The sequence below is a fragment of the Aeromonas sp. R5-4 genome (assembly GCF_040908215.1).
GTDB lineage: Bacteria > Pseudomonadota > Gammaproteobacteria > Enterobacterales > Aeromonadaceae > Aeromonas > Aeromonas veronii.
The window spans coordinates 225,178-273,627 of sequence record NZ_JBFODG010000014.1; the positions used below are offsets into that span (position 1 = coordinate 225,178).

General features: G+C 60.6%; 39 protein-coding genes and 1 tRNA gene (1 of these 40 only partly in view). 16 read left to right on the forward strand and 24 right to left on the reverse strand.

Features of this window, described 5'->3' with window-relative positions; all coding sequences use genetic code 11:
* Positions 1-550: the 3' portion of a substrate-binding periplasmic protein gene (locus AB5Y83_RS06660; RefSeq protein ID WP_368174878.1), read on the forward strand. 227 nt of this gene lie to the left of the window's left edge; only the last 550 of its 777 coding nucleotides appear in the window; its start codon lies beyond the left edge, outside the window; the stop codon is at positions 548-550.
* Positions 551-562: 12 nt separating this feature from the next.
* Here the strand turns inward: AB5Y83_RS06660 and AB5Y83_RS06665 are convergent, their stop codons facing one another.
* The gene (locus AB5Y83_RS06665; RefSeq protein WP_236341275.1) at positions 563-1,411 is read right to left on the reverse strand and encodes a response regulator transcription factor; all 849 of its coding nucleotides are present in this window, start codon (positions 1,409-1,411) and stop codon (positions 563-565) included.
* A 145-nt stretch (positions 1,412-1,556) separates the two neighbouring features.
* On the opposite strand from AB5Y83_RS06665, the gene tyrS reads away from it, so the two are divergent.
* The 3 genes from tyrS (at position 1,557) to AB5Y83_RS06680 (ending at position 4,648) form a co-directional block, all read left to right on the forward strand.
* Entirely contained in the window at positions 1,557-2,822 is a 1,266-nt protein-coding gene (gene tyrS, locus AB5Y83_RS06670; protein ID WP_236341276.1) for a tyrosine--tRNA ligase, read from the forward strand.
* 168 nt (positions 2,823-2,990) lie between these two features.
* Positions 2,991-3,902, forward strand: a complete 912-nt coding sequence (locus AB5Y83_RS06675) for a triacylglycerol lipase (RefSeq protein ID WP_031227935.1) — start codon at positions 2,991-2,993, stop codon at positions 3,900-3,902.
* On the forward strand, positions 3,899-4,648 hold the full coding sequence (locus tag AB5Y83_RS06680) for a lipase secretion chaperone (protein ID WP_368174879.1): 750 nt from the start codon (positions 3,899-3,901) through the stop codon (positions 4,646-4,648). The genes AB5Y83_RS06675 and AB5Y83_RS06680 overlap by 4 nt, the downstream gene beginning before the upstream one ends.
* 36 nt (positions 4,649-4,684) lie before the next feature.
* Here AB5Y83_RS06680 and AB5Y83_RS06685 read toward each other — a convergent pair whose 3' ends face one another.
* The 4 genes from AB5Y83_RS06685 to sgrR all read right to left on the reverse strand — a co-directional run bounded on the left by AB5Y83_RS06685 (position 4,685) and on the right by sgrR (position 10,117).
* A complete protein-coding gene (locus tag AB5Y83_RS06685; RefSeq protein ID WP_042655738.1) occupies positions 4,685-5,386 on the reverse strand; it encodes a hypothetical protein in 702 nt (233 codons plus the stop codon).
* A gap of 44 nt (positions 5,387-5,430) precedes the next feature.
* Positions 5,431-5,826, reverse strand: coding sequence for an acyl-CoA thioesterase (locus AB5Y83_RS06690; protein ID WP_368174880.1), 396 nt, complete (start codon positions 5,824-5,826; stop codon positions 5,431-5,433).
* Positions 5,827-6,090: 264 nt separating this feature from the next.
* Positions 6,091-8,268, reverse strand: a complete 2,178-nt coding sequence (katG, locus tag AB5Y83_RS06695) for a catalase/peroxidase HPI (protein WP_368174881.1) — start codon at positions 8,266-8,268, stop codon at positions 6,091-6,093.
* 145 nt (positions 8,269-8,413) lie between these two features.
* A complete protein-coding gene (gene sgrR, locus AB5Y83_RS06700; RefSeq protein ID WP_368174882.1) occupies positions 8,414-10,117 on the reverse strand; it encodes an HTH-type transcriptional regulator SgrR in 1,704 nt (567 codons plus the stop codon).
* A gap of 100 nt (positions 10,118-10,217) precedes the next feature.
* Between sgrR and AB5Y83_RS06705 the strand changes: the two genes are divergently transcribed.
* The 3 genes from AB5Y83_RS06705 (at position 10,218) to AB5Y83_RS06715 (ending at position 12,546) form a co-directional block, all read left to right on the forward strand.
* Positions 10,218-10,394, forward strand: coding sequence for a hypothetical protein (locus AB5Y83_RS06705; protein ID WP_005355239.1), 177 nt, complete (start codon positions 10,218-10,220; stop codon positions 10,392-10,394).
* A gap of 150 nt (positions 10,395-10,544) precedes the next feature.
* Complete coding sequence (locus AB5Y83_RS06710) at positions 10,545-11,813, forward strand: O-acetylhomoserine aminocarboxypropyltransferase/cysteine synthase family protein (RefSeq protein ID WP_042081222.1); 1,269 nt, start codon at positions 10,545-10,547, stop codon at positions 11,811-11,813.
* Between the two features lie 106 nt (positions 11,814-11,919).
* Positions 11,920-12,546, forward strand: coding sequence for a glutathione S-transferase family protein (locus tag AB5Y83_RS06715; RefSeq protein WP_164461661.1), 627 nt, complete (start codon positions 11,920-11,922; stop codon positions 12,544-12,546).
* 64 nt (positions 12,547-12,610) lie between these two features.
* Here AB5Y83_RS06715 and AB5Y83_RS06720 read toward each other — a convergent pair whose 3' ends face one another.
* Positions 12,611-13,510: a DMT family transporter gene (locus tag AB5Y83_RS06720; RefSeq protein ID WP_159142688.1), complete on the reverse strand. Its 900-nt coding sequence runs from the start codon at positions 13,508-13,510 to the stop codon at positions 12,611-12,613.
* 136 nt (positions 13,511-13,646) lie between these two features.
* On the reverse strand, positions 13,647-14,087 hold the full coding sequence (locus AB5Y83_RS06725) for a DUF2214 family protein (RefSeq protein WP_005355246.1): 441 nt from the start codon (positions 14,085-14,087) through the stop codon (positions 13,647-13,649).
* Positions 14,088-14,170: 83 nt separating this feature from the next.
* On the opposite strand from AB5Y83_RS06725, the gene AB5Y83_RS06730 reads away from it, so the two are divergent.
* Positions 14,171-15,805 carry a diguanylate cyclase gene (locus tag AB5Y83_RS06730; protein ID WP_368174883.1) on the forward strand — a complete coding sequence of 545 codons (1,635 nt, stop codon included), beginning with the start codon at positions 14,171-14,173 and terminating at the stop codon, positions 15,803-15,805.
* A gap of 115 nt (positions 15,806-15,920) precedes the next feature.
* Here the strand turns inward: AB5Y83_RS06730 and AB5Y83_RS06735 are convergent, their stop codons facing one another.
* From AB5Y83_RS06735 to AB5Y83_RS06760, 6 genes are read right to left on the reverse strand one after another with little or no spacing between them, the layout of a single operon-like run.
* The gene (locus AB5Y83_RS06735) at positions 15,921-16,574 is read right to left on the reverse strand and encodes an HAD family hydrolase (RefSeq protein WP_368174884.1); all 654 of its coding nucleotides are present in this window, start codon (positions 16,572-16,574) and stop codon (positions 15,921-15,923) included.
* A 39-nt stretch (positions 16,575-16,613) separates the two neighbouring features.
* Complete coding sequence (locus AB5Y83_RS06740; RefSeq protein ID WP_279490079.1) at positions 16,614-17,621, reverse strand: ABC transporter ATP-binding protein; 1,008 nt, start codon at positions 17,619-17,621, stop codon at positions 16,614-16,616.
* A 6-nt stretch (positions 17,622-17,627) separates the two neighbouring features.
* A complete protein-coding gene (locus AB5Y83_RS06745; protein WP_368174885.1) occupies positions 17,628-18,404 on the reverse strand; it encodes an ABC transporter permease in 777 nt (258 codons plus the stop codon).
* Positions 18,397-19,296: an ABC transporter permease gene (locus AB5Y83_RS06750; RefSeq protein ID WP_368174886.1), complete on the reverse strand. Its 900-nt coding sequence runs from the start codon at positions 19,294-19,296 to the stop codon at positions 18,397-18,399. The genes AB5Y83_RS06745 and AB5Y83_RS06750 overlap by 8 nt, the downstream gene beginning before the upstream one ends.
* Positions 19,296-20,129, reverse strand: a complete 834-nt coding sequence (locus AB5Y83_RS06755) for an alkaline phosphatase family protein (RefSeq protein WP_368174887.1) — start codon at positions 20,127-20,129, stop codon at positions 19,296-19,298. Before AB5Y83_RS06755 ends, AB5Y83_RS06750 begins: the two co-directional genes overlap by 1 nt.
* A gap of 10 nt (positions 20,130-20,139) precedes the next feature.
* Positions 20,140-21,201 carry an ABC transporter substrate-binding protein gene (locus AB5Y83_RS06760; RefSeq protein ID WP_368174900.1) on the reverse strand — a complete coding sequence of 354 codons (1,062 nt, stop codon included), beginning with the start codon at positions 21,199-21,201 and terminating at the stop codon, positions 20,140-20,142.
* Between the two features lie 198 nt (positions 21,202-21,399).
* Here AB5Y83_RS06760 and AB5Y83_RS06765 point away from each other — a divergent pair, with 198 nt between their 5' ends.
* The gene (locus tag AB5Y83_RS06765; RefSeq protein WP_368174901.1) at positions 21,400-22,230 is read left to right on the forward strand and encodes a UTRA domain-containing protein; all 831 of its coding nucleotides are present in this window, start codon (positions 21,400-21,402) and stop codon (positions 22,228-22,230) included.
* Between the two features lie 40 nt (positions 22,231-22,270).
* Here AB5Y83_RS06765 and AB5Y83_RS06770 read toward each other — a convergent pair whose 3' ends face one another.
* Positions 22,271-23,035 (reverse strand): helix-turn-helix transcriptional regulator, encoded by a 765-nt coding sequence (locus tag AB5Y83_RS06770; RefSeq protein WP_005336490.1) that lies wholly within the window; start codon positions 23,033-23,035, stop codon positions 22,271-22,273.
* A gap of 1,274 nt (positions 23,036-24,309) precedes the next feature.
* Between AB5Y83_RS06770 and AB5Y83_RS06775 the strand changes: the two genes are divergently transcribed.
* Positions 24,310-24,936 carry a porin family protein gene (locus AB5Y83_RS06775; RefSeq protein WP_245095609.1) on the forward strand — a complete coding sequence of 209 codons (627 nt, stop codon included), beginning with the start codon at positions 24,310-24,312 and terminating at the stop codon, positions 24,934-24,936.
* 87 nt (positions 24,937-25,023) lie between these two features.
* On the opposite strand, the gene AB5Y83_RS06780 is transcribed toward AB5Y83_RS06775, so the two are convergent.
* Positions 25,024-26,022 (reverse strand): sensor domain-containing diguanylate cyclase, encoded by a 999-nt coding sequence (locus tag AB5Y83_RS06780; protein WP_058057085.1) that lies wholly within the window; start codon positions 26,020-26,022, stop codon positions 25,024-25,026.
* Positions 26,023-26,618: 596 nt separating this feature from the next.
* Here AB5Y83_RS06780 and AB5Y83_RS06785 point away from each other — a divergent pair.
* Complete coding sequence (locus AB5Y83_RS06785; protein ID WP_368174888.1) at positions 26,619-28,628, forward strand: AAA family ATPase; 2,010 nt, start codon at positions 26,619-26,621, stop codon at positions 28,626-28,628.
* A 132-nt stretch (positions 28,629-28,760) separates the two neighbouring features.
* On the opposite strand, the gene recD is transcribed toward AB5Y83_RS06785, so the two are convergent.
* The 6 genes from recD to AB5Y83_RS06815 form a co-directional block, all read right to left on the reverse strand.
* Positions 28,761-30,824 carry an exodeoxyribonuclease V subunit alpha gene (gene recD / locus AB5Y83_RS06790; RefSeq protein WP_368174889.1) on the reverse strand — a complete coding sequence of 688 codons (2,064 nt, stop codon included), beginning with the start codon at positions 30,822-30,824 and terminating at the stop codon, positions 28,761-28,763.
* Positions 30,821-34,429 (reverse strand): exodeoxyribonuclease V subunit beta, encoded by a 3,609-nt coding sequence (recB, locus tag AB5Y83_RS06795; RefSeq protein ID WP_368174890.1) that lies wholly within the window; start codon positions 34,427-34,429, stop codon positions 30,821-30,823. The genes recD and recB overlap by 4 nt, the downstream gene beginning before the upstream one ends.
* Positions 34,429-37,782, reverse strand: coding sequence for an exodeoxyribonuclease V subunit gamma (recC, locus tag AB5Y83_RS06800; RefSeq protein WP_368174891.1), 3,354 nt, complete (start codon positions 37,780-37,782; stop codon positions 34,429-34,431). The genes recB and recC overlap by 1 nt, the downstream gene beginning before the upstream one ends.
* Before the next feature lie 258 nt (positions 37,783-38,040).
* Positions 38,041-38,433 (reverse strand): DoxX family protein, encoded by a 393-nt coding sequence (locus tag AB5Y83_RS06805; protein ID WP_005336513.1) that lies wholly within the window; start codon positions 38,431-38,433, stop codon positions 38,041-38,043.
* A 39-nt stretch (positions 38,434-38,472) separates the two neighbouring features.
* Entirely contained in the window at positions 38,473-39,159 is a 687-nt protein-coding gene (locus tag AB5Y83_RS06810) for a pirin family protein (RefSeq protein ID WP_005336514.1), read from the reverse strand.
* Between the two features lie 30 nt (positions 39,160-39,189).
* Complete coding sequence (locus tag AB5Y83_RS06815; RefSeq protein WP_013723379.1) at positions 39,190-39,522, reverse strand: hypothetical protein; 333 nt, start codon at positions 39,520-39,522, stop codon at positions 39,190-39,192.
* Between the two features lie 258 nt (positions 39,523-39,780).
* Here AB5Y83_RS06815 and AB5Y83_RS06820 point away from each other — a divergent pair, with 258 nt between their 5' ends.
* Both AB5Y83_RS06820 and AB5Y83_RS06825 read left to right on the forward strand, forming a co-directional pair.
* The gene (locus tag AB5Y83_RS06820; RefSeq protein WP_019446735.1) at positions 39,781-40,695 is read left to right on the forward strand and encodes a LysR family transcriptional regulator; all 915 of its coding nucleotides are present in this window, start codon (positions 39,781-39,783) and stop codon (positions 40,693-40,695) included.
* Between the two features lie 99 nt (positions 40,696-40,794).
* Complete coding sequence (locus AB5Y83_RS06825) at positions 40,795-41,214, forward strand: hypothetical protein (RefSeq protein ID WP_368174892.1); 420 nt, start codon at positions 40,795-40,797, stop codon at positions 41,212-41,214.
* A 179-nt stretch (positions 41,215-41,393) separates the two neighbouring features.
* On the opposite strand, the gene AB5Y83_RS06830 is transcribed toward AB5Y83_RS06825, so the two are convergent.
* Entirely contained in the window at positions 41,394-41,741 is a 348-nt protein-coding gene (locus tag AB5Y83_RS06830) for a hypothetical protein (protein WP_100652356.1), read from the reverse strand.
* Positions 41,742-41,940: 199 nt separating this feature from the next.
* Between AB5Y83_RS06830 and AB5Y83_RS06835 the strand changes: the two genes are divergently transcribed.
* The 3 genes from AB5Y83_RS06835 (at position 41,941) to AB5Y83_RS06845 (ending at position 45,587) form a co-directional block, all read left to right on the forward strand.
* Entirely contained in the window at positions 41,941-42,663 is a 723-nt protein-coding gene (locus AB5Y83_RS06835) for a response regulator (protein WP_042052907.1), read from the forward strand.
* A 33-nt stretch (positions 42,664-42,696) separates the two neighbouring features.
* Complete coding sequence (locus AB5Y83_RS06840) at positions 42,697-44,058, forward strand: ATP-binding protein (protein WP_047435114.1); 1,362 nt, start codon at positions 42,697-42,699, stop codon at positions 44,056-44,058.
* 140 nt (positions 44,059-44,198) lie between these two features.
* Positions 44,199-45,587, forward strand: coding sequence for a transporter substrate-binding domain-containing protein (locus AB5Y83_RS06845; RefSeq protein WP_368174893.1), 1,389 nt, complete (start codon positions 44,199-44,201; stop codon positions 45,585-45,587).
* A gap of 67 nt (positions 45,588-45,654) precedes the next feature.
* Here the strand turns inward: AB5Y83_RS06845 and AB5Y83_RS06850 are convergent, their stop codons facing one another.
* Positions 45,655-47,607, reverse strand: a complete 1,953-nt coding sequence (locus AB5Y83_RS06850; RefSeq protein ID WP_368174894.1) for a ligand-gated channel protein — start codon at positions 47,605-47,607, stop codon at positions 45,655-45,657.
* Positions 47,608-48,191: 584 nt separating this feature from the next.
* Positions 48,192-48,268: transfer RNA gene (locus AB5Y83_RS06855), tRNA-Asp, on the reverse strand.
* Between the last annotated feature and the right edge of the window lie 182 nt (positions 48,269-48,450).

A 48,450-nucleotide genomic window follows, 5' to 3' on the forward strand; every position in this document is an offset into this window, starting at 1 on the left:
CCAGCAGCAAGAGGCCGTGCTCTTTACCACGGCGCACACCAAGGAGCGGGATCCCCACTTCCTCTGGGTCTGCCCCATCAGCCACTCCAGGGTCGCGCTGGTCGGCCGCAAGCAGGATGCTCCCAAAGTGGCCAGCAAAGCGGATCTCGCCAAGCTGCAAATCGGTGTGATGCAGGCGGATGTCGGGGAGCAGTTGCTGCTCAACCGCGGGATCAGCCCGAGCAATATGATGTCGGTGGAGCGCATGGAGCAGGTGGTGCGCCAGCTCATCATGGCGCGCACCGATCTGGTGGCGGGCAACGAGGTGATGTTGCGCCATCAGGCCAAAGAGCTGGGTTTTCCCAGCGAGGATTTTGTCACCGTCGCGATTCTTGAAGAGCAGGACAACTGCTTCGCCTTCAACCTGAGGGCAGACAAACAACAGGTTGCCCGCCTGCAACAGGCGCTGGACAAGGTCAGACAGGGGGATGAATACAAGCAGCTGGTGAAGCGCTACCAGTTGCTCAGTATCCTGCCCGAAACCAATCCCCCCATCCCGCGCCTAGAGTAACCCCGGCCCGCCCTATGGCGGGCTCGTCGTATCTCCCATCGATGAAACGGGGGATGCCTCCACCGGCGCCGTAATGAGGTGGTTCAGAAAGAGATTGAACAGCTCGGCCCGCGAGCCGAGCCGCAACTTGCCATAGAGATGCTTACGGTGATTCTTCACCGTGCCGCTGCCAATCCCGAGCTCCGCGGCAATCGCCTCCGTATCCAGCCCCTGCAGCAGCAACTCCGCCACCTGCCGCTCGCGCCGGGTGAGCAGAGCCCCCCCGACACTCGCCATCGCCTGCTCCACCGCACTCTTGAGGCTGGCGCTGTCTGGCAGCGCAGTGCTCTGGGCCAACAGCGGCTGGCTCTGCCGCCACTGCTGACGACAGAGCGAATGTACCAGCGGGAACAGCTGCTCCAGCCTTACCAGCTCGTCACGGCTGAGGGTACTGCGCTTGTCGAGTCGCCCGAGAAACAGCATCAGCGTCAGTCCGTCCCGCACCGGCAGGATCAGCCCCACCTCCTCCTGCCAGCCGGTGGCCTGATAGAAGTGGTGGCGATATTCGGGATCGAGCCGCCCTTGGGAGACCTGCGCCAGGGTCCAGACGCCGGCAGGCAAGCCTTGTTCCAGCGCCTGCATAAAGGGATCCTGACTGAAGTGGCTGGTGAGGTAGCGGTCAAACAGCAGAGCCCGCTGATGATTGAGGTTGTCGTAGAGGTAGACGGGGCGCTGCCCCACCCCGAGCAGCAGGGCGCAATCAAACGCCACCTGTTGCTGGATCAGCCGCACCAGCGCCGCCGCAAAGGCGCTGCTGTGCAGGGCATCGACCACCTCGGTCATGCTGCGGGTCAAGGCATCTGTGGTGAATGGCTGGGTCATGGTGGCACGTTTCCGGTGGCGGGGAGCGATTCCCCGCTATGGCTGAATGCTAGCACGAGAGTGGCAAAACTGTCCCTCAGGGGACATATCCGCCACCGGCCAGAACGGCGAGGATGACGGCTTTTCCCCTGTTGTTGGAGCCCCCATGATCAACCCCCACCTGCTCGATGAGCTGACCGAGCGCGGCCTTGTGGCCCAGAATTCCGACCCGACGGCCCTGGCCGATCATCTTGCCACCCCGCGCACCGTCTATTGCGGGTTCGACCCCACCGCCGGCAGCCTGCATATCGGTCATCTGGTGCCGCTCTTGATGCTGCGCCGCTTCCAGTTGGCGGGCCACACCCCGGTGGCACTGGTGGGCGGGGCAACCGGCCTTATCGGCGATCCCAGCTTCAAGGCGACCGAGCGCAGCCTCAACAGTGCCGAGACCGTGCAGGGTTGGGTCGCCAGCCTGTCTGCCCAAATCAGGGCGCTGCTGCCCGCCGATGAGGGCCTGTCGGCCCCGCAACTGGTCAACAATGGCGACTGGATGGGGCAGATGTCCGCACTCGATTTTCTGCGGGATATCGGCAAGCACTTCTCGGTCAATGCCATGCTGGCGCGGGAATCGGTGCGCCAGCGGCTGGCCCGTCCGGATCAGGGCATCTCGTTCACCGAGTTCTCCTACGCTCTGCTGCAATCCTACGATTTTGCGGTGCTGCACCAGCGGCTCGGTTGCACCCTTCAGATTGGCGGCAACGACCAGTGGGGCAATATCACCAGCGGCATGGATCTCACCCGTCGTCTCCATCAGGCACAGGTGCACGGCATGACCCTGCCCCTTATCACCAAGGCGGACGGCACCAAGTTTGGCAAGACCGAGGGGGGCGCAGTCTGGCTCGATCCGGCGCTCACCTCCCCTTACGCCTTCTACCAGTTCTGGCTCGGCACCGCGGATGAGGATATCTACCGCTTCCTGCGCTACTACAGCTTTATGTCGCTGAGCGAGATTGATGCACTGGAGGCGGAAGACGCGAAGCGGCAGGGGCGCAAACAGGCCCAGCAGGTGTTGGCGAACGAACTAACCGAGCTGGTACACGGCAAGGCGGCGCTGGCGGCGGTGCAGCGCATCAGCGAGTTGCTGTTTAGCGGCGATGTGGCCCGCCTCGGCGAGAGCGATCTGGCCCAGCTGGCGCAGGATGGCATGCCGAGCAGCACCGTCAGCGGCGAGACGGATCTGGTCAGCCTGCTGGTCAGCAGCGGTCTGGCGAACTCCAAACGCATCGCCCGCGAACTGCTGGCGGCGGGCGCCATCAGCCTCAATGGTGTGCTCAAGCAAGATGATCAGCTGAGTGCCACTGATCGGCTGTTTGGTCGCTACCTGCTGCTGCGCCGGGGCAAGAAGCAGTATCACCTGGTGGAGTGGCAATAAGCCGCAGGGCGGGGAGCACAGCCTCCCCGCCCGCACCCTGAATCCCTTTTGAATCCCGAGTTGCGATCCCCCTCACAGCCTCTCCCGTCAGCAACCACCATACTGGCACCGGCGAACATGGAGTACGCCACACAATCTGTTCCTCACGATTCAACAAGGATGCTGATGATGAAGAGATGGCTTCTGGTGCTGCTCTGCACCCTGCCCATGCTGGCACACGCCAGCGGATACACCCAGACCCGCTACCCCATAGTGCTGGTGCACGGCCTGTTCGGCTTCGACAAGCTGCTCGGGGTCGATTACTTCTACGGCATTCCCCAGGCCCTGAGCCGGGATGGTGCCAAAGTCTACGTGGCTCAGGTATCGGCCACCGCCAGTTCGGAGCAACGGGGCGAACAGCTGCTCGCCCAGGTTGAGCTGCTGCTGGCAGCCACCGGCGCCGAGAAGGTCAACCTCATCGGCCACTCCCACGGCGGCCCCACCATCCGCTATGTCGCCTCGGTCGCCCCCGAGCTGGTCGCCTCCGCCACCAGCGTCGGCGGGGTCAACTATGGCTCCGAGATTGCCGATCTGGTGCGGGCCAATGCCGCCCCCGGCAGCGCCGCCGAGAAGCTGGCGGCCGCCGCAGCCCACGCCCTCTCCGGCATGATTTCACTGCTCTCGGGCGGGAGCCAGCTGCCGCAAGATCCGGTCGCCGCCCTCGATGCCCTCACCAGCAAGGGAGCCAGCCAGTTCAACCAGCGCTACCCGGAGGGGCTGCCCAGCCGCTATTGCGGTGAGGGGCCGATGCAGGCCAGCAACGGCGTCTACTACTTCTCCTGGAGCGGGCGCGGCAACCTGACCAATCTGCTGGATCCGGTGGATCCGGCGCTGGCGCTGACCGGCGCCTTCTTCAAGGAGCCCAATGACGGACTGGTCGGGGTCTGCAGCAGCCATCTCGGCAAGGTGATCGGCACCGACTACCGGATGAACCATCTGGACGAAGTGAACCAGTCCTTCGGTATCCACCATCTGTTCGAGACCGATCCGGTCACCCTCTATCGCCAGCATGCCAACCGTCTCAAGGAGCTGGGACTATGAGGATCGCCACCCTGCTCGTCGTGCCCTGCGCCATCACCCTGCTGCTTGGCGGGGTGTTGCTCTGGCCCACGGCACCGACGGCAGACTCATCCCCCGCTCAAGCCAGCCAGCATGCACAGAGCCACCCGCACGATCCCGAGCAGGAGGCCGCCGATGCCCTGCAGGCGCGCTATCGCACCTTTGTCTCCGCCCAGAGCAGCCTGACAGTGCCCACCGAAATCTCCCTCGCTAGCTTGCAGATCCTGTTTGACGAGCGGGAGCAGCTGCGCCAGCAGAGCTTTACCCCGGCCGAGCAGGCCCAGCTGTTTGCCGAGGATCGGCTGATGGAGCAGCTGACCCTGCGCCGCAGGGCGCTGGCGGAAGCAAGAGACAGCGACAAGTCGCAGCTGGTCAGCGAGCTGGATCTCTGGCTGGCGGAGCAACCGGGCTGGTTTCGCGAGGCGGAGGCCAACAGCCGTCTGCTTGAGGAGTTGCAAGAGCTGGCACAGATGGACCCGGCCAAACGGGAGGCTCTGCTGCTGGAGACGGGGGGGCCGGAAGCGGTGGATCGGATGCGCCAGCTGGAGCAGAACCGGCAAGGGTTCGAGGAGCAGCTCAGCGGCTTTCTGGCCGAGCTCAGACAACTGCCGAACGAGGCCCGGGCCGAACAGCAGCAGGAGCTGCTGGCCCGCTGGTTCGAACCCGGACAGTGGCGCCGGGTCGAGGCGCTCACCCTGCTCAAGCTGGGGGAGCCACAAGCCGAATGAGAAGGGGGCCCGCGATGGACCCCCTTGATATTGCGCTTATTGCGGCTTGTTGGCACCCGGCAGCGGCTGCCAGGTGAGGCGGGTCACCTGAGTGCCCTGCACCTCGCACTTGAGGCTCAGCTCCTGCCACCCCTTATCCTGACGCAGGGAGACCTCCCCTTCGATCCCCTGCTCGCCAATCTTCAGCTTGTCCTGCTCGAAGATCACCTTGTCGCCGTGGGCGAGATCCATCAGTTTGCCGTTGCAGAGCCAGTGAGCGAGATCCGCCCCCTTCAGCTTGACGCCCCCCTTGGCCGCCTTCTGTTCGGCCGCGCTCACCACAAACAGCTTGCTCAGCTCGGCGGCCCGCTTGGTGAGCCACTCCTGACGCTGCTGCATGCTCATCTTGCTGACGAACTCGGCGGGCTGCCCCTTCTCGTCCAGCCATTGGGTCAGCTTGCCGCTGTCGTCAAAGGCGAACTGGGCGGCGGGCTCTTTGACCCCGAACAGCTTGCCGCCCTTGAAGTAGTAGCGGCTCTCCCCTTCCAGCTTGCCCAGCTCGTTCATGATGGGCACGGCGATGATGACGGGGGCGCCATCGATCCAGGCCTTGATATCGACGCCGTCATGGCTGAATTGACGGGTATCGAGGGCGCTCTCGGCCCCCTTCTCCATCAGGGTAAACTGCTCGGCGAGAGAAGCGGCCAGAGAAGGGAGGGAGCAGAATCCCAGGGTCAGCGCGATCGCTGTGTTGCGCATTGAGTTGTACATAACACTCCTGTGATGGGCCATCCGGCCCGTGGTTAACTCTCTGTCAGCCAGGCCCGCAGCCCTTCCCGGTGAGCATCGCTCAGGGGCAGGGATTGGCGGGCCCGGTAGTCAAAATGGATCAGGGTCGTTTCGGCGGTGACGGCCAGTTCGCCGCCCTGCCAGACCTCCTGCCAGACCGTAAATGAGCTGGTGCCGATGCGGCGCACGCCGGTCTTGATGGTGACCGGCTGGCCGTAGAACAGCTCCCGTTTGAACTGCACCGTATAGCCCGCGATGATCAGGTGCCAGTTATGCACATCCAGATCGGGGGAGAAGATCCGGAACAGGGGATCTCGCGCCGATTCGAACCAGACCGCCGGCACCGTATTGTTGATATGGCCGAGGGCATCCGTCTCCTGAAAGCGGGGTTGGATCTGCATTTCCAGCATGGGTTGACTCCTTGTCTCTTTGTTTCTGTCCTTGTCCGTTCATGGGACATCAGTGGCCAATGGGTGGCCGCCGGGCATCATCAGCGGATCAGCATGTTACATGATACTGCTGGCCCAAGGACAGGGATGCCAGCGGCCCTGCGATACCGGCCAGCAGGTGTCGCAGCGCGGCGGATTGTAGGGCTGCACAGAAAAGCGGGCAGTAAAAAGCCCCGCACATCTTGGCTGTGCGGGGCTGGTGCAGATAACCAAACGGCTTGGGGACTAGCCGAGCAGATCGAAGCGATCCGCATTCATCACCTTGTTCCAGGCGGTGATGAAGTCACAGACAAACTTCTCCTTGTTGTCATCCTGGGCATAGACCTCGGCATAGGCGCGCAGCACCGAGTTGGAGCCGAACACCAGATCCACCCGGGTGGCCGTCCACTTCAGGGCGCCGCTGCGGCGATCGCGGATCTCGTAGAGATTGCTCGCTTTCGGCAGCCACTGGTAGCCCATGTCGGTCAGGTTGACGAAGAAGTCGTTGCTGAGCACCCCGACCCGGTCGGTAAAGACCCCGTGCCCGGTACCGCCATGGTTGGTGCCGAGCACCCGCATCCCGCCGACCAGCGCCGTCATCTCGCAGGCGGTGAGCCCCATCAGCTGGGCGCGATCCAGCAGCAGCTCCTCCGCCGTCACCACATAGTCCTGCTTGAGCCAGTTGCGGAAGCCATCGGCCAGCGGTTCCAGCACCTCGAACGAGGCCACATCGGTCTGGGCCTGAGTGGCATCGCCCCGGCCCGGTGCGAACGGCACGCTCACCGTCACTCCGGCGGCCTGGGCAGCCTGCTCGATGGCGAGGTTGCCCCCCAGCACGATGAGATCCGCGACGCTGACGCCACACTCGGCCGCCAGCTTGTCATAGACCGCCAGCACCTTCGCCAGCCTCGCCGGTTCGTTGCCCGGCCAATCCTTCTGCGGCGCCAGCCGGATGCGGGCGCCGTTGGCACCGCCCCGTTTGTCGGAGCCACGGAAGGTACGGGCACTATCCCAGGCGGTAGTGACCCGCTCGCTGATGGAGAGGCCACTGGCGGCGATCCTGGCCTTCACCGCCGCCACGTCATAATCGGCACGTCCGGCTGGCACCGGATCCTGCCAGATCAGATCTTCTGTCGGCACATAGGGGCCGACATAGCGGCTCTTCGGCCCCATATCCCTGTGGGTCAGCTTGAACCAGGCGCGGGCAAAGGCGTCGGAGAAGGCCGCCGGATCATCGCGGAAACGCTCGGCAATCTTGCGATACTCGGGGTCGAATTTGAGCGCCATATCGGCATCCGTCATCATGGGTTTGCAGCGGATCGACGGGTCCTCCACATCCACCGGCATATCCTCTTCGGCGATATTGATCGGTTGCCACTGATGGGCCCCCGCCGGAGATTTTTGCAACCACCAGTCGTACTTGAACAGCAGATCGAAGTAGCCGTTGTCCCATTGGGTCGGGTGGGTGGTCCAGGCCCCTTCGATGCCGCTGGTCACAGTGTTGCGGCCGATACCGCGGCTGTGGTGATTGATCCAACCCAGTCCCTGCTCCTCGAGGCAGGCCCCTTCCGGCTCGGGGCCAAGCTGTTTGGCATCGCCGTTGCCGTGAGCCTTGCCGACGGTGTGGCCACCGGCGGTCAGCGCCACCGTCTCTTCATCATCCATCGCCATGCGGGCGAAGGTGACTCGCATATCCTGCGCGGTTTTCAGGGGATCGGGCTGGCCATCCACCCCTTCCGGGTTGACGTAGATAAGCCCCATCATCACCGCCGCCAGCGGGTTTTCCAGATCCCGCTCGCCGGAGTAACGACCACCCGGCTTGCCGCTGGGCGCCAGCCACTCTTTCTCCGAACCCCAGTAGATATCCTTCTCCGGGTGCCAGATATCCTCGCGGCCAAAGGCGAAGCCGAAGGTCTTGAGCCCCATGGACTCATAGGCCACGGTGCCCGCCAGAATGATCAAATCGGCCCAGCTGATCTTGTTGCCGTACTTCTTCTTGATGGGCCACAGCAGGCGACGGGCCTTGTCGAGGTTGGCATTATCCGGCCAGGAGTTGAGGGGGGCAAAACGCTGGTTGCCGCTGCCACCGCCACCGCGGCCATCGGCGATGCGGTAAGTCCCGGCCGAGTGCCAGGCCATGCGGATCATCAGGCCGCCGTAGTGGCCCCAGTCGGCGGGCCACCACTCCTGACTGTCGGTCATCAGGGCGGTCACATCCTGCTTGAGGGCCGCCATATCGAGCCCCTTCAAGGCTTCCCGATAGTTGAAACCGGCCCCCAGCGGATTGGTCTTGGTATCGTGTTGGTGAAGAATGTCGAGGTTGAGGCTCTTCGGCCACCACTCCATTCTGGACGTCTCGACGGAGGTGGTTCCCCCGTGCATGACCGGGCATTTTCCTGCGGAACTGTCTGAATTGTTGCTCATCGTTTTCCTCATTTGCTCTGCTGTCCATAACCTGAAACAGCATGGCACAGAGGCGTGACACAAACTGTGCAGCAGCGGCCGATTTACGGATCTTTCACGCAAGCGGCCCCGGAGCGGCCATCGGCCGCGACAGAAATTGGACGAACTATGGCGCCTCTGCGGGCTGATGGGTCGGTTCCGGCCGCAGCCAGGCGCTGCGAAAATCGAACCAGCCGAGCGCTGTCATCCGCACCCCGTGCACGCCGATCCGGCTCTCCAGCTCCAGCCAGTGGTGAAACAGCGGTACAAACCAGCTCTGCAGCTGCACAGTTGCCAGCAGGGCGCGGGGGCCAGGCTCCTCACCGCTGGCGCGCCACTGCATCAACCCTTGCCACAACTCATGCTGACTGCTCCACACCTTGCGCAGCAACGGGGTGCCCTGCAACCAGGCGTAGGGGGCAAAGGGGCCGGCATGTTCGAGGTTGAGGGTGCCGAGCCAGAGATCCACATCCTCATCCTCGCCACTCACCCAACGACCGTAATCGAGGGTGCGCACCTCGAGCCTGATCCCCTGTTCGGCCAGCAGGCTGCTCATGGCGTTGGCGCACTCGTTGAATTCCAGATGCTGGTTGAAGCAGGCGAGCACCAGTCTCCCCGGCAACTGCGCCGGTGTGGGCAAGGGCGTGGGCAGCGCTTCGCGCCAGTGGGGCAGCAGGCCGAGGGCGCTGGTCCAGCCCCGTTGCAACTCGGGGGCGACCCGCCCCATCAGAGCCACCGGATTGAGCAACTGGCCGAGCCACTGGCGCAGCGCGGGATCCTGCAAGGATCCGGAGCGATCGTCCTGCAGCAGGAAGTAGCAGCCCGACTCCAGCTCCGATTCGCCGCGCATGGTGCCGAGCTCGGGGCTGTCGCGTCCCAGCTGCAGGTGGGTCTCCAGTCGCTCCGCCAGTTCAGGCAGCATCCAGATGTCGATCTCGTCGAGCAGGGCGCGCAGGCCGAAGTAGTCGTCAAACGCCGCAAGGCAAAGATGCAGGGGATCGTTGGCAGCGACCCGGTAAGGGCCGGTGCCCACAGGTTGCAGGGCAAAGCCCGCCTCCCCCTTGAGCTCTCGCGGCAAAATGGTCGCCACCGGCTCCGCCAGCAGGTGGGGCAGCCAGGGATCCGGGCTGTCGAGATAGAGATCCATGGTTCGCGGCCAGGGGCTCTCCAGCCGAGTCAGATGGGAAAACAGTGGCCGATCCCGCAGGGCCAGCAGGCTCTCCATTACATCTTCCACCACCAGCTCGCGGCCATGGTGAAAACGCACCGCCGGGCGCAGGTAGAAGCGCCAGTGGCAAGGGCCCAGACACTCCCAGTGGTGGGCCAGATCCCCTTCGATTTCCCCATTTTCCTCATTTCGCCGGGTGAGGCCGTTGAAGATCTGGCGGCTCAGGTGAATTTCGGAGCGGCGCATCGGGCCGGTGGGCAGCAACTGCGGCAGCGGCCGGTAGTAGGGCACCCGCAGGATCTGGCGCCCCTCGCGGGTGGCCTGACCGAGCTGTTCGATCAGCAGCGGAGTGAGCAGATCGAGGCGATCTTCGGCCAGCCGCACCGCCTGCGCCAGCTGGCCCTGACTGAGCAGCTCCCGCAAGCGGCGCCGGGTCAGGCTCTCCTGACTGTCGAGCAGGGTGAGCCGGGAGCGCCGCCCCCGCCCCGCTTCCGCCGACCAGCTGAGCCAGCCCTGATCCTGCATCCGCCGCAGCAGCAGACGGGCGTTGCGCGGGGTGCAGCAGAGCAGATCCGCCACCTCGGCGAGGCTGATCTCCCGCTCGTCGCTGCCAAGCAGCTGGGCGAGTCGTTGAAATTGCTGATAGAGGCGACCGGTCGGCATAAAAGAGGAAATCCTGTTGCTATAAGTCATCAGTTTTTACTTCCGCATTTTAGCTCAATACTACTGATGAACGTGAGTACCACAGCAGAGGAGCACCATCATGAGCCACGCCAACCCCATCAAACCGAACCGGATCCAGCAGACCTTGCGCCGTTACTTCAAGCGGATCCTGCCGCGCCCCTTGCCACTTATCGAAGATCCCATGCAGCAGCTCAACCGCCTGATGCAGTGGGACATGAACCAGATCGATGACAAGGAGTATCGCCGCCGCCTCTGAGTGCGGGCCATGCCAACCACTCGGGACTCGCATCCCCTGCGGGCGACATTGCTTTGCCGGATCTTGCTGTTTACATCGGCCACGGGCCTGATAGATTGGACGTCTATCCATCTATAACTGCCATAAGCAACATCCAACAAGGAGTGTGTGATGAAAGATGCGACCCTGGCCCTGCACCACGGCTTTTCCAACGACCCCACCACCAAAGCGGTCGCCGTGCCCATCTACCAGACGGTGGCCTACGAGTTCGAGAGCGCCCAGCACGGGGCGGATCTGTTCAATCTGGCGGTGCCGGGCAACATCTACACCCGCATCATGAACCCCACCAACGATGTGCTGGAGCAGCGGATGGCCGCGCTGGAAGGGGGGATTGCCGCGCTGGTGGTCTCGGCAGGTTCCGCCGCCATCACCTACGCCATTCAGGCGCTGACCGCCGCCGGTGACAACATTGTCTCCACGCCCCAGCTCTATGGCGGCACCTATACCTTGTTCGCCCACATGCTGCCGAGTTTCGGGGTCGAGGTGCGCTTCGCCAAAGATGACAGTGCCGAAGCCATCGCCGCCCTGATCGACGACAAGACCAAGGCGGTCTACTGCGAGAGCATCGGCAACCCGGCGGGCAACATCGTCGATTTGGCCGCGCTGGCCAAGGCAGCCCACGCCCGTGGTGTGCCGCTCATCGTCGACAACACGGTCGCCACCCCGGTGCTCTGCAAGCCCATCGAACACGGCGCCGACATCGTGGTCCACAGCCTCACCAAATATGTCGGCGGCCACGGCAACTCGCTGGGTGGCGTCATCGTCGACTCGGGCAAATTCCCTTGGGCGGATCACGCCGAGCGCTTCCCACAGCTCACCAAACCCGAACCCTCCTACCACGGGGTGGTCTACACCGAGGCCTTTGGCCCGGCTGCCTTTATCGGGCGGGTGCGTACCGTGCCGCTGCGCAATACCGGCGCGGCGCTGGCGCCGATGAACGCCTTCCTGCTGCTGCAGGGGCTGGAGACCCTGAGCCTGCGCATGGAGCGCCACGTGGATAACGCCCTGCGGGTCGCCAACCACCTCAAGCATCACCCCAAGGTGGCCTGGGTCAGCTATGCCGGTCTGCCGGGTCATCCCCACTATCTGCTGGCAGAGAAGTACATGGCCGGTCGCCCCTCGGCCATCCTCTCGTTCGGTCTGAAGGATGGCTACGAGGCGGGCGTGCGCTTCTACGATGCGCTGAAGATCTTCAAGCGGCTGGTCAATATCGGCGACGCCAAGTCGCTGGCCTGCCACCCCGCCTCCACCACCCATCGCCAGTTGAGCGAGGAGGAGCAGGCCAAGGCCGGGGTGAAACCTGAGATGATCCGGCTGTCGGTGGGGATCGAGGCGATCGAGGACATACTGGCGGATCTGGATCAGGCGCTGGAGGCCTGAGTCAGTCAGCAAGGGAGCGGGCATCAGCCCGCTCTTTTTTAGCCATCGGTGAACCGCCCTCCTCACCCGCTCGTATACCCCATCCTGCCACCGAATCGAGGTCGTTATGATAGTCCTGCACCACCTGAACAAATCCCGCTCCCAGCGCATCATCTGGCTGCTCGAAGAGCTGGGCCAGCCCTATGAGATCAAGGCGTATCAGCGCGATGCCACCACCTTTCTGGCACCGCCCGAGCTCAAAGCCATCCACCCCCTCGGCAAGTCGCCGGTCATCGAGTTCGACGGCCGGGTGCTGGCGGAATCGGGCGCCATCACCGAGTACCTGATTGCCCGCCATGCCCCGGATCGGCTGGCACCGGCACCAGATAGCCCGGAGTATCCCGAATATCTGCAGTGGCTCCACTTTGCCGAGAGCTCCGGCATTCTGCCGCTGCTGCTAGACATGTTCGTGCGCAAGGATGGCAGCCCGATGCGCTTCCTGCCGGACTACGCCAAGGCGGAGTGTGCCAAGGTGCTGGGCTACCTCAATGAGGTACTGGCGAATCGCCACTATCTGGTGGGGGATCGCCTCTCCGGCGCCGACATCATGAACTCCTTCCTGGTGGATCTGCTGGCGCAAAGCGGCCAGCTAGCCCACTTCCCGCATCTGCAAGCCTACTGGCAGCGCCTCAATACCCATCCGGCCCGTCAGAAGGCGGTAGAGCTGGAGCGCGAGCTGGATCAGCGCCCCTGACCGAACAACCATCATGCAAAACGCCCCGACAGTCGGGGCGTTTTTGTTATGCAGCGAGCGCGGTTTACTTGGTCGCGGGCACCTTGTCCCGGCGCGACTTCCACCACCATCTCAAGCGGATCTGGGAGATAAGCATCCCCGCCAACATCAGGGCGCAACCGGCAATGGCGCGCTCATCCAGCGTCTCACCCAGCAGCAACACGCCCCCCACGGCGGCGAAGACGGTCTCCAGACTGAGGATGATGGCGGCGTGGGCCGGATGAGCGCCCCGCTGCCCCACCACCTGCAGGGTATAACCGACCCCGACCGACACCAGCCCGGCATAGAGCAGCGCCTGCCAACCGGCCACGGCACCGCTAACAGTCGGGGTTTCGATAACAAAAGCAGTGGCAAGGCTGAGCAGGCCGCAGACTATGAACTGCACCCCGGCGAGCTTGATGGGAGCAACCCGGTTGGAGTAGTGATCCACCAGCAGCAGATGCACAGCCCAGAACAGGGCACCAACTACCTGCAACAGATCGCCAAAGCCGATGGTGAACTCGTCGGTGACGCTCAACACATAGAGACCGGCCAGTGCGATGATGGCGCCGATCCAGGTATTGAGGCCACTCTTGTGACGCAGCAGCAGCCCCAGTACCGGCACCAGAATGATGTAGAGCCCGGTGATGAAACCGGCCTTGGCGGCAGTGGTATAGAGCAGCCCCACCTGCTGCAGGGAGGCGGCACAGAACAGCACCAGCCCGGCCAGCACACCACCGATCAGAAGTTGGCGATGGTCGCCCGCGACGGCAACAGGTTGTCGGGATTTGAGCCACCAGAGCAGCGGTAGCAGGGAGAGGGCGCCGAGCAGAAAGCGTAGGCCATTGAAGGTATAGGGCCCCATGTGATCCATCCCGAGGCGCTGGGCGACAAAGCCCATACCCCAGATGGTGGCAGCCATCAGCAACATCAGATTGGAGCGCATGGCGATTCTTCCTTAAATCGGCGCGTGACGGGTTATCCGATCCAAGATACCCGCCTCCCTATCCTCTTGTCTCCACTCTTTGTCTTCGCTCTCGCTCTCCACGTCTGCATCGCACTGCTTTTGAGCACCGCGAGTGTTACAGCAACGAAGGCTTGGTGAACACGGCCAACAGGGCAATCAGTAGCAGATTGCCCCGCAGGATCCACACCACCCGGAAGTGCTGCTGGATGGAGATCATCGGCGCCTTGCCCAGACGCAGGGCGCGACGCCAGCGATAGAAGAGGCGGCTGGGATAAACGAGGGAGCCGACAATCAGCAGAAACAGCCCCATCTTGAGGCCGTGGGCAGGATGGGCAAAGATCTCTGCCACCGAGCTGGCATGCTCGAGGGCCAGCAGACACCCGGTGGCAAAGATGGAGAAGAGCGCCAGCGCAGCCACCCCATCTGCCAGCAGCAGGCGGCGCACTCGCAGCATGTTCAGGCCGCGCCGAAAGATCAGATACTCGACACAGAGGGCAAGGATTAGCACCGCTATGCTGCCATAATGAATCATTGAGAGCAGAGTGTGGTTCAGCATCGGAAACATCTCATTTTCTGCCTTTAGACGAGCCGCACCGCATCATATATGCTGGTGTCACCCGAGACGAAAAGGATCTGTTCATGTCCCCCGCCAAGCCCAAGAACACTTGGTCTTTGATCACCCGCATGCGGCTGGGCCTCCTCTTGCTCTTTATCCCTGTGTTGCTGCTCGGCAGCATCTACTACCTGCATATGGAGCGCACCCTGCGCCACGAGCAGCAACAATATCTGATTGCTCGCAACACCCAGTATTTCCATACCCTGATCGAACCCTATCTGGCGACCCTCAAACGCCAGTTTACGCTCATTTATCAGCAGGTAAATTATCGGGATTTCAGCGGCCCGGAGATCCTTAACGGCGAGCGCTACCTGCAACAGTGGCAGGCCTATCACAAGGTGATGGAGCTCGATTACGTCTACGTGGGCACCGAGCATCGCAAGATGCTGATCCACCCATCCTGGCAGGCCGACGAGAAGTTCGATCCCAGAACCCGCCCCTGGTATCTGCTGGCATCCAGCCATCCCGGACAGATTGTCTGGACCGATCCTTATTACGACTACACCTTGGGCACCCTCACCATGGCGCTGGCTAGGGTGATTGAAGATCCTGACGGCCAGCGGGTTGGCGTACTCTCGCTGGATACCCAGCTCACCCCCCTCGCCAGCTGGCTAAACAGTCGGCATGCTCAGAGTCACCATCTGGGCAAGGGCTATCAGCTCCTGCTCAACCATGACGGGCTGGTGCTGGCCCATCCGGATCGCGAACGGGTATTCAAACCCCTCGCCCACCCCGACTGGCTGGCCCGGATGCAACAGCCGCAGGGCTTTTTCCTCGATGATGCCAGCGGCCTGATGGTCTCCTACTACAGCATCCCCGAGCAGCGCTGGATCCTGCTCAGCGTCGAGCCGACTGCCAGCATGCAGCAGGTGATCGACAGCGTCTCCATCAACGTGCAGCTGATGATTGCCGTCGCCTGCATTCTCTATCTGCTGCTGGCCCTGCTCTGGTCCCGTTACTTCCGCCGGATGCTGGGGGAGATCACCCTGCTGATCCGCGCCAGCCGCTCCGGCGGTATCGCCTACAACGGCCGCCGCATGCTGGAGCTGGCCAAGGTCTATGAAGAGATGGATGCCGCCAGTCAGGACTTTGCCCAGATCCGCCTGCAAGCCCATCAGGACAAACTCACCGGGCTCTACAACCGCCGCTTCTTCGACGAGTGCCTGCAAAAGCAGCTCAACAGTGGCGCCCCCTTCGGGGTGGTGATGTTCGATCTGGATGATTTCAAACGGGTCAACGATACCCACGGCCATCAGGCGGGGGATGTGGTGCTCAAGCGGGTGAGCAAGCTGGGCATGAATCTGTTCCACGAGTGGGGCTGGTTCTGCCGCTATGGCGGCGAGGAGCTGGTGCTGATCTTCCGTTACGGCGAAGAGCAGCCGATGCTTCCCTCACTGCTGGAAGCGTTCCGGCTCGGGGTGGAGCAACTGGAGTGGCGCGAACCCAATCTCACTATCACCATCAGCGGCGGGGTGGCCTTCAGCCGCTCCGGGCTCTCGGCCAAAGAGCTGGTGGAGCTGGCCGACAAGGGGGTCTATCAAGCCAAGCGGGAGGGGAAAAACCGTATCTGTTTCCCGCTGCGCCACCCCCCTCACCAGAGTGCCGAGGAGGAAGTGCCCGCCTTTGGCGAGCCTCAGCAACAAACCAACGAGGGGTAGCCACAGCGGCCAGCATCAACCACAACGTCGTCAGTAAAAACAAAGAGAGAGGCTCCTGCCTCTCTCTTTGTTTTTCGTGCTTCTTGCCGCACGTTAAGCCTGTGTGACGCACGACTCAGCGCTGCCACTCCCACACCAGCCAACCCAGCTCCTCGGCTTGCTGGCGCAGCGCGGGGGCAGGATTGACCGCATGGGGATGGCTAACCGCCCGCAGCATGGGCAGATCGTTATGGGAGTCGCTGTAGCCAAAGCTCCCCTGCCAGAGGTGGTCCCTGCCGGCAAACAGCTGGTTGATGCGGGCCACCTTGCCCTCGCGAAAGCTGAGGGTGCCGCGGGTCTGGCCGGTCAACATCCCCTCCTCCTCATCGAGCAAAATGGCGACGCAGTGATCCATCCCCAGCATCTTCGCCATGGGCGCCACCAGATGCTCGCCGGAGGCGGAGATGAGCACCAGATCGTCGCCCCGCTCCCGATGCCATTCGATACGCGTCAACCCCTCGGGGTAGAGGCGCTCGCGCAGCACCTGCTCGGCAAAGCGGGCACAGAGCGAGTCGAGCCACTGGCGCGTCTTGCCCGCCAGCGGTTGCAGGGTGAAGGCCATGTACTGGTGCATATCCATCTTGCCCTGATGGTAGAGGGACATCATGGCCTGCTCCTCGGCGATCATGCTGGCGGGGGCCAGCTCCTCGGCCACCATGTACTCCAGCCAGAGGCTGGCGGAATCCCCGGCAATCAGGGTCTCGTCCAGATCAAACAGTGCCAGTGCCATGGGCGCTCCTCGCAGTGAAAATGGAAATGAAATGCGGCCTCATGCTACCTCACAGAGTTGATCCCGGGCCACCGCCAGAGTCACGGCACTGCCGGTGGCCAGCAGATCGCCAGCCGAGCGGTTGAGGCAATCCACCGTCAACAGCCCCGCCTCGCACTCCACCTGATAGCGGATCACGTTGCCGAGCAGCTGTTGCTGGCGAATGATGCCGGGCAGGCTGGGCTCGCTGCTGGTCGCTCCGGCGGGCAGCAGGGTGATGGACTCTGGCCGCAGCGCCAGCTTGCCCTGAAAACGGGGGCCGAACAGCGACTTGCCCTGCTCGGCGCCAAGCAGGTTGTAGTTGCCGATAAAGCTCGCCACAAACTCGCTGGCGGGACGGGTATAGATCTCCTCCGGCGTGCCGCTCTGGACGATGGATCCCTTGTTCATCAGGAAGATCCGATCCGACATGGTCAGCGCCTCCTCCTGATCGTGGGTCACGAAGATGGTAGTGAGCTCAAGGCGCTGCTGGATCTCGCGGATCTGCTGGCGCAGGCTGCGGCGGATGCGGGCATCCAGCGCCGAGAGCGGCTCGTCCAGCAGCAGGATCCGCGGCTGCACCACCAGAGCCCGGGCCAGCGCCACCCGCTGGCGCTGGCCACCGGAGAGCTCGGCCGGATAGCGGCGCTCGAAACCGGTCAGCTCCACCAGCTCCAACGCCTCCTGCACGCTGGCGGCGAGATCCCGTCCTGGCTGCGGTTTCATCTTGAGGCCGAAGGCAACGTTGTCCCACACCGTCATGTTGGGGAAGAGCGCATAACTCTGGAACACCATGCCGATGCCCCGCTTCTGGGGTTCCTGCCAGGTGATATCTTCACCGGCCACCCGCACCTGACCGCCATCCACCGGGGTGAGCCCGGCCAGCGCCCGCAGCAGGGTGGACTTGCCACAGCCGGAGGGGCCGAGCAAGGTCACCAACTCCCCCTTACGGATACCGAATTCGATCCCCTCGAATACCCGGGTGTCGCCGTAGGATTTGTGTAGTTGATTCACTTCTAGATGGAACATGTTGATTCACCGATGAAATCTGTTGGCCGCCCAGGTGAGCAGCAGGGTCAGCAGGAAGTAGCTCATCACCAGCGCACTGGTGAAGTGGCCCGAAGTGGCGCGCATGTTGTAGAGGTAGACCTGCAGGGTCTCGTAACGGGTGCCCACCAGCATGTTGGCAAACACGAACTCGCCGAGCAGGAAGGAGAGGGAGAGAAACAGCGCCGCCAGCAGCCCCTTGCGCAGACAGGGGATCACCACCAACAGGAAGGCGCGTCGACTACTTGCCCCCAGCAGATGGGCGGCATCCATCAGATCTTTCAGCGGCACCCCCTGCAAACTGTTGGCCAGCGCCCGGTACATAAAGGGGAGCACCACGGTGAACCAGGTGCCGATCAGGATCCATGGCGTGCCGATAATCGGCAGCGGGCCGTCGGCGTAGATCTGCAGCAGCCCCACCGACGAGACCACCGGCGGCACCGCGAAGGGGAGCAGGATCAGCAGGTTCATCCAGGGATCCAGCTTCGGGAAGTAGTAGGCCACCACCAGCACGGTCGGCACCAGCACTAGCGTGCCCAGCAGCAGGGTGGCGAAGCAGACCAGCAGACTGCGGCCAAACGCCGCCAGAAAGCGTGGATCGCCCCACAGTTTGAGGTACCAGTCGAGGGTGAAGCCATCCGGCAGCAGGGTCGCCCCCCAGCGGGTGGAGATGGAGTAGAGAAACGTGGCCAGCAGGGGCAGCAACAGGGTGGCAACCAGTCCAGCCAGTACCCACTTGGGCCAGCGCGGCGTCAAATCATGCATGTGATTGCCCCTTGTTCACATAGCTCTTTTTCAGCAGCCATTGGTTGGCGGCCGTCACTACCCCCAGTAGCACCATCAGGATCACCGCCAGCGCCGCCGCCATATTGGGCTCGAGGAAGATGTCACCGGAGACCAGACTGGCCACCCGGATGGTCACCAGATTGAAGTTGCCGGTGGTAAGGGCGTAGGCGGAGGCATAGGCCCCCACCGCGTTGGCAAACAGGATGATCAGGGTGCCAAGCAGCGCAGGCGTCAGCACCGGCAGTGCCACGTGCCACACATACTGCCCCTTGCTCGCCCCCAGCAGCGCGGCGGCCTGCGGCCACTCATCCTGCAACGCATCGAACGCTGGGTAGAGCAGCAGCAGGGCGAGCGGGATCTGGAAGTAGGTGTAGATGAGGATAAGGCCGCTGCCCGAGTAGAGGTTGAAGCCGTCGATCAGCCCCCAGGATTTCAGCAGCAGGGTCACCGCACCATTGATGCCGAGAATGATGATAAAGGCGAACGCCAGCGGCACGCCGCTGAAGTTGCCGGTCATGGTGACAAAGGCCAGCAGCAGCCGCTTGACCCGCTCGCCGCTGTGGCGCAGCGCCGCCGCCCCGAGCGTGCCGATGGCAAGCCCCGCCAGACTGGCGATACCGGCGATGCGCAATGAGTTGCCGAACGATTGCAGGTAGAAGGGGGAGCTCAAAATCTCCCGGTAGTAGTCAAGGCCCCAACCATCGGGGGTCTGAAAGCTGCCCACCAGCACCCACACCATGGGGGCGAGCTGGAACAGGATCATCAGCAGGATAAACGGCAGCAGCACCAGTGCGGGCAGCCAGTGGCGGCGCACCTTGTGCTTGGTTGCCACGGGTTGATCCTCGAGGATCTCGGTGGTTGCAGGCATCATCAGTGTACCTCGCGCATAAAGGCCGCCTTGAGCAGCGGTGGCGCTGCCGGCTTGTCGTGGGGAATACCCAGCAGATCGGCCATCAGGGCGCAGAGCTGGGTCTGGGCGATCGCCACCCCATCCGGCCAGCGCTCGATAAAGGCATCGCCAAACAACCAGAGCGGCACGGTGCGCTCTTCAGGCAGGGTGCCGCCGTGGCTCAGGTCGTTGTTCATACCGTGATCCGAGGTGATCACCACCTGATACCCCTCCGCCAGCCACTGGGGCAGCAGGTCGGCCAACAGGCTGTCCATCCGGCGCGCCTGATTGCGGTACTGGCGTGAATCGAGGCCAAACTTGTGGCCAGCGTCATCCACCCCCATCGGGTGGATCAGCAGAAAATCGGGGTCATATTGGGTTCTGAGCCATTCCCCATCCATCAGCAGATGGCTGTCGGGATAGTTGTCATCCCAGTAGAAGCAGCCGTGCTGGATCGGCAGTTGCTCATCGTGGGTGAAGCGATCGCGGGCCGCCAGCCAGGGGCTCTTGTTGTAAAGCTCGCTCACCCAGTAGTAGGCCGCCGCTGCGGTGCGTTTACCCGCGGCGCGGGCCAGATTGAAAATGGAGTCATGCAGACTGAGACGACTCACCCCGTTGTGGGTGATACCGCTCGCCACCGGCGGTACGCCGGTCAGGATGCACTCGTAGAGAGGCCGGGAGAGGGATGGCAGGGCGCAGCTGAGGGTCGTATAGAGGCCGCGCTCCGCCTCCACCATGCCTGCGAGGTAGCCCATCCCATGGGCTACCCCGGCAGATAGGCCATCCACAAGTACCACTATCACCTTGTGTTGCACTGGCCGCTCCTTACTGCATGTAGATCATGACGTTCTCTTGCCACTGACGCGGCAGGGCCTTGGAGCTCTGCTCCCAGGCGGCGTGATCCTGCACCGGCTTGGCCTTGGCATACTGCTCGGCCGGCAGCAGCTTGGCCTTCACGTCATCCGGCAGCGCAACGTTGCTGCGGATCGGGCGGGCATAGCCACGGGCCAGGTTGATCTGACCGGCATCGGAGAGGATGTATTCCCGCGCCAGCTTGGCGGCGTTGGGGTTCTTGGCCCACTTGTTGATGATGGTGGTGTAACCGGCGATGACGGAGCCGTCACTCGGGATCACCACATCAAACTTCTTGGGGTCGATCTGGTCGCGGTAGTTGAGGGCGTTGAAGTCCCACAGCACACCCACTTCCACCTCACCCTTCTCGATGTTGGCGATGGTGGGATCGTTCAGGGAGAGACGACCCTGCTTGGCCAGCTGACCGAACAACTCCAGGGCGGGCTTGAGATTCTTCTCGCTACCACCGGTGGCATAGGCCGCCGCCAGCACGCCGTTGTTGGCCTGAGAGGCAACGCCCACGTCACCCAGGGTCACCTTGTAGTCGCCACCCAGCAGGGATTGCCAGCTGGTGGGGGCTGCCTTGACCAGATCCTTGTTGATCAGAAAGGCGATGGTGCCGGTATAGGCCAGCATCCAGTGACCGTCCGCATCCTTGGCCCAGTTGGGAATGTCAGCCCAGGTGGAAGGCTTGTAGGGTTGGGTAACCCCCTGCTTGACCGCAACCGGACCGAAGGCGCCGCCCACGTCACCGATATCGGCGGTGGCATTGGCCTTCTCGGCGGCGAACTTGGCGATCTCCTGCGCCGAGCTCATATCGGTATCCTGATGTTTGATGCCGTAGATGCTGCCCAGCTGCTGCCAGGTATCCTTCCAGTTGGCCCAGCTGTCGGGCATACCGATGCTGTGGAGCTGGCCTTCGCCGCGAGCGGCCTTCTCAAGATCTGCGATATTTTCGGCGGCATAGCTATTTGTGGCAAACAACGGTTGGCTGATGGCCACCATGGCCAGTGCACTTGCGATCACGCTTTTCATCATCCCATCCCTCTGGACTAGGTCAGTTAAGGTTCGAGAGGGATGCTAGAGGGGAATTGTGACGGTGGCGGGGCGCTTTAATGTCAGTTTGATGACAATCATCCTGTCATGGCGCTGTCATCCACAGCAGTTACAACTCTGAACCCGAGTGAGGCTGGACTACTCCAGTAAGGGATTGGCCAGCCACCCGCCTTCTGAATAAGCAACAGGGACAAGAGTGTGACCGAGCCGAGATTGAGCGAGCAGAGAGTGAACGAACAGAGCATAGCCGATGGCCGCTCCTCCTCCAAGTGCGAACAGATTTGCCAGACCCTGCGCCGCTATATCGGCAGCGGCCAATTGGGGGCCGGGCAGCAGCTGCCCGCCGAACGGGCCCTGAGCGAGCGTTTCGCCACCACCCGCATCACCATCAAGGAGGCGCTCTCCAGCCTCGAAGCAGACGGCCTTATCTACCGGGCCGAGCGGCGCGGCTGGTTTGTGGCACCACCCCGCCTCACCTACGATCCCGCCATCCACACTCACTTTCACCAGTGGATCGGCGAACAACAACGCACCGCCGAAACCCGGGTGCTGGCCCACGGCAGCGAGCTTGCCAGCAGCGAGCTGTGCCGCTGGATGGGGCTGGAACCCTTTACTCCACTTTATGAGATCCGCCGCCAGCGGCTGATCGACGGCCGCCCGGTGCTCCATGTCAGCCACCATCTGCTGGCGAGTCGCTTTCCCGATATCGCCAGCGCACCGCTGGCCAGCTCCCTCACCGAGCTCTATCAGCAGCGCTATGGCATAGGCCAGGGCGGGGCGAGTCTCGAGATCACCCCCTCGGCGGCACGCGGCGCCATCGCCCGCGCCCTCAATCTGGCGGAGGGGAGCGCGGTACTGCGGCTGGTGCGGGTCAATTACGACGAGCGAGGCGGTCTGGTGGATTGCGATATCGAGCACTGGCGGCCGGATGCCATCCGCATTTGTCTGGATACGCGAGCATTGCAGCCGCTCGCAGGCAAGCTGCAACAAACCCGGGTCGCCGATTAGACTCCAGCCAACAGAGCGGATCCCGCAGGATCCGCCGGGATCAGTTGTCGATATTGGGGATCATGTCGTCGAAGCTCTGGTAGCCGCAGTCGGCCAGTTGCAGCGACATGGTGTAGGTCTTGGCGTGCTCCTGCTGGCCGATGGCGGGGCGGTTGAGCTTGATCTCCTGATGCCAGTACTCCTTCATCCGGTCGATCAGCGCCATCGCCTCTCCCTCGTTGAGGTGCAGCTGGCAGAGCGCCATATAGTTGTTCGACTTGTGCATGTTCTCCACCAGATACTCCCCCAGCACCGACATTGCCTGCCGTGCCTGCTGGCGGGCGAAACGGCTGTGCTGCTCGAAGCTGATCCGCTCGCTGATGAGGAAGTGGTAACTGTTGTCGATACCGAGTTGCAAAATGCCGAGCTTCTCCAGCTTGCGCAGATAGAGGTAGCAGGAGGCATCGGTCAAGCCGTACTCCCGCTTGAGATCGATCAGCGTCTTGTCGCGCCAGAAGATATTGGCGAGAAAGGCGTAGAGCCCCGGCTCGTTGTGAAACGCCTCGTCCTGCTCCTGAGTGAAGACGGCGCGGCGACTCTGGGCGTCCTGAGTGCGATCCAGCAACTCCTCGAACGAGAGCCCCACCAGATGGCAGATCTCCAGCAGGGTATCGAACGGCAGCGAGGGCTTGTTCATCATCCGTTTCACGGTCGCGATGGAGACACCCATGGCTTCTGCCAGGGTCTGATAGCGGATCCCCTTGTCGGTCAGAGTCTTCTTCAGGGTGTCGAGAATATTGTTGGCCAGGGTCTGGCTGTAGGTCATGCCACTCTTCCTTGTTATCGCACTTTCATTGCATGGTTATGCCGAGTCAGCTTCTGACCTGTTTTTACCTTCAAGGCTCAGATATTGACACCGAAAAAACAGCCTAGAGAAAAAATCGCCTACAACGCCCATCAGGACAGACCAGTTGAACGATGAGGTCTCAGAATGTGACACCAGACAGTGCATATCTTTCAACCCGCAAACATTTTGCTAGTGCTGCATAGAACATCGCGCATAATCGAAACGTATCGAATTCAAGACCCTTCCTGGTTGAGAAATCGATTGTTTGCTTCCAAATTTTTATCTTTTAAACCGTAAGGTTTTTTCTCTTTCCTGGCATTGGGCGGCGCTGATAGCACCGCCCTTTTCTTTTCCCTGAATTCGCAGGTCAGGTCAAGGGCCCCGGCAAGGGGAAGTGTCACCGGCCACCCGCCGCCCACTGATGCGCCAGCCACCACGACCGTTCTGGCAAGGTATCCTAAACGATCATCAATACCGTGTTATTGCCATTCAATATATTTTAATGGCTTGCTTGGAAAGCTTCGCCAAATATAGAAAGGAATATAATCAAGTTATTTAAAACTCCAAAAACCTATCTTTTAAATGGCTTTTGTATATAAGAAAACAATATTAATCAGACCGCACACCCCATATCTGATTATCACACATCATGCCACTCCAACGAGTGCTGCCGGGAGAAATGAAAAGTCACCCACAAGAACCCATCCGCGTATCTGGTGGGCAACATGGCCTACGCATAAACAGCCTCAAAAGACCACCAAAAGCCACAATGGGAACAATCCCAAACCTCAAAAAGAGCAAAAAACAGGCAAAAAGATAGATTTTTTTCTCATGGTTTCACCTTGTGATGCGTTCAAAAATAATCGAAAAGAACCTGATGCCAATCAGTGACATCTGAGATGCCAATTTTTAGACAGCTCATCATGGCCACGCTCAAATGAAAATTTAATACCAATACAAATCAATAACATAGAATCAAAGTCTAACTCTCAGCCTGTCATTTGCCTCACCAGTTAATTATTTAAACCTCAATAAAGCTAAAACTCTAATAACACCATTTATTAAACAAAATGCCCCTGTTTGCAGCCAGTCATATTTAGAAAAATGGGGAAATCACTCTCTTGTTATTCAGAAATGTGCTGACTATACTGCGGCCCCTCTGTGAAAGCAGAGCGATGACGGAAATATAAAAAGCTTCATGGATTGAGCAATATAAATCACACGCAGTTCACGCAACACAAGGTTATTTATCCATGAACAAGTTTAATAAAATTGCCGCATTCTCCCTGCTTGCTCTGGCCATGAATGGCGGCGCCCATGCCGAAGGCTGGTATGCAGGTCTGGATCTGACCACCTCCAAGATGGATCTCGACGGTGACCTCCAGCGCGTTTATGACGCCAAGCTCATCGATGACCAACTCGACGGCGGCAGCCTGATCGTAGGTTACAGCTTCAAACCCTGGTTGGCCGTTGAAGGTGGCCTGCACGCCCAACAGATGGATCAGCTGACCTGGGTGACCTCCCCGATTGCAACCGGCTTTGCCGACACCACCATCGAAACCCGCAGCATCAGCCTGGCAGCCAAGCTGAGTCAGCCGCTGGCCTGGGGCTTCAGCGCCTATGCCAAACCGGGTATCGCCTACACCCGCACCGAAGTGGAGGTTGTCGGCAACGCCACCCTCCTCGGTTTCAGCGGTCAGGTAAACGAGAGCGCAACCAAGAGCAAGGTACACCCCAATCTGGAAGTAGGTCTGGACTACGCCTTCAACGACCACTTCTCTGCCGGTATCGGTTACGAGCGCCAGTTCGACGCCCTGAGCCTGGGTGACGAGCACTACTCACTGGATACCTTCAAGCTGGGTCTGCGCTACCACTTCTAAGTCGCGCCGCGTCAGTCACAATACAAAAGGGCCGCAGGTTTCAAACCTGCGGCCTTTTTTACTGCTCTTCTTTCCGAGCCCTGCGCGTTAGCAGATCTGGTCTTTACCCAACTGCTTGGCCTGATAGAGCGCCCGATCGGCACGCACCATCAGGCTCTCCTTCTGCTCATCCTGCTGATACTCCGCCAGCCCGAAGCTCATGGTAGCGGGCGCATGGGGGCAGATGGGCTCGCTCGCCATCAATGCCTGAAACTTGCTCGCCACCACCAGGGCATCCTCGCGGCCGGTGTTGGGCAACAACACCATAAACTCGTCACCGCCCCAGCGGGCCAGCAGATCGATCTCGCGGATATGGCGGCGCACCAGCGCCACTATGTTGATCAGAGTCTGATCCCCGGCGTTGTGGCCATAGCTATCGTTGATCTGCTTGAAGTTGTCCACATCCATGGCGATCACCGTAAACGGCTGATGGAAGCGGCGCGCCCGCTCACACTCCAGCTGCAACGCCCGCTCCAGCCGATAGCGACTGGCGGCGCCAGTCAGGGCATCGGTCTCTGCCAGCAGACGGTTCTCCTCGGCTTTCTGTTGCAGCGCCTCGTTGAGTCGCACCAGCTCGGCGGTGCGCTCGGCAACCTGCTGCTCCAGCGACTGATTGCGCCGCTCCAGCTGCTCCAGCAACAACTTGCTGGCGTGGATATCGCGATGGGCACCGATCATCCGCGCCACAGACCCGTCGGGATTGCGCTCAATGATGCGGCCGCAATCCTCAATCCAGAGGTAACTGCCATCCCGGCAGCGGCAACGATACTCGGCGCGATACTCATGGGCGCTGCCGCTCAGGCAGAGATCGAACTTCGCCATCACTGCCGCCAGATCGTCGGGGTGGATCACGTTCTCCCAGGTGAAGACGGTATTGCCGAGGGAGTGAGGCTCGTAACCCAGCATCCGGTACCAGCCCGGGTTACGATAGACAAAACCGGTATTGGCATGCCAATCCCAGATGCCATCGCTGGTCACCTCCAGAATGCCATGCACCACGGCCTCGCTGACATCCGAGATCCTGATCGTGTCACTGTCCTGCACCATAGCAGTTATCCTTGTTCTTCCGCCCCGCGCCACCACGGGGAATCGCGCTGTTGTCGTGAGGCGCTACCTTGGCATATTGCAACAGAACTGTCAGCCAGAACCCCACCGCACCACCGCTTCCCAAGTTATCGGCCACTCACGGCGCAGGCTGAATCAGGGTGGCCATAAGTGTGGCTCAAGCGCGCCCCATTTACCGGATTTAACTCACGATTCAGTCATTTGGGGGATGGGAATAAATGAGGGGATACCCAGAGGCCCCACAGAGGTCACTCGGCCAGAGTCAGCCGTGTAGGTTCGATTAGCGAAGCGTAATCGGACAGCAGGAACGGCATTGCGCCCTTCTCCCGTTTATTAAAAGGGCTGGGGATGAGGGGCAGGAAAAAAAGAGAGCTCGCGGTAAACGTTGGGAGTCACTACGCTCAGCCACAACCTACACAACCGGTAGGTTGGTGCTGAGCCTACGAAGTCCAACATAAGAACTTTTTTATTCACTGGTGAAAAGCTTGAAACAGCTCAATGATTTACATATTTTTCTCAGATATGCTATCGAGACATTTTATTAGCACGATAAGTCAACATTTTATAGGGATTGTAGAATGCGTTTAAGCAAAGTTAGAGTTCAAAACTATCGAAGTATTATTGATACAGGTGAGTTTGAAGTAGAAAGGTTTAAAACAATATTGGTTGGACCAAACGAAGCAGGAAAGACTGCAATTCTTCAGGCAATTCAGCAAATTAATCCACCAGAAGGAGCGAAAGCATTTAATGCACTACGTGATTACCCTCGGGCCCTTTACACAAGGATTAGTAGGAAAGAGATTTCCCCTGACGACATTCCAGTTGTGACAGCCCACTTTGAGTTAGAGGATGCCGATCTTGAACATATGCCAGAGCAAATAAAAGGAGAGGAAATATACTACACCTTCACTAGGTACTTAAGTAATAAAGAAACCCATAACTTAGTTGGTGTTAACAATCTTAAGTATAGCGATATAAAAAATGATTTCATAAGATTAACATCTTATTTAGATAGAGAATGTGCTGAAGACACAGTTAAACCTCATACAAGTAGCCTTAATAAAATAACAAATGATTTTTCTCCATCAACAAGCTTGTGGAGTAATGCCGTTGCTTTACAAAAGTGGCTTGAAGATAAGCTACCATTGATTGATGAAGAAGATGAAAAAGAAATAACTCGCTGGGAAGAACTTAACGCAAAATTAAGCTCAGAAATAGAGTTGTACAATTTTCTTTCTTATCTTTACAAAAACAAACCAATATTTGTTCTTTATAGTAACTACTTCCGCGTGAAGCCCATTATCCACTTGGGTAATCTTGCCACACGACTAGCATCTGGCAGCCTTGATGATGATGCATATGATTATGGAAATAGTTGCTTATTAAAGCTGCTAGGCTTCACGGCACAAGAACTTTCAGAACTGGGTAAAGTATCTGATCCAAACCATACTATGACCGATCTTGACAGCTTTCGTGAAAAGCTAGACAGGCGTAGTTATGAACTTAATGCTGCAAGTGTAGAACTAACAAAACAGATTATCCGCGTATGGAATCCTGATGACAACAAAGCTGAAGCCAGTCGGCTCAAGCTAACCGCTGATGGCCAGTACCTTAAAGTTGTAGTCGAAGACAATATTGGTGTTGAAATAGAACTTGATCAACGCTCAGAGGGTTTTCAGTGGTTAGTTTCATTTTTTATTGTTTTCTTTGCAGAGGCTAAAGGAAAACATAAGAACACCATTTTGCTTCTTGATGAGCCAGGTGTAAGCCTACATGCCCTAAAGCAACGAGAATTTAGGAAAACTATTTCCATGCTCGCTGACAATAACCAAACGCTGTACTCAACTCACTCACCATTCCTTGTAGGTCCAGATGAGCTTGATATGGTAAGGGTGGTTGAGCTAACGGATAGAAATGTGGGCACTAAGGTGCATACAACTATTTCATCCAGTGACCCAGCTGCATTGTTACCACTCCAAGAGGCTCTTGGTTATGATCTAGCTCAAAGCCTATTTGCCAACCAGAGAAATTTGATTTTAGAAGGTCTGACTGACTATTGGTATATAGACGCCATTTCTAATCTATTCAAGGATAATGGTGGTTGCTATCTACAAGAAAAAATTGCGCTTGTGCCAGCTAATACTGCCAGCAAGGTCGTTTACTTCGCCACAATCCTTACCTCACACAACCTTAAAGTAGCAGCACTACTCGACTCAGATAATGCTGGTAATCAGGCTGCTCAGCAAGAAGTTTTAGTACATCGCCTCGGCAATAAAAAAATCCTTCGCACATCTGACTTTTCAGTCCCCAAAATTGAACATGCTGAAATTGAAGATTTACTGAGGACCACATTGGTTGAGATCGCAAAATCTAGTCTTGGTTGGGATATAGCTACAGCTCTAGCTAATACCGGAGAAAAGCCTATTATCGACATTTTCCAGAGAGAGATCGGTAAAGATTTTTCTAAATATAAACTTGCCAAGGCGTTCTTAAGGTGGTCAAGGGATCACTCCATGTCCGACCTATCAGCAAATGAAATTGAAGGTTGCTCAAACCTCATCAACGCTATCAATGCAGCGCTAAAATAACTAACCACTTTAAGCTTATTCGCTCGGATAAGCCTTACAGCTTTCATCTCCGTTTTTATGAAATAGATGAAACCATGATAGGTAAAAGACATTATCAAACGGCGGTAAATCCCTTTACCGCCATCCAATCAATCACTCCCCCAACCTCTCCGCCAACCCGGAATAACGCTCGGTCTTTTTCCTTACCGCCTGTGCCAGCAGGGCGCGATCGCCGTAGAGATCGAGGCGGGCCTTGGCGCGGGTGATACCGGTATAGACCAGCTCGCGGGTCAGCAGCGGGCTGGGGCTGTCGGGCAGCACCAGCACGGTATGGGCAAACTCCGAACCCTGGGATTTGTGGATGGTCATGGCGTAGACCGTCTCGTGAGGCGGCAAGCGGCTGGGCAACAGGGCACGCAGGGTGCCATCCGGCTGCTCAAACCATACCTTTAACCGGCCAGTTTCATCGGGCAGGCAGAGCCCCATATCACCGTTGTAGAGGCCAACCCCGTGGTCGTTTCGCACCACCATCACCGGGCGACCGGCATACCAGTCGCCATCGCGGGCAATCAGGCCAGCCCGTGACAGGGCCAGTTCCAGCCGCTCGTTTAGCCCCAGCACCCCGAACGGGCCATCGCGCAGGGCGCAGAGGATCTGGAAGCTGTTGAATGCCTTGAATACGGCGGCGGGCGCTTCCCCCGCGCGGGCCGCCTTAAGATAGGCTCCATAACCGGCCACCCCCTGGGTAATCAGGGCGTCGTAGGCCTCCCCCGCCCAGGGGTGCAGGCTGATATCGGCGAATCCTGCGCCCCAGACTGATTCCACCGCCGTGGCATCGCCGCTGTTGCAGGCGCGCGCCAGCTGGCCGATGCCAGAGTGCTGATCAAAGCGCCAGCTCTTGGCCAGCAAACAGAGGCTGTCGCGCACCGGAGCCCCTGCGGGCGCGCCCTGCAGGCGGTAGCCAGTCTGGCGGGAGAGCCAATCCGCCTGCACCGGGCTGATGCCCTGTTCGATAAAGCTGCAGATATCGCCGAGCACGGCCCCCGCCTCCACCGAGGCGAGCTGATCCTTGTCGCCGAGCAGGATCAGGCGGGCATGGCTGGGCAGCGCATCGAGCAGGCGCGCCATCATCGGCAAATCGACCATGGAGGCCTCATCCACCACCAGCAAGTCGAGGTGCAGCGGGTTGCCCGCGTGATGGCGGAACTGGCTGCGCCCCGGAATGACCCCGAGCAGCCGGTGCAGGGTGCCCGCCTCGGTGGGGATCGCTTCAACCCACTCGGGGGGCAGATCGAGGGCCTGCAGGGCAGAGCCGATACTCTCGGTAAGGCGCGCCGCCGCCTTGCCGGTGGGGGCCACCAGCCGGATCGCCGGCGCCTTGCCCGCTTGCAGGCCGGTCTCCACCAGAATGGCGAGCAGTTTGGCGACCGTGGTGGTCTTGCCGGTGCCGGGGCCGCCGGAGATCACCGCAAAGGGGCGTGCCGCCGCGGTGGCCGCCGCCAGCTTCTGGCCGTTGCAGCAGAGCGCCTCGGGCACCAGCACATCCAGCTTGCTCAAGTCGCTCGCCGCCTGGGCGCTGGCGAGCAGCCCTTCGATGGCGAGCCAATCCACTTCATTGGGGAACACCAGATCCAGATACTTTTCGATAAAGTGGCGGGCGGAGAAGTCGGGGGCGAGGCGGGCCTTGAGCAGGGCACCGAACACCAACCCATAGTCGCGGGCAAACAGCCGCGACAGGGCGGAAGCAATCTCCGGCCATTCGGCACGTTCACTCAGGGCGCGCAGATGGCGGGCTACTCCCTGCTCATGATCGTGGTAGCGAGTGAGGTAGAGCCGCCCGTGCCAGAGCCGCAGCGGCCAGCGCGGGGCGAGCCCCTCATCCTGCTCGGTACCAACCAGGGGACTCTTTGCAAACAGGGCGGGCCAGCGGGCAGGATCAGCCAGATCCAGCAGCAGATCCCGGCTCTGCTGGGGATCCAACCCGAACGGCCGTAAAGCTCCACTCGCCAACATCTCAAGGGGCAGACAAACATGGCCGCGCCCCAGCTCGAAGCAGGTGAGCGCCGCCCCCAGCACCAGCTCGGGGCTGCCGCCAAGGTCGGCCACCAGCCTGGCAAATTGCAGATCCAGCTGGCGGATGCGGCCAACCAGCGCCAGTGTTTTCAACCGTTCAACCATCATTGCGCTGGTCGCGGTACTGATCATGGTGCCGCTCATGCCTCTACCTCGTTAAATGCTTGGGATCCCGCTGTTGGCAGCTCACTGCCTTCGCGAAACAACTTATCCAGCCCCAGCACCAGTTCACGGCTCGGGCGGGTATGGAAAATGCCCCCCTGCGGCATGCCGCGCAGGAACAGATAGAAGACCCCGCCAAAGTGCTGCTCGAAGTCGTAGCCCGGCAGGCGCAGGGTGAGCAGCCGGTGCAGCGCCAGCGAGTAGAGCTGGTATTGCAGGTCGTAGCGGTGCTCCGCCATCGCCCGCTCCAGCGCCGGACGGCTGTAATCGGCGGGGCTCATGCCGAGGTGGTTCGATTTGTAGTCGAGCAGATACCAGCGCCCCTGCCACTCGAACACCAGATCGATAAAGCCCTTGAGCATCCCCTGCACGGTGGCAAAGCTGAGCGGCTTGTTGCCCCGCGACAGCGGGTCGTGCAGCTGGCAGAGCGCGGTCAGCGCCGGGGCAGTCACCCGACCCATGGGCAGGAAGAACTCCAGCTCCACCTGTTTGCGCTCGGGGGCCAGATCCCGCAGCCGCACCGGTTCGCCAAAGCCGGTATCGAGCGGAGTATCGAGCACCGCCTCCACCTGCTGTTGCAACACGGGGGCCCAGCTCTCGTCGAAGCCATCTTGCGCCAGCAGGGTGGCGATATGCTCTGCCAGCGGCTCTCCCGCAGCGCTTTGAAAGTCGATGGTCTCGAACAGGCTGTGCAGCAGGGTGCCGGGGCGCGCCCCTTTCGGGAAGGTGAAGATGGAGGGCTGGGGGGCCTCGTCCGGTTGTTCTGCCGCCAGCGCAGCAGCCTCGGTGACGACCTCGTCATCGAAGCCTGGATTGGCCAAGACCCCCTTGCTGTGGCCGTGGCCCTGCGCCGCCAGACCGGAGTAGGAGCTGATCCACCAGTCCCGCTCAAGGGTGCCGCTAAAGTGGCGCACCTGCGGCTCGCCCAACTGCTCCTCCTCTGTCGGCAGCGGGGCCGGACGGGTGAGCGAGGGCTCACCGACGGCCACCCCGGGCAACGCCTGTGCCAGCTCGGTCAGGGCGGTCGCCAGCGTCTGTGCATCCCCCTCTTCGCCCTTTTGCAGCAGGTAGCCGATGGCGGTGTGGTGCAGGTCGGTCTTCTCCGACTTGCCCGCCCCCGCCCGCACCGGCGCCAACCCCAGCCAGGTGGCGTAGACGCCCCGGGTCAGGGCCACATAGAGCAGCCGCAAATCTTCCGCAAGGCGCTCCCTGTCCGCTTCGGCCAAGGATCCCTCGGCGCCGGTGAGATCGAGAATGGTGCGATTGCCCGCCTCATCCGCCTCGTGATAGAGCGGGGTCTCGGCGGTTCTGTGGCTGCAGATAAAGGGCAGGAACACCAGCGGGTACTCCAGCCCCTTGGATTTGTGGATGGTGACGATCTGCACCAGCTTGCGCTCGGATTCGAGGCGCAGAACCTGCTCAGCATCCTGCCCGTTGGGGCGGCTCACCGCCTCCCCCAACCAGCGCAGCAGGGCATACTCCCCATCCAGCTCGCTGCTCACCTGTTGCAGCAGCTCGCCGAGATGGAGGAAGTTGGTCAGCCGCCGCTCGCCATAGGGGCTCGCCAGCAGGGAGGAGGCGAGATTGCGCCGGTGCAGCAGGGCCCGCAACATGGCCAGCACGCCGCGGCGATGCCAGATCTTGCGGTACTCCATAAACTCCTGCACTGCGCTCTCCCACGCCCGCTCGTCGCTGGCCAGCCCATCGAGCGCCTTGGCATCGAGATCAAACAACCCGGTCGCCAGCGCCGCCCGCAGGCTGCGTTCTTCGCTCGGGTTCTGGCAGGCGTGCAAAATCAGCAAAATCTCCCGCGCCTCCACCTGTTCCAGCACGCTCTCGCGGTTCGACAGATAGACGGAGGCGATGGCGAGGCGCGCCAGCTCCTGCTGCACCAGCTTGCCCTCGGCGCCAGTGCGCACCAGCACGGCGATATCTCCGGCCTTCACCGCCTTGTCACCGATCAGCGCCTTACCCTCGCGGGCCAGGGTCAGCAGACGGTGGATCTCGGCAGCGGTAGCGCGGGCCATCTTGCTCTGGTAATCCCCCCGGTTGAAGGTGGGCTGGCCGGTCAGCTGCCAGCAGTGGAGCACTGGAGCGGCTTCGCCATCGAGCAGCAGCGCCTTGCTCTTGCCCTGCGCCTCCACTGGCAGGAAGGGGATATCCGCCTCGTAGATAAAGGGATCCTTGGCTCGCTCAAACAGGCCGTTGACCGCCCCCACCAGCGCACTGCTGGAGCGCCAGTTGCGCCCGAGGGTGTAGTGGGCGCTCACATTTCGCCGCGCCTGAATGTAGGTAAAGATGTCGGCGCCGCGAAAGCCGTAGATGGCCTGCTTGGGGTCACCGATCATCAGCAGCGCCGTGTCGCTATGGCCGCCGTAGAGGCGGTGGAAGATACGGTACTGCTGGGGGTCGGTATCCTGAAATTCATCGATCATCGCCACCCGATAGGTGGCGCGAATGCGCTCGCAGAGCCGCTCGCCAAGGCTGGAGCCAAGCGCTCCGTCGAGATCTTTAAGCAAGTCATCGAACGAAAGCTGATGGGCTTGGCGCTTGCTGGCCTGCATCCGGCTGCGCACTACTTTGGCGGCCCGTTGCAGAATCAGATCCCGAATACCGGGGCGGCTCGCCAGCAGCTGGTCTATCTGACTGAACAGCGGCAGGGTCGGCACAGCGCCCCCCTTCTTGAGGTTCTCCTCCAGCACCGTCTGGCCAAAGCGCTCCAGCTCCTTGGGAATGGCGTAGCCACTGCTTTCGTCTTGCGCCCAGTCGGCTATCTTGGCAAGCCAGCCTTCGTAGTTCTTGCCGGTGTAGCGGCTGATCTGGCCGTCGGTCTGGCGGCGGATCTCGTCCGTCTGCGCCAGCCACTCGCTCTTCACCGCAGCGATGCGGCTCATGGCCGCCTGATGGCGGGCGGCGAGGGTCTCGTCCCCCAGCGCGGGGTGGATCTCCAGCTCGCTGTTGTCGAGCCAGCTGCCCATCTCCCGCAGCAGGGCGGCGGGGCTCGGCCAGAGCGCACGCACCGCGCTGGCGAGGGCTTTATCCACCGGATAGAACTCGGCGCGCCAGTAGTCGCTCACCGCCTGCAGCCGAAGCTGGCTGTCGTCGGTAAGAAATTCGGTTTCAAAGAGGGCACCCGACTCGAAGGCGTTCTGCTTGAGCATCCGCTGGCAGAAGCCGTGGATGGTAAAGACCGCCGCCTCGTCCATCTGCCGCTCGGCGGCCAGCAGGCGGCGGGCCGCCAGCTCGTGATCCTCAACCTCGTCCAGCAGCTGGGCCAGCAGGGCATCATTGCTATGGCCGCGCATAAAGGCGAGCCGCGCCTCGTGAATGCGACCGCGGATCCGCCCGCGCAGCTCGGCGGTGGCCGCTTCGGTAAAGGTCACCACCAGAATTTCGGTCACCGAGAGCGGCCGTTCATGGGCGCTCGGCTGACCAGAATCGGCCCCCTCCTCAATGAGCGGGCCGTGGCCCAGCAGCAGGCGCAGGTAGAGACCGGCGATGGTGTAGGTCTTGCCGGTGCCGGCGGAGGCTTCGATCAGTCGTTCACCATGGAGGGGAAAACGCAATGTATTGAGCGGGTTAGCCATTATTTCAGCTCCTCCAGGGTCTTGAGCAGCGGAGTCAGGTGTTCGCGGGCCAGCGCCTGCAACTGCCCCAGCACCTCGTCATCGAGTTCGGGGAAGCAGCGGGCAACGTAAGGATCTTGCCCCTCCCCATTGATCATCCAGCCGCCGTTGAAACGGGTGAGGGCCGCCTTGTCGGCCGCCTCCGGCTTGTCGGGATCCTTCTCGATCGCCTTGAGCCAATCCCAGGCGGTGTTGGGGAAGAAGGGCAGCGGCCGCTTCATCCCCTGCGCCCAGCACGCCACCAGCGCCGCCAGCTTGGGCCGCGCCTCGTCGGCAGCGAGCGCAGGCAGTCGCAGACTCTGCTTGGCATCGAACAGCAGGGTGTCGCCGGGGGCGTCGCTCAATGAGAGACAGAGGTGCTGGATCCAGCCCAGCAGCAGATCCTTGCCGTTGAAGCTGCCGGGTTTGACCACCAGCAAACGCCCCTTCTGGGTGTCGATCCACCCTTGCAGCTGACCCTGAGTGAGGGAGATATCAATCTCCACCGCCTGTTTTTCTGACTCATTGGCAGCAACCCAGGGGCGCAGCCGATCCGCCAGCTTGCCCATCTCGGCATCCAGATCGTCCAGCAGCAGGCTGCCGAACCACCCTTGCGGTAGCAGGCCGGTGAGCTGCAACCGCTCGCGCCGCTCGGTACTTTCACCTTCCGCCAGATGGGCATCGAGCAGCAGATCTTTCAGCTGATAATGCTGCAGGCCATCCAGCTCGAACGGCTCGCTATCCTCGATGTTGGCTTCATTCAGCTCAAACCACACCTTGAGTCGGCGGTTGAGGAAATATTTGGTGGGCTGGCGATAGAAGCGCAGCAGCTCCGCCAGCTCCAGCCCCTGCTCCTTGCCCCATTCGGGAGGGAGCGGCAACTCGCCACTCTGGAAGTTGGCCGCACCGCGCACCGGATTGAGGGCGGGCAGCCAGTCGGCGGCATAGGTAAAGAGGCGCGAACCCGCCTCCGGGTAGAAGTAGTTGCGGCTGTAGGGGGTGAGCGGGTGCGCCACCATCAGATGGTTGAGCAGCCGCTTGCCGGAAGTTTCGTCGTCCAGCTCCTCATCCCCCGCCAGCACAAAGCCCTGCCGCACATAGTCGATCAGCTCCGCCAGCAGCACCGAGGGCACCTTGTCGCTGTTGTCCTGCGCACTGAAGCCCTGATAGCTGATATAGAGCCCCTGCTGGGCACTCAAGAGCGCCTCGAGGAAGAGGTAGCGGTCGTCATCGCGACGGGAGCGATCCCCCCGCCGCGACGCCACCGCCATCAGATCGAACCCCATGGGGGCCAGGGTACGCGGGTAGACGCCGTCGTTCATGCCGAGCAGGCAGACCTGCTTGAAGGGGATGGAGCGCATCGGCATCAGGGTGCAGAAGTTGACCTGACCGGCGAGGAAGCGCTGGCTGGAGCGGGACTCTCCCAGCACGCTGCCGAGGTAATCCTGCAGCAGGTCGGCGGTGATGGGCTGCTCGAAGCGGGCTTCGCCAAGCCGGGTCTGCCACTCGGCCAGTTGGCTGCGAATGAGCTGGAGCTGACGTTCTTCATCTTCATCGGCCAGATAGAAGCGCTCCAGCAGCGCCAGCAGGCAGGCGTTCCAGTCGGCCAGCGGCTGCGCCTGTTGCAGGCGGGGCAAAAACTCGGCCAGCGAGTCGACAAACCAGGCGAGCTTGCCGAGCGCCAGCCCCTGCTGCCCCTCGATATCGGCGTAGGGCAGGATGCCCGCCACCGGCTCGCCATCCCCCATGGCGAAGCCGAGCAGCATGCGGCGCAGGCCGAACAGCCAGCTGTTGCCGGACATGGGCGGCAGATCGAAACGGACGGGGTAGCCGTCGTCCAGCCCCCAGCGGATGCCGGTCTCCTGCACCCAGACCCGCAGCTGGTTGAACTCGTCGTCATCCAGCTCGAAACGGCGCAGCACGGCGGGCACCTCGAGAATGGCGAGCAGCTCCCCCGCCCCGAAGCGAGCGTTGGGCAACCTGAGCAGAGCGAGGAAGCTTTGCAGCAGCGGGCTCTCCTGACTCGCCGCCCGATCCGAGACCGCAAACGGGATCTGGCCGCGCGCGCCAAACACCGCCTGAATGTAGGGGCCGTAGCTGTTCACATCCGGCATCATCACCACCACATCTTTCGGGGTGAGGGTCGGGTCCTGCTCGAACAGCGCCAGCAGCCGGTCGTGCAGCACTTCCAGCTCCCGCATCGGGCCGTGGCAGGCATGGATCTGCAAGGATCCATCCGCCGGATCGATCGGGCTCTTGTGATGGCTGCTGTCGAGATCGAACTGACCGGCGCCTCGCTCGGCCAGCTCCAGCACATCCTTCTGGATGGCACGCAGCAGGCTGACATTGCCCTTGCCATCCACTTCGTCGATATCGACGAAGGCCTCGATTTGCGGCACCTCCAGCTCCATCAGCTGATGCAGGTAGTCGCGTCCCAGCTTGCCCATGGAGGCGAGCAGCGGGTTGGCGGGACCCTGCAATGTCTCGATATCGGTGCCGGGTTTGAGCTTGTTTTCGAGGCGCGCCAACGTCTTGCGATCCAGCAGATCCCCCCAGTAGTAACGGCAGGGGTTGGTGACAAACAGGTGCACCTCCACCTCCGGCCGGCTGCCGAGGGCCAGCAGCGCCTCCACATAGCGCGGCGGCAGCGCCGAGATGCCGAACACGAAGACCCGCTGCGGCAGCTTGCCCGGCAGATCGGCGGTACGCGCCAGCTCGTGGATAAACTCCTCGTAGAGATTGGCGCGATGGTAACCGCTCGGAGAGAGCACCAGGGTGCGGGCCACCAGCTCACGCCACAACTCGGGCTGCCAATCCTGACCGCTCACCCCGGCCAGATCCTGACTCAATCCTTCCCCCTCTTCCCAACGGGCGATCCAGTCCGGCCGGTAGACCAGATACTGGTCAAAGAGATCCGCCACCTTCTGGCAGAGCTGCCACAACCGCACCTGCTCGGGATCCTGGGAGGGATCCTCGTCCTCTCCACCGCCCAAATAGGCGGCGAGCGGGGCAAAAGCAGGACGATCCAGCAAGGCAGGCAGAATGGTCATCAGCTGCCAGCTCATGGAGCCCTTGTTGTAGGGGCTCTGGCGCGGCACATCTGCCAGCACCCGGGTGAACATCTCCCAGATAAAGCTGGCAGGCAGCGGAAAGTCGATATTGGCGGCGATGCCGAACGCTTTGGCCAGCTCCAGCTTGAGCCACTGGGCCATGCCCGGACTCTGCACCAGGATCTGCTCCCGATCGAAGGGGTGAGAGAGAGGGGCCTGCCGGATGCGGCTCACCAGCAGCTCTTTGAGCAGATCCAGCTGATTGGAGTGGTAGAGGGTAAACATGAGCAATTCCCGCCTGTGGATGAGAGGGGGCGAGGGAAAAGGCGAGCCATTTCCGTCACTTCACAAGAGAGGGAATTGTCGGGGATCGGGGGGGAAGATGCAAAAGGCTCTTGTGGCCAGCAGGCGGGCAAACCGCTGAATCATGAGGGGCGCCGCAGATTTGTGCCGTCACCTCACCTACCCGGAAAACGCAGACAGAAAAAAGCCGGTGCAGTTGCACCGGCCAAAAGGCATTGGAAAACTTGACTCTTCAGGGCATTACCAGTTTTTGCCGAGACGGGCATCCACACTGAAAGCCCCTGCTCCGGCCGCCGCCAGCGCCAGGAAACCACCGGCAACGGAGACGTTCTTCATAAACATCAGCATCTGCATCTGTTCTGCAGGCTGATAATGGAAAATAAAGGCAGCCATCAGGGTGAAACCGGCCAGCAGCACGGAGAGGCTGCGGGTAAAGAGACCGAGCACGACGGCAAGGCCACCACCCAGCTCAAGCAGGATCACCAGCGGCAACATAAAACCCGGTACGCCCATCGCTTCCATATAGCCCTGGGTTCCGGCGTAGCCGCCGATCTTGCTCCAGCCCGCCATTACGAACATCAGCGCCAGCAGTACACGACCCGCCAGCAGCGCTACATCTTTCATCTTGTCCATTTCATATTCCTCTTTTGTGTCACATCACCGCTGACTGCTTCAGGGTAGGTCAAATAACAGGGCTTGGCTGGCACTGGTCGCAACCAGCTCCCACCGATATTCATCACGACTGAGTACCCCGTCGCCGGGTCGGGCAGCCAGACCGTTGGCGGTCAACTCCCCTGAAATCATCTGCAGGTAACCGTGTCGGCCAGCCAGTGCCCATTCGAGCGTCTCGCCCGGGGCCAGTTCCAGCCGCCATACGCGGGCCTGTTGGCGGATCCGCAGCGATCCCGCCTCGCCATCCGGTGACGCCACCAGCGTCATGCCCGGTCTGGACTCGATCTTCTTCTGCTGATATCCGGGTGGCGTGCCGAACTCGTTCGGCTCGATCCAGATCTGCAACAGGGAGAGAGGATCCGTCTGCGAGGGGTTGTACTCGCTGTGGCGGATCCCGCTGCCTGCGCTCATCAGCTGGAAATCCCCTGCCGGGATCTGCTCGGCATGGCCGAGGCTGTCCTTGTGCTCTATGGTGCCTTGCAGCACGCAGGTGAGGATCTCCATATTGGCGTGAGGGTGGGTGGCGAATCCGCCACCCGGCGCAACCAGATCCTGATTGATCACCCGCAGTACCGAGTGCCCCATCCACTCCGGGTCATAGTAGTGACCGAAGGAGAAACTGTGGCGCGCGTCCAGCCAGCCAAAGTTGGCCTTGCCCCGCGCTTCTGCGGCTCTCAATTGCATCATGGTCTGCTCCTCACCTACCGGGACGGTTGATTAACGCTGTTTGCCGCTACCGATACCGAACGGAATACGGTATTCACTGCTCTGGTCAGCCAGGCTGACAGTCAGGTTGCCCTGGGTACGGCTCGGGATCCGCACCTGCTGGGTGCCTGTCAGATTGGCGTGGACTGATGCCAGCAGATCGCCAGACTCGTCACGCACTTCCAGCATCGGATTGGCTTTGCCATCCATTGCGGCAGTGGCGTTCCAGTTCACAAACAGCACACCGGGCATGGCGTTGAAGTCAGCCGGTACGGAAGCCTGGGCGAAACCAGTGGTCATCAGGCCTGCAACGGCCAGCATCTTGATTACGTTTTTCATGTTCATTCACTCTCTTGTTTTATATGTCATTGCCAAGGCCTTTTCGGCCAGAATCAATGCATCCATGCAAGAGGTTATTCAAATAGTGTGTTGTTCTTTCACCGACGTCAGACAGACCGATTTGGTGTGTCACAGTGCGGAACTACCCGCATATTTGGCCGCTCGACGTTCCTGCCTAAGCGTTGATTGAATATTAAAGTGACATGACCTAACTTGTTAGCGAGATAAACTGGCAAACATATTCAAAAAAATTGAAGGTGAGGAATGGCCAAGGAATCGAACAAAGAACGGGCGCTGACCCTGGAGGCAATCCGGGTGCTGGACGCCATCGACCGCCGCGGCAGCTTTGCGGCGGCGGCCGACGAGCTGGGCAAGGTGCCCTCGGCATTGAGCTATACGGTGCAGAAGCTGGAAGACGAACTGGATGCCATGCTGTTTGACCGCAGCGGCCACCGCACCAAGTTCACCCCGGCCGGACGCATGCTGCTGGAGCGCGGCCGGGTGCTGCTGGAGGCAGCCGAACATCTGGTAGGCGAGACCCGGGCATTGGCCCGTGGCTGGGAGACCGACATCACAGTCGCCGTCGATGCGCTGGTCCCGGTGCAGGCCCTCTACCCCTTGGTGGAGAAGCTGGCCGAGCAGACTGATACCCGACTGCGGCTGCGGGCCGAGGTGCTGGCGGGTAGCTGGGAGTGTCTCGAAGATGGTCGCGCCGACCTGCTTATCTCCTCCATCAATCCGGACATCATGATGACCGGCATCAAGCATCAGGTGATCAAGGACGAGGTGATGCTCTACGTCGCCCATCCCGATCATCCGCTACATCAGGAGCCGGAGCCTCTGGCTGACGAAACCCTGCGCCGCTACCGCGCCATCGCGGTGGCCGACACAGCCCTGCGCAAACCGGTTCTCACCTACCGCCTGCTGGACAAGCAGCCGCGTCTCACCGTCAGCACCATGACGGAGAAACGGGATGCCCTGCTGGCAGGGATCGGTGTCGGCACCATGCCACAAAGCTGGATTGAGGAGGACATCCGGGCCGGACGGCTCAAGGTGATCAGCCCCGAATATCGCCATCAGCTCCAGGTCGTGCTGGCCTGGCGGCGGGACACCATGGGCAAGGCTAAAAGCTGGCTGGTGCGGGAGATACCAAAACTGTTTGCGGCTGGTGAGAAATGAGATCCAGTTAACAGAAATGTTAATTGCGTGCCTCACTTGACGCCCAATATCTTTGCTGATTTCATAGCCGCCTCATTGAACCCATGGAAGCTGTAGAAAATGAAAAAGAGTTTGCTGGTTGCCCTCACCACCCTGCCCCTGTTTGCCAATGCCGGCCTGATGGATTCGCTGACCGACAGCGTCACCAGCAGCGTCAAGGATGCGGCCAGCACTGCCGTATCCGGTGCCATGGACAACGCATCCAACGAAGCCATCAAAAAGGCGCTGGATATCAAGGAAGGCGGCTCCAACAAGCAGGCAGTCAAAGATAAGCTGGGCTCTCCTGCCTCTACCAAGACCGAGGCCGGTCTGGAAGTGTGGACCTATGATCTGGATGCCTTGAACAAGGCCTCTCCGCTGCTGGCAGAAACCACCAAAACCCTGCTGAAAGATACCGACGCCGCCAAGAAAAACGTGGTCATCAAGTTCGAAGGCGAAACCGTCAAGAAAGTAGACCTGACCGACAAGGCTCAAGGCTAAGTTCGCTCGTCCGGTGGAGTGGGCTGAACACCCGCACCGGCACAGATAGCAAGAGGGGGAGCATCAGGCTCCCCCTCTTTTTATTGGTAATCGCCTGCGTTCAGCCAATCTGCTGCTCAACGCAGTAAGCACAAAAAGGGTGGCCTCGGCCACCCTTGGGTTGATAACAGCTGGCGTTGTTACTGGTTCGCTTCGGCGAACTGCTTCATCGCTTCGGCGTGCTTGGTCATGCCGGCGGCACGCTCGTTGAGCTTCTTGATGAACTCCGCCTTCTTGGCAGGATCCTCGATGCGATCATAACGTTGCTGCAAGTTGGCCTGGATCTGCTCCGGGGTCATGTTCTGCATGCGGGCCATCTTGTCGTGGCGACCACCGTGGTGTTTGCCACCCATCATGCCGCCGTCCATCGGGCAATCCACCATGGCACCGGGCTGGCCGGTGGGGGCCGCTTCGCTGGCTGCATAGGCGCCCAGCGGCAGGCCAAGGATCAGGGTGGCGGTCAGCAGGGTTTTGGTCAGCTTTTTCATGGTCTATCTCCTGTAGGGATGATTCTGGTTCGGCGCTCTTGCCTTGCCCTCAAGTAAACACCCTATCGGTGTCTGAACTTTGCCAGCATCGCCCTTTTTTGTAGCAGAGTGTGGCATCGTGCGGATCTGGCACACTTTGACACAAACCGCAGGGCGGATTTTCGTATACTCGTGCCAACGCCAAGCAGGGGAGGTATTCATGAACCAGGGCAACACCCACATTCTGGTGGTCGACGATCACAGCGAGATCCGCGATCTCTTGAAACGCTTTCTGGAACAGCACGGCCTGCGGGTCAGCTGCGCCCGGGATGGCAAGGAGATGAAGCGACTGCTGGAGGAGCGGGAGTTCGACCTGCTGGTGCTGGACCTGATGATGCCGGGTGAAGATGGTCTGACCCTCTGCCGCGAGCTGCGGGTCAAATCGAACCTGCCCATCATCATGCTCACTGCCATGGGGGAAGAGACCGACCGCATCATCGGATTGGAGATGGGGGCCGACGACTATCTGGCAAAGCCTTTCAATCCGCGCGAGCTGCTGGCGCGCATCAAGGCGGTGATGCGCCGCACCCAGGCGGATAACCAACCCGCCGCCGAGACCCTGACCCGGGATCTGCGCTTCGATCGCTGGCTGCTCGACGTCAATCGCCGGGAGCTGGTCGATGAAGATGGGGTCGGTCTGAGCCTCTCCACTGCCGAATTCGATCTGCTCAAGGTGTTTCTCGAACGCCCGCAACGGGTGCTGAGCCGGGATCAACTGCTGGATCTGGCCCGTGGCCGCGAGGCGGTAGCCTTCGATCGCGCCATCGATACCCTGGTGAGCCGCCTGCGCCGCAAGCTGGAGCGGGATCCCAAGAATCCGGAACTGATCAAAACCATCTGGGGTGGTGGCTATATGTTCTCCGCCGACGTGACGCAGGTTTAAGCAGTGGGCACCTTGCGACGACTGTGGGCACGGATGTGGCCCAAGGGGCTGACCGGCCAGATCATTCTGGTGGCGCTGGCGGGGTTGATCCTGATCCAGCTGCTCAGTATCCAGATCTACCGCACGGATCGGGAGGAGGCGCTCGGCTTCGTCAACAGCCGCAACGCCATGCAGCGGATCATCTCGGTGGTCAGGCTGCTCTCCCTCTCCCCCCCGTCCCTCTATGACGAGATCCTCAAGGCGAGCCGCAGCGAGACCCTGCTGCTGCGCCTCTCCGACGAGCCGCTGCAACCGGATAACCGCAGTCCCCGCTTCGAGCAGCTGGTGCGCTCGCGCCTCAACTACCCTCCCGGCCTCACTGTCGAGATCAGTGCCGAACTGAAGGAGGATACCCAGCGCAGCAAGGCGTGGGAACATCATGCCCGCATGATGCGGGATCGCAAGGGGCCGCCCCCGCCGCGGGATATGCGGCTCTACGGCTCCATCGAACTGCCGCAGGGGGGCTGGCTGCAGTTCAGCTCGCTGGTCGACAAGGAGGCGGGCAGCTGGTCGTGGCAGACCACCTTCAACCTGATGCTGGTCGCCAGTCTGGTGATCGGGCTGATGGTGCTGCTGTTTCGCCGCGCCACCCGCCCGCTCAAGCAGCTGGCAGGCAATGCGGAGCGGCTCGGACGGGGGGAGGATATCGAGCCCTTGAAAGAGGAGGGGCCGACCGAGATCCGCGAATCGATTCAGGCCTTCAACCGGATGCACACCCGGCTCGACCGCTTCGTGCAGGACAGAACCCGGATGCTGGCGGCCATCTCCCACGATCTGCGCACCCCCATCACCAGCCTGCGGCTACGCACCGAGTTTCTGGCCGATGGCGAGGACAAGGAGCGCATCCAGCAGACCCTGCAACAGATGGAACAGATGCTGGCGGCAACCCTCAGCTTTGCCCGCGAGGAGGGACAGCAGGAGGCTACCCGCGAGCTAGATCTGGTCAGCCTGCTGGTCAGCCTGTGCGATGACTATGCCGATACCGGCCAGCCGGTCACCTGTCTGGCGGAGGGCAAAGAGGTCTACGCCTGTCGGGCCAACACCCTGCGCCGAGTGCTGCAGAACCTGATCGGCAACGCCATCAAATATGCCGGCAGCGCAGAAGTGTCGCTGGAGCGGCGCAAGGAGGAGCTGTTGATCCGGGTCTGCGATAACGGGCCGGGGATCGATCCGGCGCGGCTGGAGGATGTGTTCAAGCCGTTCGTGCGGCTCGATGAAGCGCGCAACACCGAGTCAGGCAGCGTGGGGCTCGGGCTCTCCATTGCCCGCACTCTGGTCCATCAGCACGGCGGCGAGCTAACCCTGCTCAATCGGCCACAGGGGGGACTGGAGGCGCGGATCAGCCTGCCGCTGTAAGTAGTCACTCTATCCGCCAGCCTTGTCATGGCGCCATTTGCATCATGCAAACTTCATCATTTGGGCGCTTGTTCTTCGATGAGAAAGGCGGTGATAATCGATGACCACGGGACGGTATACGGCAACGGATTGGAGCAAGGATGGCCTCTTCCAGGACAGGAGTCATAGTCAGTATCGGGTGGGGGCTCCTGCTACTCGCCCTTGCTCTGCCTGTCTGGGCCAAAGCCCCGGAAGAGCCGATCATCATTACCAACTCCAAAGCCTGGCAGCCCTTCTCCTATATCAATGAGTCGGGCCAGCCGGATGGCCTGCTGATCGATTTGTGGCGTGAATATGCCAGGGTGACCGGCCAGAAGATCGAGTTCAGGCTGGTCGACTGGCAAGGCTCCCTCGACCTGCTCCATGAGGGGAAAGCGGATGTTCACGCCGGACTGCTCTGGTCGCCGGAGCGAGACAAACTGTTCGACTATGGCCGGCCTCTCGCCCAGCTCGACTCCCAACTCTTCTTCTCGAGCGAACTGCGCGGCACCGATGTACATTACTACCTGCTCCATGAAACGGTCGGTGTGGTAGCCGGTGGCTACGAGGAGTATTACGCCAGACGCTACTTCCCCGGCACCAGACTGCAGACCTTCAATGACAATGACACCCTGCTGGCGGCGGCCTTTCGGGGCGACATAAAAGCCTTTATCGCCGATCTGCAGGTCGCCAACTTCTACATCTATACCTCCGACGATCCCACCCGCTTTATTCCGGTTCGCCACCTCTATACCGACCAGATCCGCTTTGCAGTGAAAAAGGGCGACCTTGCCCTGTTACACCGGCTGGAAGAGGGGTTCGCCAAGCTCAAAGAGAGCGATCGAGAGCGGATCATCCGAAAGTGGATGCATGTCGAAACCGTCTACCCCATCCATCTCGGTCCCTGGCTACTGCTGGCCGGAGCATTGATCATGGTGGCCTACATAGTGCAATTGCGCCGCGCCGTTGCCAGCCGTACCACCGAGTTGAGCCGCGCCAACGCCAGACTGGAGAAACTGGCCAGTACCGACCCCCTGACCGGCCTGCTCAACCGACGGGCATTTATGCCCGCCATGGAGCAGCGGCTGGCAAGCGGGGAGCCCTGTGCTCTGCTGCTGTTCGATGTGGATCACTTCAAGGAGACCAATGACCGCTTTGGTCATGGCATCGGGGATCTGTTGCTGGAAAAGCTGGCCACGACTGTGACCAACCTGTTGCCTGAAGAGGCTCTGCTGGCCCGCATCGGCGGCGAAGAGTTTTGCCTGCTGCTGCCGCTGGCCACATTGGCCGAGACAGAACAATGGGCAGAGCGCATTTGCCTGGAGAGCAACCGGCAGACCCTGCACACCAGCAGCGGCGAGGTGACCCTCTCCATCAGCACCGGGGCAGTCTGGGTCGCCGCAGAGAGAGAGGCTGATGCCGACCAGCTACTACGGCAGGCTGACGCCCTCATGTATCAGGCCAAGGGACTGGGGCGCAATACCTGGCAAGCCGCCCCCTATCAGGCATAGTCCCCTGACGGAGGCGCAATAAAAACGGCCGCCATCGGAAGATGGCGGCCGCATAACAGGTTCCCTATCAGAAGTTGTAGGTCACGCCCAGGTTGTAGCGGCGACCATCCAGCACAGTGCCATAGCTGCTGTAATCCACCGTCTTGTCGAACAGGTTGTAGACCCCGGCGGTCAGATCCAGATGCTTGTTGGCCTTGTAGACCAGACCCATGTCAAAGAAGGTGTAGGAAGGGGTCCCCTCCGCCATCTTGACCCGGCTCAGGTACTCGGAGGTCTCGCCACGGAAGTTTACCCGTGACCAGAGGCTGAGATCCTCGGTGGTTTGCCAGTCAACACTGCCGTTGAACATGTGACGGGGCATCTGGTTGAGGGCATGACCCGCCAGTGGACCACTCTTCTGCTCGGACTGGGTAAAGGTGTAGCTGGAGCTGACCGACCAATCCTCATTGATGGCCCAATCCATCATCCCCTCGACACCGCGCATGTTCGCCTTGTCGACGTTGACCCGATCACTGATGAAGTCATAGCTGTGACCATTGAGGGTACAGGCGGGATCGCTCTTGCTGGTGCAACGACGCACTTCGGAGATCTTGTTCTTGAAGTCGGTGTTGAACAGGGTAACACCGGCGTTAAAGCCCTGATGACCGTTCCACAGCAGGCCGATCTCTTCACTCACGCTAGTCTCGGGTTTGAGGTCCGGGTTACCGACCAGCATGCCATCCAGGCTGCCACCACCGGTGACCTGACCCCAGTTGGCCGCTGACATCCGCAAGTCAGGGGAGCGGTAACCGGTGGATACGCCCCCTTTCAGGGTCCAGCTATCATCCAGATGCCAGACGCCGTAGAGGCGCGGGCTCCAGTGAGAGCCGTAGTTCTGGTCCCGATCCATGCGGGCGCCACCGGTCAGGGCAAAGCTGTCAGTGAGTGACCACTCATCCTCGACAAACATCGCCCAACTCCAGCGGGTCAGCTGCTCGGCAGGGTTGGCCACCTTCAGGGTATTGCCCTGATCGTGCAGATCCTCATAGCGATACTGACCACCAACGCTCAGGTAGTGATCACCCAGAATAAACTGGGTATGGGTATCTGCGATGGTGTTGGTGAGCTCCATCTTGCGGCCGGGGTTGGTGTTGGTCTCCTGCTGCAGATAGCTGCTGGAAGAGCCGAAATCATACTTGCCATCATGGGTCAGCGCATAGTTGGTGCGCTCGTAGCGGTTAAGGCTATCTTTCGCCTTGGCAGCCAGCGAATTGCCGGCCGTGCGATCCCGATCCTGCAGACTACGACTGGCTTCCAGATCGAAGCGGTTATGATCATCAGGCTTGAAGCTGAACACGGCCGTGCCACTGCGAGTCTCCTGCTCGGCAAAACCCTGGATAAATTTGTCTTCACCACGATGTGCGAGCTGACCATTGAAACGCAGCCCCAACACGCCATCGATCAGTGAACCTGCGGTATAGGCATCGGTCTGGAAGCTGTTGCCGGCATCCTTGTTCTCCTGGAAGGTCGAATCAGCATGAACCGAGCCCTGCCAGGCCAGGCCGGTGGTCTTGCGGGTAATCACGTTAATCACGCCCCCCATGGCATCGGAACCATAACGGGATGACATGGGGCCACGGACGACCTCAATGCGCTCAATCGCCTGCAGTGGCGGCAACCAGCCCTGCTCGATACCCGGACCATCGCTGTTCGGGCGAGTGCCACGGCTATCCACCTTCTTGCCATCAACAAGCATCAGAGTGTATTTCGACCCCATACCGCGAATGCTGATATCACTGCTGCTGCCACCGCCAGTCACCACAACACCGGGCACATCCTTCAGGGCATCGGTCACATCGCGATATGCCCGCTTTTCCAGCTGCTCACGGGTAATCACAGAGATGGAGGCAGCTGAGTCTTCAATCTTCTGCTGGAAGCCGGAAGCGGTGACGACCATCACCTCTTGTTCGGCAGCATAGGCCTGGGTCGCAAGAAGGGAGCAGATCAGCAAGGCAAGCTTGTTCGGTTTCACTGTTGTCATGTTTTAGCCTGAACATTTTTAGTAGGAAGGTGACGTATTCCCTTACTTCACTCATTACAACGCCCTAGCATCCGGCCAGGCGCAGCATTAGAAAAGGCTCATTTGAAAAGCACTTTATTAATCAGCTCGCATTGTAACGACCCCGCCCCGATTATTCAAACAATAATCATTATCATTTATCTCGTGTGGTATTCCTGCTACAAAACAGCTCATTCTTGATAAGAGACTGTTTTAATGGAATAAATCCATACACAAACACGGGAATTAAACAAACAAGCGGAAGCGATGACGTACCGTTGCAAGATGGCCTGATTTAATCCTCAAGCTCTATCAGCTCGCAGCGGAACAATATGGCCAAGATGGGATGTGCTGCGATACAGAGGTGGAAATAGTAGCAAGAACGCCAATAGGGGAAGGCATTGGCATCGTGGTGGATGTCGGCAGCTCACCAGCAGGCTAAAACATCAAAACCCGGTCGTGAGACTGGGCTTTGTGTTGGTTCTGGTGTGCAAACCTGTGGGACTTATGGGCAAAAACCGCCCATAGAAAAAAGGCCTTCCCAGATGGGAAGGCCTTCAAATTAGTGGCGGAGCGGACGGGACTCGAACCCGCGACCCCCGGCGTGACAGGCCGGTATTCTAACCGACTGAACTACCGCTCCGCATTCGGTTAGCTTGCGCTAAATTGTTTGCCGCGTCAGTGAGGTGTCATCCTCGCAGCCAGTGACGTGATTCTTCACATCGCTGTTTAATTGGGTGCCTGGCAGTGTCCTACTCTCGCATGGCGAATGCCACACTACCATCGGCGCTACCGCGTTTCACTTCTGAGTTCGGCATGGGATCA

Excerpts from the sequence above, each read along its gene's own strand:
- AB5Y83_RS06665 (WP_236341275.1), bottom strand. The coding sequence starts at position 1,411 with ATGACCCAGCCATTCACCACAGATGCCTTGACCCGCAGCATGACCGAG.
- tyrS (WP_236341276.1), top strand. The coding sequence starts at position 1,557 with ATGATCAACCCCCACCTGCTCGATGAGCTGACCGAGCGCGGCCTTGTG.
- AB5Y83_RS06675 (WP_031227935.1), top strand. The coding sequence starts at position 2,991 with ATGAAGAGATGGCTTCTGGTGCTGCTCTGCACCCTGCCCATGCTGGCA.
- AB5Y83_RS06680 (WP_368174879.1), top strand. The coding sequence starts at position 3,899 with ATGAGGATCGCCACCCTGCTCGTCGTGCCCTGCGCCATCACCCTGCTG.
- AB5Y83_RS06685 (WP_042655738.1), bottom strand. The coding sequence starts at position 5,386 with ATGCGCAACACAGCGATCGCGCTGACCCTGGGATTCTGCTCCCTCCCT.
- AB5Y83_RS06690 (WP_368174880.1), bottom strand. The coding sequence starts at position 5,826 with ATGCTGGAAATGCAGATCCAACCCCGCTTTCAGGAGACGGATGCCCTC.
- katG (WP_368174881.1), bottom strand. The coding sequence starts at position 8,268 with ATGAGCAACAATTCAGACAGTTCCGCAGGAAAATGCCCGGTCATGCAC.
- sgrR (WP_368174882.1), bottom strand. The coding sequence starts at position 10,117 with ATGCCGACCGGTCGCCTCTATCAGCAATTTCAACGACTCGCCCAGCTG.
- AB5Y83_RS06705 (WP_005355239.1), top strand. The coding sequence starts at position 10,218 with ATGAGCCACGCCAACCCCATCAAACCGAACCGGATCCAGCAGACCTTG.
- AB5Y83_RS06710 (WP_042081222.1), top strand. The coding sequence starts at position 10,545 with ATGAAAGATGCGACCCTGGCCCTGCACCACGGCTTTTCCAACGACCCC.
- AB5Y83_RS06715 (WP_164461661.1), top strand. The coding sequence starts at position 11,920 with ATGATAGTCCTGCACCACCTGAACAAATCCCGCTCCCAGCGCATCATC.
- AB5Y83_RS06720 (WP_159142688.1), bottom strand. The coding sequence starts at position 13,510 with ATGCGCTCCAATCTGATGTTGCTGATGGCTGCCACCATCTGGGGTATG.
- AB5Y83_RS06725 (WP_005355246.1), bottom strand. The coding sequence starts at position 14,087 with ATGCTGAACCACACTCTGCTCTCAATGATTCATTATGGCAGCATAGCG.
- AB5Y83_RS06730 (WP_368174883.1), top strand. The coding sequence starts at position 14,171 with ATGTCCCCCGCCAAGCCCAAGAACACTTGGTCTTTGATCACCCGCATG.
- AB5Y83_RS06735 (WP_368174884.1), bottom strand. The coding sequence starts at position 16,574 with ATGGCACTGGCACTGTTTGATCTGGACGAGACCCTGATTGCCGGGGAT.
- AB5Y83_RS06740 (WP_279490079.1), bottom strand. The coding sequence starts at position 17,621 with ATGTTCCATCTAGAAGTGAATCAACTACACAAATCCTACGGCGACACC.
- AB5Y83_RS06745 (WP_368174885.1), bottom strand. The coding sequence starts at position 18,404 with ATGCATGATTTGACGCCGCGCTGGCCCAAGTGGGTACTGGCTGGACTG.
- AB5Y83_RS06750 (WP_368174886.1), bottom strand. The coding sequence starts at position 19,296 with ATGATGCCTGCAACCACCGAGATCCTCGAGGATCAACCCGTGGCAACC.
- AB5Y83_RS06760 (WP_368174900.1), bottom strand. The coding sequence starts at position 21,201 with ATGAAAAGCGTGATCGCAAGTGCACTGGCCATGGTGGCCATCAGCCAA.
- AB5Y83_RS06770 (WP_005336490.1), bottom strand. The coding sequence starts at position 23,035 with ATGACCTACAGCCAGACCCTGGCCAACAATATTCTCGACACCCTGAAG.
- AB5Y83_RS06775 (WP_245095609.1), top strand. The coding sequence starts at position 24,310 with ATGAACAAGTTTAATAAAATTGCCGCATTCTCCCTGCTTGCTCTGGCC.
- AB5Y83_RS06780 (WP_058057085.1), bottom strand. The coding sequence starts at position 26,022 with ATGGTGCAGGACAGTGACACGATCAGGATCTCGGATGTCAGCGAGGCC.
- AB5Y83_RS06785 (WP_368174888.1), top strand. The coding sequence starts at position 26,619 with ATGCGTTTAAGCAAAGTTAGAGTTCAAAACTATCGAAGTATTATTGAT.
- recD (WP_368174889.1), bottom strand. The coding sequence starts at position 30,824 with ATGAGCGGCACCATGATCAGTACCGCGACCAGCGCAATGATGGTTGAA.
- recB (WP_368174890.1), bottom strand. The coding sequence starts at position 34,429 with ATGGCTAACCCGCTCAATACATTGCGTTTTCCCCTCCATGGTGAACGA.
- recC (WP_368174891.1), bottom strand. The coding sequence starts at position 37,782 with ATGTTTACCCTCTACCACTCCAATCAGCTGGATCTGCTCAAAGAGCTG.
- AB5Y83_RS06805 (WP_005336513.1), bottom strand. The coding sequence starts at position 38,433 with ATGGACAAGATGAAAGATGTAGCGCTGCTGGCGGGTCGTGTACTGCTG.
- AB5Y83_RS06810 (WP_005336514.1), bottom strand. The coding sequence starts at position 39,159 with ATGATGCAATTGAGAGCCGCAGAAGCGCGGGGCAAGGCCAACTTTGGC.
- AB5Y83_RS06815 (WP_013723379.1), bottom strand. The coding sequence starts at position 39,522 with ATGAACATGAAAAACGTAATCAAGATGCTGGCCGTTGCAGGCCTGATG.
- AB5Y83_RS06820 (WP_019446735.1), top strand. The coding sequence starts at position 39,781 with ATGGCCAAGGAATCGAACAAAGAACGGGCGCTGACCCTGGAGGCAATC.
- AB5Y83_RS06825 (WP_368174892.1), top strand. The coding sequence starts at position 40,795 with ATGAAAAAGAGTTTGCTGGTTGCCCTCACCACCCTGCCCCTGTTTGCC.
- AB5Y83_RS06830 (WP_100652356.1), bottom strand. The coding sequence starts at position 41,741 with ATGAAAAAGCTGACCAAAACCCTGCTGACCGCCACCCTGATCCTTGGC.
- AB5Y83_RS06835 (WP_042052907.1), top strand. The coding sequence starts at position 41,941 with ATGAACCAGGGCAACACCCACATTCTGGTGGTCGACGATCACAGCGAG.
- AB5Y83_RS06840 (WP_047435114.1), top strand. The coding sequence starts at position 42,697 with ATGTGGCCCAAGGGGCTGACCGGCCAGATCATTCTGGTGGCGCTGGCG.
- AB5Y83_RS06845 (WP_368174893.1), top strand. The coding sequence starts at position 44,199 with ATGGCCTCTTCCAGGACAGGAGTCATAGTCAGTATCGGGTGGGGGCTC.
- AB5Y83_RS06850 (WP_368174894.1), bottom strand. The coding sequence starts at position 47,607 with ATGACAACAGTGAAACCGAACAAGCTTGCCTTGCTGATCTGCTCCCTT.